Genomic DNA, 57,671 nt, shown 5'->3' with positions numbered 1-57,671 from the left:
GCATCCGCCCCCTGAGATTAAAAACCAGCAACATCACAAAATAAACAAGAGAAAACGCATCATAAAATGTCGATATTCCAAATAAAAACACAGTACTTATAATCAGACTTGCAAAGAATGTTGGATATCCGAAAACAATAAGCCCAAAAGTGATTGGAGATATAACAACACTATAAATACTTGTATTATTTTGTTCCCCGATACTGAATAAATAAATGCTAGCCAAACCAAGGACTATTCCTAGCAATATTTTTAATGATACGTGTTCGCTCAGCGCAGATCTGTAGTTTATCAATGGAATGGAGATACAAGTATAGGTAATGCATATCCCCACGAGCGTGTTAATAAACGTTAACTCTATGAAGTCCATAACAAGGTAGCCACTGTAATTAAATCACACGGAAGATTGTATCTTTTCCACAAACAAGTAACAAGGAAGCCTGTCAGGCAGAAACTGGCGTTTTATCAGGAATATTTTCTTGTTTTTCCGAAGACAGACTTTCCGGTATACGTAGCGTACACGTTTTTTCCAGAATATTATTGTTTCAGCCTGGAAAAAGCAGGTTTTATAACTAAAAAATTTCACCCATGAATTCAAAAGATTTCAGGTTGATAAAAGATAATTCATTAATTTCTCTAAAGTGTTGACATCTTTGTAACTCGAAATAAGACCTTTGTTATGGGTTTTTATATTTCAAGCCCTCACAGACAGGCTACTCCGCAACATGTACCAGGATAACTTTATAAGAAAACAGACCACTTCATATTTATTCCGTTTAATTCAGGCCGCGCTCTGCCGTCCCTTACACAACTTGATCAGCTTTATCAGATTATATTTATTCCTCAATATTAACCCTGCCACACGATCCCGGATTTATAAATCAGACGGACAAAAATGGTGAGCTAATAAATTGGATTTTATTCTTTAGTTTTAAATTGATGAGGTGGTTTATGAGTAAGAACTATGACGATGATTTGCAGGAGCAACCGGCGAAAAACTCAAGCATCTGGACGCGTGCAGACGCTTTAAAAGTGAATGAAAATGACCCGACCGGATGGGGTCTATGGCTTTGTCAGCAACGAGATTTTTGGACCTTATGTTCCGCTGAACGGTTCAGCATTGGTGCTGGGGAATCGGCCATCCCAGCCCTTCCAGACCTACTCGCGCTACGTCATGCCGAGCTTTTAGCCACTCCCCGTTGACTAAAACGTCTCCCTGAATGCTCTGTGAGCGTCTGACACAATACTCCGAAATTCTGCTTGACCCTTTGGGGCTGTCTCCCTATAGTAGCGCCCCGTTGCAGCGCTTGCGGTGTAACAAATCCGGTGAGGTGTCTGAGTGGCTGAAGGAGCACGCCTGGAAAGTGTGTATACGAGTAATCGTATCGAGGGTTCGAACCCCTCCCTCACCGCCATATAAAAGAAAAAGGTCCTGATGAAAATCAGGGCCTTTTTCTTTAGCAGCAAACCGAAAGTCAGTATATAAACCAGCGCCGTTTAGAATTCAAAGGCCGCTTTTTCCAGCGCACAGCTAGCCATTCAAATTCCTGATAAGTCGTTGTGGATTTCACATCCTCTCTCAAGGCTTTTATCAGAGGTTCCGCAATATCCCAGGTGTCGATCACTGTCGAATACGAAGTCCGCTTAATCATCTCTTCATCATAAATACCGCTACGGATAGTGACCGCCACCCGCTCATAGAAGTTAAGTATGTATTGGAATTTGCTCCGTTCCCGTATTTCTTCATCTGTAACGGTCGATGATCCGACAGCAAAAACAAACGAACGGAAAGATTTTCCTGAGAGATGCGCTTTCTTCAGTACATGCAGGGAATGCACATAACGGGCGTCGCTACGGCTTTCAAACAGAAAAACAGCCGTCTGCGTTTTTCTGGCGATACTGACATTATAAATAATCGTGCTGATGGCTACGATCACGCCAATCAGCAAAATGATATTACTCAGCAACTGTAGCCTTAAAGCATCTAATCCCATGATTCTCATCCATGAAAAAGGCGGGCTTTACCCGCCTGTGTGAGGTCAACATCCTTTAGAACCAGTCGTATTCATCAAACATTGCTTCCATGACATCCTCCGGCAACTGTGGTCATTACGTTTTCATGTTATGAAAACATGTAATAAATTCAACATCCTGCTGAACTTCCTGAGCACAAAATACGCACAATAAAACCGGCTTGCAATACTGTATGAACAATTCAGGAATGCGTCTCGCAAAAATCTACATCTTCGCCAGCATCAGACCGGCTCTCAGCCCCAGCGCGACGTTCGGGTTTGGGAACAGCACCACTTCCTCCTCTTCTGCCACCCGATACGTTTTGCCGGTTTCTTTCGCGATGACCTCACCCTTTTTAAAAGGCGTAAAGTTCAGCGCATCGGCGGGAACAAACAGATGAAAATCTTCCTGCGAGCGGATCACATCCTGCACCACGCGAAAATGCAGCATGGGCTTGCCGGTTTCACGGGCAGGCAGAGGCTCGCCGCTGACCAGGGTTTCCAGCCCGTGGCGGATCCCCGTGAACTGTGAGTGATCGTTGCTGCCAAACGGCAGCGCTTTACCCAGTTCTAACGTACAGCTGTCGGCCTGAAACACCTCGCTGCTGAAATGGGTAAATGTGCCCCCCGGCGAACGGTGATGCACCAGCGCGTCCAGCCCGCACGCGCTGAGCCATGCCAGCATCGCCTCGCTTTTTGGTCTGGTCTGCAACGGCAACAACCCGAAGCGTACATGCAGGGAGCCGCGAATGGCGGTGTGTAAATCATAATGAAAACGATGTAAGGCACCCGCCGCCGTGGCGCTGCGGTAAAACAGCGCCATCGCCTGCTCGAGTTCCTGCGCGCGTCGCGTTTCATCATTCGGGGTATAACGTGCGTGACGCCCGCCAAACATGCGGTTCATATCGGCGTCAGCAAACCGCTTATTGAGTCGCATTGATGCCGGATTGCCCAGTAACACCAGCAACCGGACCCGCAGCGCTCTTGCGCCGGAAAGCAGCTCGCCGGTCAGCTGATTCAGCAATTCTATCGGCGCCGTCTCATTGCCATGAATACCCGCCGAAATCACAACGGCGGTGTCACAAGGCACACGCGGCGACAGTTCGAGAATGCCCTCGCCGCGCCACTGCCAGTCCAGCGTTTCGGTTTGTCCGGCCGGTTCGGTGACCGGCCCGCCCGCCATCGTCACCGCTAACAAATCAAACATAACTCACTCCTTTGAGGGTCAGCGCTGGAACGGGTAAACGGCACCCAGCCCGAGAATATTGGTCAGCTCATCCAGCGCAGTGCGCACTTCGGTCAGCAGTTGCGGATCCGCCAGGTCTTTGGCTTGCATCCGGTCACGGTAATGCGTATCCACCCACGTATTCAGACGCACAAACTGGCTGTCGCTCATGATCGACGCCACATTCACGGCGTTCAGCTCATTCCGGTTGAGCGCCACGCGCAGCCGCAGACAGGCCGGGCCGCCGCCGTTGCGCATACTTTCACGTAAATCAAACACTTCTATCTGATTAACCGGCCCGCCGCTTTCGACTAATTCGGACAAATAGGCCCAGACGCCGCTGTGCTGTCGTGATTCTTCCGGCACCACTAACAACATTTTGCCGTCAGATTTAGTCAGAAGCTGGCTGTTGAAAAGGTACGTTGCCACAGCGTCATCCAGAGAAACCTTCGCCTGCGGCACTTCAATCGGCTGGAAATCCAGTTCAAGCGCGGCCATTTTGCGGCGGATTTCGCTGAGCGCACTGGCCGTATTCACAAACGCCTGCTGATGATGGAACAGCACGTTACCGTTGCTGACCGAAATCACATCGTTATGGAAAACGCCGCTGTCGATTGCCTGCGGATTTTGCTGGATAAATACCGTTCTTTTTTCATCGAGCTGATGCAAACGCGCTACCGCGTCACTGGCAAGACGCGTCTGGCGTGCCGGATAACGTACCGGTTCGTTTTCGCCGGTCGTCAGCCCGTCTCGGCCATACACAAAAACCTGCACGCCGGGTTTGTCATACGCGCCACATAACCGGTTATGGTTGGCGGCACCTTCATCGCCTAACGCGGCCACCTGCGGCAGCGCTTCGTGATGCGCGAAATAACGATCCGCGTGGAACGTCGCCCGCAAAATGGCGGAGGTGGTTTCGGCTTCTATCGCACGGTGGAATTTATTATTCAGGTTAGCGACGGTGAAATGCACGCGCCCGTCTCCGCTGTCCGCCGAAGGGGAGACCGTCGCCGCATTTGCCACCCACATGGATGACGCCGAGCTCAGTGACGACAACAGGCGCGGTGAATACGCCTGCGCTTTTTCCAGCACTTCACGATCGCTGCCGCCGAATCCCATCTTACGTAACGTGCTGAGATGTGGCCGTTCGTGAGGCGGTAAAATCCCCTGCGCAAAGCCAAGATCGGCAAGCGCTTTCATTTTCAGCAAGCCCTGTTTCGCCGCCAGACGCGGATTGGCGACGGCGTTCTGATTTTTAGTCGAGGCTTCATTGCCGAAAGACAGCCCCGCGTAGTGGTGCGTTGGCCCGACGAGTCCGTCAAAATTAGCTTCACATCCAGACATTCCAGCGCTCCTCAGGTTGTGCGGAAATCAACACCCGGCGACAGCGTCGCAGGAAGTTCCAGCTTGTCTGTTTCCAGCGAGGCCATCGGCCACGCGCAGTAATCCGCCGCATAATAGGCGCTCGGGCGATGGTTACCGGAAGCGCCGATCCCACCGAATGGCGCGTTGCTTGACGCGCCGGTCAGCGGTTTGTTCCAGTTCACAATCCCCGCCCTTGCTTCCAATAATAGCTGCTCAAACTGAGCACGCTCTGTGGAAATCAACCCGGTCGCCAGTCCGAAACGCGTCTGATTAGCCAGCGCAATGGCATGATCAAAATCGCTGTAGCGGTAAATACTCAGCAAGGGCCCGAAATATTCTTCATCAGGAATACCCGCCACACCGGTCAGATCGATGATCCCCGGCGTCAGCACGGTATTGAGCGGATCCGGACGTGTCAGTAACAGCAAAGGCTTTCCGCCGAGCGCCAGTAATTCGTCCTGTGCTTTCAGCATATTGCGTGCTGCCGCATCAGAAATAACCCCGCCCATAAACGGCTGCGGATCGTCATTCCAGCCGCCGATGCGCAGTTGCATGGTCACGTCCAGCAAACGTGCGATAAACGCATCACCTGCCGCGCCTTCTTTTACCAGCAAACGGCGTGCGCAGGTACAACGCTGCCCGGCAGAAATAAACGCGGACTGAATCGTCAGGTTAACCGCAGCATCGATATCCTCAACCGGTTCGACGATCAGCGCGTTATTGCCACCCATTTCCAGCGCCAGAATTTTTTCCGGTTGCCCTGCCAGCTGGCGATGCAACTGATACCCCGTTCCCGCGCTGCCCGTAAACAGCAGCCCGTCGATATTCCCGCAGGCCGCCAGCGCTTCGCCAGTCGTGCGCCCGCCCTGCACCAGATTCAGCACGCCTTCCGGTAAACCGGCCTGCTGCCAGAGTTTCACGGTTTCTTCCGCAGTTTTCGGCGTCAGCTCGCTCGGCTTGAAAACGATCGTATTGCCCGCCAGCAGCGCCGGAACGATGTGGCCATTTGGCAGATGTCCGGGGAAGTTATACGGCCCGAATACCGCCAGAACGCCGTGCGGACGGTGGCGTAATACCGCTTCGCCGTCCGGCATCGCCGTATGTTTTTCACCGGTACGTTGCTGGCTGGCCTCCAGAGAAATGGCCACTTTGCCGATCATCGCCTGGATTTCTGTCAACGTTTCCCAACGCGGTTTGCTGGTTTCCTGACTGATGATTTCCGCCAGCCGGGTTTTATGTTCGTTCAGTAAATCCGCAAAACGTTTAATTACCTCGCCACGTTCGGCCACGGTTTTACGTGCCCAAGCCGGAAACGCCGTGCGTGCTGCCGTGCAGGCCATTTCGACGTCTTGCGCGTCAGCGCTCAGTGCCGACCATAGCAACGTGTTATCCGCCGGATTGGTTTTACTAAGCTGCGCGCCTTGCCCGCTGCGCCACTGGCCCTGAATAAAGAGTGCTGGTTGCATCATGCGAGACTTTCCTTTTTGTGAAATTGTGTCGGTTGGGTAGCGCTGCTGCCGGGAAAAAGTGCCACGGCGCGCAGGCTGTCGCCTTCACGAACGCCGAGCATGTCAGCTTCGCGGGCGTTTAACTGAACAGATTCCGGCGAATCGCCGCCAGGGATCAGCAAGGCGCGAAAATTCTGGTACTGCTCGTTGGCGACCAGGTATTGTGGCTCGTCACGATCAGCGCGATGTTCTGCCAGCCTGACCGGAAACAGGCGGCTTTCTCTGACGGCGCGCAGCGAATCAATTTCGCCTTCCAGCGTCGGGCCTGCGTCAAAAATATCGACATAACCTTCGTAGCGCAGCCCTTCGCCTTCCAGCACCGCGCGCGCCGGGGCGGTTTGCGGATGGACGGCACCAATCACTTCCCGCGCTTCGTGGCTGAGCAGTTCGGTGTACAGCGGATGCTTCGGCATCAGTTCGGCGATAAAAGATTTTTGCCCCATACCGGTCAGGCGGTCGGCTTCGGCGAATTCCATACCGAAGAAATGCCGCCCGACGCTGTCCCAGAAAGGAGAACGCCCGTTGTCGTCGGACATCCCGCGCATCTCCGCAATCACCTTACGGGAGAAATATTCGCGAAAAGCCGCCAGAAACAGGAAGCGAACTTTTGATAACAGCTGGCCATTTTTCCCGTGGCGATAATCCGGGTCGAGGAATAGCGTACAAAGTTCGGTGTAACCGGTGTGGTCGTTGCTGAGAAACAGCGTCGGCACCGGTTTGTAGATATTCAGGCTTTTTGAAGCGTGAACCAGCGTGCCGAGGCGGAAGTTATACCAGGGTTCGCTCAGCCCGACGGCTACTTCGATGGCGCTGACACCCACGACTTTTTCAAGTTCCGTGTCTTCGAGCACAAACAAATAACCCTGATCGGCCTTCTCAAGGCGACCTTCCCAGGTCGCCACCGAACGCTCAATGCGTCCGCGTAAATGCGCTTCATCCTTGGGCAAAGACGTTAAACCGATGCCGGTTTTGCCTGACAACAGCAGGATATCGGCGAGATCGCCGGGCCGCACAGGTCGAATCAACATCATGATGCTCTACCTCTTTCATCCCAAAGCTTATTTATGCCAGACCATCACACGCAAAGGCGCGCCACGGCGCGTTCCAGGCGGTTCAGCCCTTCTTCAATATCGGCACCCGGAATAATCAGTGACGGCGCAAAACGCAGCACGTTTGGCCCGGCAATCAGTGCAATCAGCCCTTCTTCGGCCGCCAGCGTGTTCAGCTGTTTAGCCTGATCTTTATAGCGTTCACTCATCACCGCGCCGAGCAACAGCCCCTGCCCGCGCACTTCGCTGAAGACGTGATAACGGTCGTTAATGCGTTTCAGACCGTCGACAAACCACTGGTGGCGTTTCTGCACGCCCGACAGGACTTCCGGCGTATTGATCATCTCAAAAACTTTACCCGCCACCGCCGTCGCAAGCGGGTTACCGCCGTAGGTAGTGCCGTGCGTGCCCGGCTGGAACAGCGCGGCGTAGCGGTCAGTCGTCAGCATCGCCCCAATCGGGAAACCGCCGCCGAGCGCTTTGGCGCTGGTTAAAATGTCCGGCACCACGCCGTAATGCTGGTAGGCATACAGCTCGCCGGTTCGACCCACGCCGGTCTGGACTTCATCGAAAATTAGCACTGCCTGATGTTTGTCACACAACTCGCGCAGCCCTTGCAGGAATTGTGCATCGGCAGGTACCACGCCGCCTTCGCCCTGAATCGGCTCAACAATCACAGCACAGGTACGTGAAGAAATCTGGCTGGCAACGGCGGCCAGATCGTTAAACGGCAGATGCGTAATGGCCGGTGGCAACGGCGCGAAATCTTCAGAATATTTCGGCTGACCGCCAGCGGTGACGGTGAACAACGTGCGGCCGTGGAAGGCGTTTTTAAAAGCGATAATTTCGTTTTTATCGCCACCCGCTTTATGCCCGTACAACCGCGCCAGTTTGAGTGCCGCTTCATTGGCTTCCGCGCCGGAATTACAGAAAAAAACTTTGTCGGCAAACGTCGCGTCGATCAGTTGTTTTGCCAGACGCAGCACCGGTTCGTTGGTATAGCCGTTGCCCAGATGCCAGACCTTATCGGCCTGCTCATGCAGCGTTTTACGAATTTCAGGGTGCGCATGTCCCAGCGCATTCACCGCAATACCGCCTGCAAAATCCACATAGTCTTTGTCCGCCTGATCCCACAGCCAGGATCCTTCGCCTCGCACCGGAATAAACGCGGCCGGGGCGTAAACCGGCACCATCCAGTCATCAAAGTTCTGGCGGCTGACATTTTGCGGCTGCTGTTGGTGTTCCATATAAACCTCTTTATTAAGTCTCTGTGACTGGCTGAATTCAGGGTGACCGTTACCGTCCCCCGGACTGGCAGGGAATGCAGTTATTATTTTGTTATTTAAAAGTTAATAAATAATCTCACTCAGTCACATCATAGATTGCAGTCTTCGTGCCAGCAAAGGGAAAAAGTGAATAAAAAAGACCACACCCAGAAAAAACAACCACTTAATATCGCCTGTTATTCACTTAAATTGCATAAAAAATGAATAAAAGAAAAAATCCCCTTCTGCAGCAACGAGGGGAAGGAATGAGTATGCAGGGAATTATTTTGATTTCTGATAGCAGATATTGTGCAGGATTGTGATCTGGCGCTGATGCGGTTATGCACCGCGACAACACATTGCCCGGTAGCGGTGCATGACCGCACCCGTTTGGGGCATTTCCGCCCCGTGACCGTGTTCACATTCTGCGCAAATAAAAACGTGTGAGGAAGTTTTAGGGCTCAAAAATCCATCAGCTTTGTTTTATTGATGCGTGGTTGTTGTTTAATTGTTATGTATTTGTAATTTTGTTATCGGTAACTTCAGTTCTCTCTACCACACCATGCCGGATATTCGAATTTATGAAACCTAAATTTAACCTTATTACTTATATAAATTAACAATTACGGGCTTTGATCACACTCCGTTCACGAGCACGCGAAAAGCGCTTTCCCGTTAAGTTAATCTCTGATTGCGGCATTTACCCCGACCGCCCCTACACAAACCCTCATAAGAAAGGTACAGACATGAAATTTAACCTCGCATTAGTCAGTGCATGTGTGGTTTCAGCATGCATGTTATTCACGACACCGACTTTCGCCGCCAATAAACCCTACGACATCGCCGTCGTGGCGAAGGTCACCGGCATTCCCTGGTTCACCCGCATGGAAGTTGGCGTAAAAGAAGCGGCGCAGAAACTGGACGTCAACGCCTATCAGGTGGGTGCTTCAACGCCAGACCCGGCTCAGCAGGTGAAAGTCATTGAAGATCTCATCGCTAAAAAGGTGGATGCGATTATCGTGGTGCCGAACGATGCCAAAGTGCTGGAACCTGTGCTGAAAAAAGCCCGCGATCAGGGCATCGTGGTATTAACCCACGAATCTCCGGATCAGCAGATCGGTCAGTGGGATATCGAAACTATCGACAGCCAGAAATATGCGCAAGCCAATATGGATGAGCTGGCAAAAGATATGGGCAGCAAAGGTGGTTATGCTATTTATGTCGGTTCCCTGACCGTGCCATTGCATAACGCCTGGGCTGACGCGGCAATTAAATATCAGAAAGAAAAATACCCGGATATGCACGAAGTCACCTCACGTTTGCCGGTGGCAGAAAATATCGACAAGTCCTACTCCACCACGCTGGATTTAATGAAAACCTATCCTGATCTGAAAGGGATTATCGGTTTCGGTTCACTCGGCCCGATCGGTGCCGGTCAGGCCGTACAGCAAAAACGTGCGAAAAATAAAATCGCCGTCGTCGGTATCGCAATGCCAGCGCAGGCCGCGCCTTACCTGATGCGCGGTGACATTAAGAAAGTCCTGCTGTGGGATCCGAAAGATGCCGGTTACGCGCTGGTTACCGTTGCCGACCAGCTGCTGCAGGGTAAAGAAGTGACGAAGGATCTGACCATCGACACCTTAGGGAAAGCCGATGTGGATACCGAAAAACACGTGATTCGCTTTAATAAAATCCTCGAAGTCACACCGGATAACGCGAAATCACTCGGCTTCTGATTTAACTCTTTAATTATTTTATTTACCGGAGATAAATTTATCTCCAGCGCCATACCAGGCAAATAGAAACAGATACGGCGATGTTTGCTGTGCCGTATCTGAATTTCTAATCAGACATTGAAAACTTATATCCTAAATAATTCGGGTTGCAGGAAGGCGGCAAATGAGTGGATCCCGGTGAGCTTACATAAGTAAGTGATTCGGGTAAGCGAGTGCAGCCAACGCATCCGCAGCGCGAAGTATGAAGGGTATGCTGTAAGGATCATGTGATGAATACTCTCAGCACGTCCCCTGCCCCTGCTGAGGCCTTTATCAGCCTCGAAAAAATCAGTAAGAAGTTCCCCGGCGTATTAGCGCTGGATAATGTCAGCCTGACGCTGAATAAAGGTGAAGTGCATTGTCTCGCCGGTCAGAATGGTTGCGGTAAAAGCACCATTATTAAAGTCATTTCCGGTGTCTATCAGCCGGAAAAAGGCGCAGCGATCACGCTCGATGGGAAACTCTTTCATACCCTGACGCCGCAACTTTCTTCTTATTACGGTATTCAGGTTATTTATCAGGACTTGTCATTATTCCCGAATTTATCGGTGGCCGAAAATATTGCCATTCACCGTTATTTACCAGGCGGTGATTTTTGGGTACATCGCGAGGCAATGCGCAAAAAAGCGCTCGCCGCAATGCAACGGGTGGGCGTTTCTCTCGATCCGGACCGTAAAGTTGAAAAGTTGTCGATCGCAGACCGTCAGTTAGTGGCAATATGCCGCGCAATCGCCGCTGACGCCAGCCTGGTGATCATGGATGAACCGACCGCGTCGCTGACCCGCACTGAAGTTAACGGGCTGCTGCGGGTGGTCAATGAACTGAAAGCGGCGGGCATTTGCGTGGTGTTCGTCAGCCATCGTTTGGATGAAGTGATGGAAGTCGCCGACCGGATAAGTGTCATGCGCGACGGCAAGCTGGTCGGCACCTATCCGGCGAGTTCGCTCGACAGCAACGAGCTGGCCTTCCTGATGACCGGGCAACGTTTTAGCTACAGCCATCTGCCGCACCGCGCGCCCGCAGAAGCCACGCCGTTGCTGGAAGTCAGCCATCTGAGCCGCAAAGGCCAGTATCAGGATATTTCGCTGTCGCTGCGTCAGGGCGAAATTACCTCGATTATCGGCCTGCTGGGGTCGGGGCGCACCGAACTGTGCCTGAGCCTGTTTGGCATGAGCCAGCCTGACAGCGGTGAAATCCGCGTGAACGGCAATGCGGTAAAATTTCACAGTAACCGCGACGCTATCCGCCACGGCATCGCGTATGTCTCGGAAGATCGCCTGACGCAAGGGCTGGTCATGGAGCAATCCATTTATGACAACACGCTGGTGTCCATTTTCGACAAGCTGCACACCGCCACCGGCCTGATGGATCACCGCAAAGCGGCCGCCGTGGTGAAAGATCTGATCCGCGACCTGAACATTAAAGTCTCGGACAGCGCGCTGCCGGTGAAAACGCTATCCGGCGGGAATGCCCAGCGTATCGCCATCGCCAGATGGGTGGCGACGCAGCCGCATATTCTGATCCTGGATTCGCCGACGGTTGGCGTGGATATCGCCAACAAAGAAGGCATTTACCGTATTGCGCGCGATCTGGCGGAGTCCGGCATGGCCGTTCTGATGATTTGCGATGAAATTCCCGAAGCTTATTACAACAGTCACCGCGTGCTGGTGATGCGCAAAGGCCAGCTGGTGGCGGAGTTTGCTCCGCACCAGAGCAGCGAAGCGCAGATTGCGGAGGCAATCAATGGATAACAAAAAGCTCTCCAAATTGTTTTCTCAGCACGAATTCTGGCTGGGATTACTGGTTCTGCTGCTGGTCATCGGCCTGAGCCTGCGCACCAATGAATTTATGACGCTCGGCAATCTCACCGACGTCGCCACCAGCTACGCCATTCTCGGCATTCTGGCCTGTGGCCTGTTCGTGGTGCTGATTGCCGGCGGCATTGATATCTCCTTCCCTGCCGTGACCTCAATCGGCCAGTACGTAATGGCGAATTACATTATTCACCACGGCGGCAGTTTTCCGCTGGCGTTTGCGATGTCGATGGGCACCGGTTTGCTGCTCGGGCTGGTGAACGGATTCCTGGTCTACTGGCTGCGCGTTCCGGCAATTATCATCACCATTGCCACGCTGAACCTGTTTTACGGTTTGCTGGTTTATCTGACCAACGGCACCTGGCTGTACGGTTTCCCGGACTGGTTTATGAACGGCATCAGCTGGTTCTCGTTCACTGCCGCCGACGGCTATGACTATGGCCTGACATTGCCGCTGCTCAGCCTGCTCGGCGTCATTATCGCCACCGGCGTACTGATGAACCGCACCCGCGTAGGCCGTCAGATTTACGCCATGGGCAGCAACCGTGACGCCGCCTCGCGCCTCGGCCTGAACATTCTGCGTCTGCACTTCTACGTTTACGGCTTTATGGGTTTGCTGGCGGGCATCGCAGCGGTCGTACAGGCGCAAATCACGCAGTCGGTCGCGCCCAACTCCCTGCTCGGTTATGAGCTGACGGTGCTGGCGGCGGTGGTGTTAGGCGGTACCAGCATGACCGGCGGGCGCGGTTCGCTGACCGGCACCATTCTCGGCGTAATGCTCCTGGCCTTCCTGCAAAACGGGCTGACATTACTGAGCATTTCGTCTTACTGGCATCAGGTTTTCAGCGGCGTGATCATTCTGGTCAGCATCAGCAGCACCGCGTGGAACGAAAAACGCAAACTGGCAAAGGGGATGTGACATGACGACCTTAACCCGAATTCTCCCCGGCGACCGCATCATCCGCCTGCAGTTGCTGATCATCGTAGCTGTCGCCGTGCTGTTTTCCTTCACGCTGGGCGGCAGTTTTTACAGCATCGGCAATTTCCAGTCGATTTCCTCGCAACTGCCGATTCTGGGCATGCTGGCGTTAGGCATGGGCATCACCATGCTGACCGGCGGTATTAACCTTTCCGTCATTGCCGGTGCCAACGCCTGTTCCCTGGCGATGGCTGCGATTCTGGTGGCGCATCCCGATCAGCCGGGTTATTTCGCGCTGGCCATGTTCGCCGGGGTGGCTGTCGCGGTGGTGATTGGTGTGCTGAACGGCGCGCTGATTGCGTACGTCGGCGTTTCCCCGATTCTGGCCACGCTCGGCACCATGACGCTGATTGCCGGGCTGAACATTTTACTCACCAACGGCGCAGTGATTTCAGGCTTCCCGGCGGCGATCCAGTATCTGAGCAACGGCAGCCTGCTGGGTATTCCGGTCGCCCTGCTGTTATTTCTGCTGGTCGCACTTTTGCTGTGGGTTTTGCTGGAACACACCACGCTCGGCCGCAGTTTGTATCTGATGGGTTCCAACGAACAGGCCACGCGCTTTAGCGGCGTCAACACACATAAAGTCACCATCGCGGTGTACGTACTTTCCGCCCTGCTTGGCTGGGGCGCGGCGCTGCTGATGATGTCAAAATTCAACTCGGCGAAAGCGGGCTACGGCGACTCGTATCTGCTGGTGACTATTCTTGCGTCCGTGCTTGGCGGGATCAACCCCGACGGCGGATTCGGGCGGGTCATCGGGTTGGTGCTGGCGCTGATCGTCCTGCAAATGCTGGAAAGCGGCCTGAACCTGATGGGCGTCAGCAGTTACCTGACGATGGCACTCTGGGGCGGCGTCCTGATCCTGTTTATCGCCTTACAAAACAGAAAATCTTAAGCGAATTGCTTTTACCGAAGGGAAAAAACATGGCGAGTTATTTTATTGGAGTTGACGTAGGAACCGGCAGCGCCCGTGCGGGCGTCTTCGACATGACCGGCCGCATGGTCGGTCAGGCCAGCCGTGAGATTACGCTGTACCGCCCGAAAGCTGATTTCGTCGAGCAATCTTCCGATGAGATCTGGCAGTCCGTTTGCAACGCCGTTAAAGACGCGGTGAATCAGGCCGACATCAACCCGATTCAGGTAAAAGGCATCGGCTTTGATGCCACCTGTTCGCTGGTGGTGCTCGATAAAGAAGGTAAACCGCTGACCGTCAGCCCGTCCGGCCGCAGCGAGCAGAACATTATCGTGTGGATGGATCACCGCGCCATCACGCAGGCCGAACGCATCAACGCCACCGGCCACCGCGTGCTGGAATTTGTCGGCGGGATTATTTCGCCGGAAATGCAGACGCCCAAACTCCTGTGGCTGAAACAACATATGCCGACGACGTGGAATAACGTCGGGCATCTGTTTGATTTGCCGGATTTCCTGACCTGGCGCGCCACGCAAAGCACCACACGTTCACTGTGTTCCACGGTGTGTAAATGGACCTATATCGGCCACGAAGACCGCTGGGATCCGAGCTATTTCCGCCAGATTGGACTTGAAGACCTGCTGGAAAACAATGCCGCTAAAATCGGCAGCGAAGTCAAAACCATGGGCGAACCGCTGGGCCACGGCCTGACCCAGCGCGCCGCCGCTGAAATGGGGCTGATGGCCGGAACCGCGGTCAGCGTCTCAATTATTGATGCACACGCGGGTAGCCTCGGCATTCTCGGTGCCAGCGGCGCATCCGGTGAGTCCGCCGATTTCGACAACCGCATTGCGCTGATTGGCGGCACTTCTACCGCGCATATGGCAATGTCCCGCAGCGCACGCTACATCGGCGGCATCTGGGGGCCGTACTATTCTGCGATTTTGCCGGATTACTGGCTGAACGAAGGCGGGCAATCCACGACCGGCGCGCTGATCGACCACGTGATTCAGTCGCATCCGTGCTATCAGGATTTACTGAAACAGGGCAAAGACAGCGGCAAAACCATTTATGAAATACTGAACGGTCTGCTGCGCAAAATGGCGGGAGAACCGGAAAACATCGCGTTCCTGACCAAAGACATTCATATGCTGCCCTACTTCCACGGCAACCGTTCGCCACGCGCCAACCCGACGCTCACCGGCACGCTGACCGGCCTGAAACTCTCGCGCACGCCGGAAGACATGGCGCTGCATTATCTCGCGACGATCCAGGCGCTGGCGCTCGGCACCCGTCATATCATTGAAACCATGAATCAGAGCGGCTACCGCATTGATACCATGATGGCGAGCGGCGGCGGCACCAAAAACCCGGTGTTTGTGCAGGAGCATTCCAACGCGACTGGCTGCGCGATGCTGTTGCCGGAAGAGAGCGAAGCGATGCTGCTCGGCAGCGCTATGATGGGCACCGTGGCCGCCGGCGCTTACGATTCACTGCCCGAAGCGATGGCCGCCATGAGCCGCATCGGCAAAACTGTCACGCCGCAAACCAACAAAATCAAAGAGTATTACGACCGCAAATACCGCGTATTCCACGAGATGTATCACGACAGCATGAAATACCGCCGCCTGATGCAGGGGGAAGAACAATGACCGCTGACGAGGAATTTCAGCTGGCGTGCCAGGGCTGGCGGACGTACAGCCAGGAACTGCTGGCGCTGCAAAAACATCTTGACGCCGATATCTGGCGTCAGTTACTGACGCTGGTGACCGGTTGCAAAGGCAAAATTGCCGTCACCGGCGTCGGCACATCCGGCATTGCAGCACGTAAAATTGCGCACATGCTGGCGTGTGTCGAACAGCCGTCGGTCTATCTCAGCGCCACCGACGCCGCGCACGGCGACCTGGGTTTTCTGCGCAGTGACGACCTGATGATCCTGATTTCCCGCGGCGGAAACTCCGAAGAGCTGACGCGTCTGTTACCGACGCTGAAAACCAAAGGCGTGGCCATCATCAGCGTGACGGAAAATCTGGATTCGGCCATTGCCCGCGCCGCTACGCTGGTCGTAAAAACGCATATTCAGCAGGAAATCGACCCGCTCAATATGCTGGCCACGACTTCTATCATGCTGGTACTGGCGGTGTTCGATGCGTTGTGCGGCAACATCATGCTGCGCAACGGTTTCGATCAGCAAAGGCTTCTGAAGGTGCATCCCGGCGGAAATGTCGGAAAGACATTAAGGGAGCAGGATTTGTGAATCTGGGCGGGAAACAATCATTTCGGCTAATGCGTTTGCGTATAACAAACCTCTGAAAGTGACTTAACGTGCGTTGGTTTTATTGTTCTGTTGTTTTTCGCGGCGTACCTTGTCTGCTCAATTTATCTCAGACTAGGGAAGATTATGAGCTGGAACCGGGATGCCGCAATATCACATATCAGGACTCATGCGGGCTCACACTCTCTTCATCGCTGTGCACGTTACACCCGGCAGGCGATAGAGGCTGGCGGCGTTCATCTGGACAATATACCTGATGCAAAAGACTACGGTGCTTCGCTTGAACGTGCCGGGTTCAGGGAGGTGCCCGCCGGTTCAACCTTAGTAGCGGGAGATGTGGCAATAATTCAACCCTACCAGGATGGTAATCCATCGGGCCATATGACGATGTACGACGGTACAACGTGGTTTTCAGATTTTCGCCAAACCAGCATGTATCCCGGCCCGGGATATCGGAACACCCGCCCGGCCTACAAAATTTACCGGAAGAACTAATGCGCATACTTATCCTATTAGCTCTGAGCTTATTAACAGCGTGTTCTTCCCATTCCAATGATAATCAGCTGGCGATTAAACAGGTCACCAATTTTTATGGATTTTATCTTGCGGCTTTTCTGAAAGATCCCCCTCCGACGTATGAGTCGCCTGAAATGCGTCGTTATGTGGCGGCTGACACCTTAAGCCGACTTGCCGCCGTGGATAAAATCCCGGAACAGGAGATCGTTAGCGCAGATTATTTTACGTACACGCAAGATTATGACGCAGCGTGGATCCCGGCTTTTAAGACCGGGACCCTACGCAGTGTTACGGGCGGAAAAGTCTTGGATATCTGGCTTGGGATTGACCACGGAAAGAGCCTTCACCTTGAGACGTATTTGAAACGTGAAAACATGACGTGGAAAATTTATCGGGTACGCAATATCTCTGATAATTATGAAGCCCCGATTTTCAGCGCTGGGAGGCTCCGGCGCGGCTGGTAATCCGTAAAACCACCGCCGTCTGAAAAGGCGGTGGAGGTTAAGCACTTCACGGTCACCCCCTAATTTCTTCCCCCACCAGCGCCGCCAGCACTGAAATGGCGCGGGCGGTGTGCGGTCCCCATTCGAATGACGTGTTGATGCGCAAACAATGTCGGAAACGTTCGTCGGCGGAAAACATCGTGCCCGGCGCGACGCTGACGCCTTTGGCCAGTGCGTGCTGATAGACCCGCGCGGCATCCACGTTATCGCCCAAATCGAGCCAGAGGAAATAGCCGCCCTGCGGTTGGGAAACCGAAACCTGCGCGGGGAATTCTTTGATGATGGCGTGATGCATCGCCATTTGCCGCTGTTCCAGCACACGGCGCAGGCGGCGTAAATGGGTGTCGTAACCGCCCTGCTGCCCGCCTTTTTGCAGGAAATCTGCCAGCGCCAGCTGCACCGGCACGCTGGCGGATAACGTACTCATCAGCTGCAACCGTTCAATACGCTCAACGTATTTCCCTGCCGCCACCCAGCCGACGCGAAAACCCGGTGCCAGACATTTAGAGAATGAAGAACAATGCAGAATTTCGCTGCGATACGCTGACGCCTTCAGCGGCACCGGGCGTTCACTGCCAAAATACAATTCGCTGTAAACGTCATCTTCGATTAACGCCACCTGATGCCGTTGAAGGATATCCACCAGCCGCGCCTTATTTTCGGACGGCATCGTACAACCGAGCGGGTTCTGAAAACTCGACATCAGCCAGCAGGCTTTGATCGGATAGGTTTCCAGCGCTTTTTCCAGCGCATCGGGATCCATACCAAAACGCACGTCGGTCGGAATAGCGATCGCTTTTAACTTGCGCCGCTCTATGGCCTGTAACGCACCATAAAATGCCGGAGACTCAATCGCCACCCAGTCGCCCGGCTCGGTCACGGCCTGCAAACTCAGCCCTAAAGACTCCATCGCGCCGGACGTAATGACGATTTCATCGGGCGCAACTTCTATACCATTTTGAGCATAACGGCGGGCAATGCTGCGGCGCAGCTCTTCGTTGCCCGGCGGCAAATTGGCGGTGGCGCTGTGCGGTGACATACGGCGGACGGCGCTGGCAAGCGATCGCGCCAGGCGCGGCTGCGGGAATAAGGTCGGATCGGGAAATGCCGAACCCAGCGGTACGACGGAAGGATCCTGCCCCGCTTTCAGGATATCGAAAATCGCATCATTGACGTCTACCTGCTCGGCAGCGTGCAGGCGTTCATCGGGCTGACGGCGAACCGGGCGCTGCAAACCTGCTGCGACGTAATAGCCGGACTGCGGGCGCGCAACAATCACGCCCTGACTTTCCAGCAGCTGGTACGCCTGTAACACCGTCATCAGGCTCAGCCCGGACAGTTTGCAGGACTCGCGTAAGGAAGGCAGGCGGTCGCCCGGCAGCCAGACCTGAGTGTCGATTTGTCTGCGCAAGGTGCGCGCAAGCGTTTCGTAGCGGGATTCAGTCATGAGCACTCTGCACTGTTATATAAAGTGTTAACGAAAGGGTAACTATTATGCCGGTTCTTGCCCACTTCCGGCGATGTAAACCCGGCATCAACAGCAAACAATCTTTACTTAAGAAGTCTGGCGGCCAAACATTCACCATGTTAATGTATGAACTCACCGCATTACTCAGATTTATCTGAACTTCCAGTCATGCCTGTTCTCGCAACCTTACGCTTTCTAAACATTTTCTCCACGATCGGTTGAAAAGTGACACTTCGGCTTTCACTCTTTTACATCTTGCTCGCATTACTATTCATTGGATTCAGTAGACTTGCTTTCGTCGAAACAAAACGGGCGATGTGCCTGAATCTCCAATGAGGAATTTAATTATGCGTAAACTTACCGCAATGATTGTGGCTTCAACTCTGGCTCTGAGCTCTGCTTCTTTCGCGTTTGCTGCTGAAACCACGGCCACTCCGGCAACTGACGCATCTGCTGCGACTCACGGCAAAATGATGCACCATAAAGGCCCGCATCATATGAACCCGTTTGCAGGTCTGAACCTGACTGAGCAGCAGAAAACTCAGATGAAAGAAATTATGAAAGACAGCGGCGCGCGCCCTGACCGCGCTGCAATGAAAGCGCAGATGGATCAGATGCACACCTTAGTTGCTTCAGACAGCTTCGATGAAGCGAAAGTGAAATCGCAGATTGATACCATCACCAAAGCACAGTCCGACCGCATGCTGGATCGCGCACGTGCTGAGAACAAAATGTATAACCTGCTGACGCCTGAGCAGAAAAAACAGTTCAAAGAAAACTACCAGAAACGCGCTGCCAAAATGGAACAGATGCGTGACCACAAACCGGGCCAGGAAAAACCTGCTTCCGCAGAATAATTTCTGACCTGACACAGATTAACCGGCCTCTCACAGGCCGGTTTTTTTTGGCTCGCGCCCTCAGGCATCTTCGCCATGACGGGTGATCATGACCCGCAGATAATCCAGCACCACGGCGGCGGGTTCCGAAAGCGCCAGCGTTTCGGATAACACCGCGCCCACATCCATATACGTCGTACTGTCCTCCACCGTGCGCCGCATGACACGCAATCCCTCCAGCGACCATGGCCGGTAAACCAGATCCGACAAAAGAGTCACGCCCCGACCTTTAGCCACCAGACTGCGCACCGTTTCGAATGACGTGGTAGTAAACGACACATTCGGCTGGCCGCCGTGTGTATGCCAGTGCCCGCGTATCACATCGGGATATTCGTCAGTATCGAGCAACAAAAAAGGCAAGCTGGCGATATCAGCCAGATGAATAACCGCCTTACTGAGCAACGGATGCCCCTGCGAAATCCACAGTCTTCGCGGCGAGCGAATAAACGTTTCGATTTTCAGGTCGGTTTCGCGGGCAATATTCGAGGTCAGCAGCAGGCAAAAGTCGGTTTCCCCCAGCCTTAACGAGGAGTTCACTGGGCGTGGTCTGGCTGGTCATGCAGGGAGATTTACTGCACATTGAGACACTTAAAAATCTGAACCGCGGCGATGTCTGGACCATGAGATCAGCCATCAGCTGGGCGTTGTATTGTGCCTTTCTGCGTATCAAACCAAAGAGCGTGGGTGGAAACGCATTCGTGGCCGTCAGCGCCGTTATCGGGGCGCTGGTCCTGTTGCCAGTACTGGCGTTCTCCTCTTTAACCCCTGTTCATCACGCACTGAGTTCCTACACAAGCGCCGGGTTCCTGTGCGGATTGGCCTGTCTGGTGGTTTTCCCTTCCTGGCTTTCCTATCTGCTGTGGAACAAAGGGATCCAGGCGATTGGCGCGACACGTGGCGAAATTTACTCACATCTGATCCCGCTGAGCGGCGGGATGCTGAGTATCCTGTTCCTGAATATTCCTTTGCACAATTTCCATCTGATCAGCGCCCTGCTGATTGCATCCGGCATCGCGCTTTGTTCGGGTAAAGCGAAAGAAAAAATCAGCCACCCGCGCCGTTTCACTCAGGCAGAGTGATGAAGCCTCACAACTTTGATGTCATCCGACCAGCATTCCCCTTCCAAAGCGTCAGCCACATCACATTTTCATCCTTAACTCCACACTCCTCCGTTTAAAAACACTATTTTTAAACGGAATTTTCACAATGTCGCAACCTGAATCGGGTCTGCGCGTCTTACCTCTACATCACACTCTCTACATAAAAAGTGGCCTGCCTGAGCAGGACCCCTGACAAGGAGTTGTACATCATGAAAAGCGTCAAGTCCGGGATAACCTGGCTGGTGGTGGCGTTAATCGGCGCCTTCGCCTTCGGGATGCTGGCTTTAAGCCGCGGAGAACACGTCAACGCCCTGTGGCTGGTGGTGGCCGCCATTGCCTGCTACAGCATTGCCTATCGTTTTTACAGCCTGTTCATCGCTGAAAAAGTGTTCGAAATCGATGATAACCGCATGACCCCCGCCGAACGCCACAACGACGGGCTGGATTATGTGCCGACCAACAAATGGGTGTTATTCGGTCACCATTTCGCAGCCATCGCCGGAGCCGGTCCGCTGGTTGGCCCGATCCTTGCCGCACAAATGGGCTTCCTGCCTGGCACCATCTGGATTTTAGTCGGTGTGATGCTTGCCGGTGCCGTACAAGACTTCCTGATCCTGTTCATTTCGACACGCCGTGACGGCCGCTCTCTGGGTGAAATGGCGAAGCAGGAGCTGGGCAGTTTTGCCGGCGTCGTGACCATGCTCGGCGCGCTCGGCGTCATGATCATTATTCTGTCTGCGCTGGCATTAGTGGTAGTGAAAGCGCTGGCCGACAGTCCGTGGGGTCTGTTCACCATCGCAGCCACGATTCCCATTGCTCTGTTTATGGGCATTTACATGCGTTTTCTGCGTCCGGGAAAAATCGCCGAAGTATCGGTGATGGGTTTCGTGCTCATGATGCTGGCGATTGTGTACGGTGGAAATGTCGCAGCGGATCCGGTCTGGGGCCCGTTCTTTACGCTGCACGGCACCACGCTGACCTGGGTTCTGGTGATTTACGGCTTTATCGCCTCAGTTCTGCCGGTCTGGCTGTTGCTGGCGCCGCGTGATTATCTCTCAACGTTTCTGAAAATCGGCGTAATCATTGGTCTGGCGGTGGGTATCGTCTTCGCCATGCCGGAGATGAAAATGCCCGCCGTCTCACGCTTTATTGACGGCAGCGGGCCGGTGTTCTCCGGCAGCCTGTTCCCGTTCCTGTTTATCACCATTGCCTGCGGATCGATTTCCGGTTTCCATGCGCTGGTCTCCAGCGGCACCACGCCGAAGCTGATTGAACGCGAAAGCCATATCCGCTTTATCGGTTACGGCGCGATGCTGATGGAGTCGTTCGTGGCGATCATGGCGCTGATTTGTGCGTCAGTTATCGATCCCGGCGTCTATTTTGCGATGAACTCACCGGCGGCGCTTATTGGGACCACGGTGGAAAGCGCTTCGCAGGTGATTAACGGCTGGGGCTTTGTCATCACGCCAGACGTTCTGACCCAAATCGCCAAAGACGTGGGCGAGCAGTCGATTCTTTCCCGCGCGGGGGGCGCACCGACCTTTGCGGTCGGCATGGCGCACATTATTACCGACGTTTTCAACAGCCGCACCATGATGGCGTTCTGGTATCACTTCGCCATTCTGTTTGAAGCATTATTTATTCTGACCGCCGTGGATGCCGGTACCCGTGCCTGCCGCTTTATGGTGCAGGATCTGGTGGGCGTGGCGGTTCCTTCACTGGCGAATAACCGGTCGTGGGTGGGGACGATTGCAGGGACAACAGTCGCCGTAGCGGGCTGGGGTTTCTTCGTTTATCAGGGCGTGGTCGATCCCTTAGGCGGCATCAATACTCTGTGGCCATTATTCGGCATCGGTAACCAGATGCTGGCTTCCATGGCGCTGATTCTGGGTACTGTGGTGCTGTTCAAAATGAAAAAACAGCGCTATGCGTGGGTGACAATTTTGCCGACTGTCTGGTTGTTTATTACCTCCATGACCGCGGGCTGGCAGAAGATTTTCCACGAAAAACCGTCAATCGGATTCCTGGCGCAGGCGAAAAAATTCAATGCGGGGATCGAAAGCGGGGAAATTATCAAACCGGCTAAAACGCTGGCGGATATGCATACCATCGTGCTGAACAATCAGATTAACGCCATTCTGTGCGGGTTCTTCATGCTGGTGGCGGTCACTATGCTGATTTCAGCGTTCTTCGTTGTCCGCCGTGCGCTAAATTCTGCCACACCAACGGTACACGAAACGGCTGTTGTGCAACGTCGTGAGGCGCGCCATGTCTGAGTCACGTTCGTTATTTAAAACGCCCCGGCTTACCGCGTTCCATATCATCCGCTGCCGTCCGCTGTTCATCGTCGAGCCGAAACCGCACAACATCGCCGGGTGGCTGAGACTGGCCGTTAAGCGTACGGCGCAAAGTTTCAGGCTGATGGTGGGGGTTCAGGATTATGGGAACTACGTGGCACATATGCAGGTGAGGCACCCGGAAATCGCCCCCATGACTGAGCGGGAGTTTCACCGCCGGTGTCTGGAGGCGCGGTTCCCGGGTGAAGGCGGGAAGATGGGCAAGTGCCCGTGTTAAATGCTGAAAAATACCTCCCCTTGTAAAAGGGGAGGACGTCTTTACAACGCAGTCAGCTCGCCGCGAGCAATGGCTCTGCTTCTGTCGTGGTCTGTTCAAAGACCAGCGACAGCAAGATTTTCTTCACCGCCGCCGCTTCCTGCGACAGGGCCAGCGTTTCTGAAACACACAATGAAAGCGGAACCTGAATCGCCGGGCTGCTGATGCACGACATCCACGCTTTGGCCGGGCCCGTCATGGCGCGGGCGGCGGATTCCGGCAAAATAGTGGCACCCAGCCCGCTGGCAACGGCAGCCGTCAGCGTGGCGGAGGACTCGATTTCACCGATAATATTGGCCGTCAGGCGGCGAACCGCCATGGCATCGTCAACCAGACGGCGCATCACGTTGTATGAACGCGGCATGAACAGGTTGAGTTTCGCGACATCACACAGCTCGACATATTTTCCCGGATTGGGCACGGCATACGTGCCAACCAGATACAAATCTTCTTTCATCAGCGGCTGACTGCTCAGCCCGACGTCGTTATTTGTGCCGTACAACACCGCCATATCCATACGGCCGTTGAGCACTAAATCCCCGAGCGCCGTGCCGAAATTTTCGTTGAGATACAACAAAATGCCCGGATGTTGTTTACGCACGGCCTGCAATAACGGCAGCGCCAGCTGGGAAGCCGCAGTGCCCGGCGCAAGCCCGACGGACACCTGCCCGCTCAGCGACTGACCCGCGCTGTTCACCGCACCGTGGATCTGATCACACTGACGCAAAATCGCCTGAGCATGTGAATAAAGAATGTTCCCGGCTTCAGTGGGCGTCACGCCGCGCTTGGTGCGAATCAGCAATTGTTGCTGCAATTCCCCTTCCAGCGTCGCCAGTTGCTGGCTCAGTGCCGGTTGTGCGATATGCAGAACATCAGCGGCCTGCGTCAGGCTGCCGATATCGACGATTTTCACGAAGTACTTCAGACGTCTGAGATTCATCTCTGTCTCCATTTGGCCCGGAAAGGGAACACCGTTCGGTAATGATTAGCGTGACTGATAAAAGCAAGATCTGCGCCAATCTCCGTGGGGCAGATGAAATAGCGGCTTACAGCGCGCTAATGCCACGGAACATAAGAAAAAACGATTGCTGAGACGTTGAAAAAACCGGCGGGGTTAAAAAACTTAAATGAAATAAAACCGAACTCTCCATCGTGGTGCACCAACATAATGCATTCTTATGAACAAGGTTGCAGGATTAGTCAGGTTAATACCGGCAAAAGCCCCCCGCAAAACCTCGGGGCCTTTGCCGTAAAAAAATCACACCGACGGGATCATTCCGCCGTCAACGCGGATAACAGAACCGGTCACATAAGAAGCCTGCTGGCTGGCGAGAAATGCCGCCACCGCGCCGTATTCTTCCGGTTTGCCGTAGCGTTTCGCCGGAATGCCAGCCGCGCTTTTCGCCGCGACGTCTTCAACGGTAACGCCTTCACGCCCGGCTCGCGCTGCATCCAGCTGCCCCAGACGCCGCGTGGAAATCCGCCCCGGCACCATTACGTTCACCGTAATACCGTCAGCCGCCACTTCAGATGCCAGCGTTTTTGACCAGCCAACCAGCGCCATGCGCAGCGTGTTGGATATTCCGAGATTCGCGATCGGCGCCACAACGCCGGACGAAGTGCTGGTGATAATCCGCCCCCAGCCTGCGTTATGCATATCCGGCAGCACTTTGTCGGTGAGAAGAATCAGCGGGCTGACCAGCGTCGCAAACTGGCTTTGCCACAGTTCCGGCGCAACCCCTGCGGCTTTGGTCGGTGGCGGCCCGCCGGAGTTGTTGACCAGAATACCGACCGGCCCGTACGTGCGGCGGATTTGCATCAGCACATCGTCAAAACTTTCCGGTGCCGTGAGATCCAGCACCCACGCCTGCGCCGTTCCGCCCTGCTCTTCAATAAGGCTGACTGTTTCCTGCAATGCGGCAAGCGTTCGCCCGCACACCGCGACCTGAGCGCCTTCCGCTGCCAGCGCAATCGCCATGGCCCGGCCCAGACCGCCGCCCGCGCCGCTGACCAGCGCCACGCGGCCCTGAATCCCAAAATCCATCACTTTTTCCTCTGGTTAACGTATGAAAAATTAAATTTCAATCAAAGGATTACCCAACTTTGCTGACCTTGTTGAGCACCATCTGATAAGCCGATTGCAGGTGGATGCGCATCATTTCTGCCGCCTCCTCCATCCGCCCTTCCAGCACGGCGTCGATGATGGCGACGTGTTCGCCGCACCATTCGCGCACACGCTGTTTATTGGTGTAACTGCCGAACTCAAGCAGGCGTCGCAGCCGGTTTTGCTGCTGGATCGCCTGTAAAACAAAAATATTGCCGCTGAATTCCGCCAGCATTTCGTGGAACGTGGCGTCCGTTTCGAAAATCTGACGGCCATCAACGGCAAGAATATCGGGGTGAGTAATCAGATAGATATGCTGCATCCGCAGCCGCCGGAGTGCGCTTTTGTCGGCGTGGAATCCCGCACCCAACATCGCGCCCGGTTCAATCATCAGGCGGAATCCGTAGCCGTTGCTCAGCGCCACGTCGGTGTTGAGCGTCGGTAAAAATGACCAGCCATGTCCCTTGTTACGGGCGATCAGGCCGTCCTCAGATAACCGGAGCAAGGTGCGCGCCAGCACGCCGCGGTCGGCTTCATAGCGCTGGGCGATTTCCGTTTGTGTCAGGGAATCCGGCAATTTTCCGGCGATACGGTCTTTGACCAGCTGCTCGTACAGGTCCTGATCGCTGGTGGCCGGAATATCGATACTGATGCGCTGAAGTTCATCGAAGGCTTTCAGCAGGAAAAAACCCTGATTGCGGCGCGCTTCGATAATTCCCAATTCACACAGCAATTTCAACGCAGTACGCACCGGTGTGCGGGAAACGCCGAGCATATCGGCTAATTGTTGCTCCCGCAGATGGTGACCTGGCTCAAATTTTGCTTCACGTATCAGGTCAAGGATTTGGTTTGCCAGACGCCTTCCGCTGGCTGTCGTAGTTTGGGTCATGGAATAGCAACACCTGAAAGTATTTGTTGTTTAGGTTTGTACAATATCACAAGCCTTGAGGATGGTGAAGTCTGGTTAAAAAGCCCCCAAATCGTGCAACAAATGCACCAAAAAAGAGCCTTGACTCGCAAATTTAATTGTATTTAATGAGACACAAAGAGCAATCCTGCTCATGGGAAACTGGAGTCTGTCATGTCAAAAAAAGCTTTTTTGCGCCGATATGCCGCCGTCTCTCTGGCCGCAATTTGCCTGAGTGCCCCGCTGTTCAGCCAGGCCGCCGCGCCTGCTCTGGTCAGCAAAGGTCAGCTGACGTACGGCACCGCCGCCACGTTCATGCCGTTTGAATTTACGAAAGACGGCAAGCTGACCGGCTTCGATATCGACCTCATCACCGCGTTGTCGAAAAAGCTGGCGCTGACCCCGGAACCGATGTCGATGGAATTCAAAGGACTGATCCCGGCGTTGCAGGGCAAACGTCTGGATATCATCAACTCCGCGATGTACATCAACCCGACCCGCTCTGAGCAGGTTGATTTCGTGCCTTACCTGAAAATCGGCAGCCGGGTGATTGTGGTGAAAGGCAATCCGGAAAAAATCACTGGCCGCGATTTATCGCTGTGCGGCAAAAACATCGCCGTCACCCTGGGCGGCATTGAAGAAAGTCAGGCGCGGGCGGATAACCAGAAATGTCTGGATGCCAAAAAACCGGCGCTCACCGTGCTGACCTTCCCGGCAGCGACCGATTCTGCGGTCGCTGTGGCGCAGAAACGCGCTGACGCCGAATTCCTCTCCACGCCGGGCGCGGTCGCGCTGCTGAGCGAAAAAGGCGACACCTTCGAAGCCGTCGGCGCGGAGTTTGAAACCGATACGCACATTGGTTTTGCGGTGCGTAAAGGCGATGCCGAAATGAAATCCCTGCTGGAAAAAGGCTTACAGGACGTGGTGAAAGACGGCACGTACCAGAAACTCATCACCAAATGGCAGTTCCCGGCTTCAGTGTCCATTTTCTGATGTTGTGAAGTCCGGCCTTAAAGCTTTGCCCTGACGTTGAGGAAAGTTCATGTCGCTTGATCTTGTTTGGCAATACCTGTTCTCACCGGCGTTCTTTCAGGGCGCATTAATGACCTTGTTGTTAACGGTGTGCTCGTTGTTCTTCGGCATTATTGCAGGGCTGATTCTGGCCCTGCTCCAGGAATCCCGCTTCCGGGCGGGTTCCGTTCTGGCGTTCTTTTATCTTTGGCTGTTTCGCGGCACGCCGGTTCTGTTCCAGATTATTTTTGTCTACAACGTACTGCCGACTTTCGGCCTGCGTTTCTCGGCGTTCACCTGTGCGGTGATGGCGCTCTCCTTAAATGAAGGCGCGTACATGGCTGAAATTCTGCGCTCCGGTTTACAGGCCGTGCGCAGCGGTCAGCGCACCGCGGGGATGGCGCTGGGCATGACCCAAAGTCAGATCATGCGCAAGATTGTGTTGCCGCAGGCCGCGCGCATCGTGCTGCCGCCAATGGGCAACCAGATGATCAGCATGCTCAAATCCAGCGCACTGGTCTCGGTGATAGCCGTTCAGGAATTACTGCTTATCGCCAACCAGACTGCCAGCGCCAGCTTCCGTTATTTCGAAGCGCTGTGCGCCGCCGGGATTTATTACCTGGTGCTGACGTCCATTTTCATGATCGGACAGGCCTGGCTGGAACGCTCGCTGGATCCGAAAAAGCGCAAGAAACCTGCGCTGTCTTTGACCGAACGCCTGCTGCGCAGCAGCACGCCAAACTGAGGAGAAGCCCGTGAGTAAATCCAAACCGGTTCTGGAAATCATCGGCGTCGATAAACATTTTGGCCCCCAGCACGTTCTGAAAAACTGCTCCCTGAATGTGGCACAAGGGGAAACCGTGGTGCTGATCGGCCCGTCGGGTTCGGGGAAATCCACCCTTCTGCGCTGCATTAATTTGCTGGAGCCGGTTCAGGGTGGTTCGATTTTCTTTCGCAATAAAGACATCACGCATGCCAGCGTTGAGCCGCACAAACTGAGGCAGGACATCGGCATGGTATTCCAGAACTATGAACTGTTCTCACACCTGACGGCGGCGGAAAACATCATGCTCGCGCCGATGACCGTGCTCGGCGTCAGCCGCAGCGAGGCCGAAGCGCAGGCGCTGGAGCTGCTGGGCAAAGTGCGCATTCCTGATAAAGCCGATTCGTTCCCGGATGAACTTTCCGGCGGTCAGCAGCAGCGCGTCGCGATTGCGCGGGCGTTAGCCATGAAGCCCAAACTGATGCTGTTTGATGAGCCGACATCGGCGCTGGATCCGGAAATGATCCGCGAAGTGCTGGATGTGATGGCAGATCTCAGTGCGGAAGGCATGACCAGCATTGTGGTTACGCATGAAATGGGCTTTGCGAAACGCGCAGCCAATCAAATCGTCTTTATGGAAAACGGCGAGATTATCGAAAACGCGACCGGCGAAAAATTCTTCGGCGGCGACGTCAGCCTGCGGGCACAGCGCTTCCTGGATCAGATTTTACATTGATCCTTTTACCCAGAACCACCCCCGTATTGCGCCCTCACCAGGGGCCAGTTTTGCCACAAAAAAGATATTTCAGGAGACACCGATGAGCCTTTCATCGCCCGATATCAGCAGAATGAAACGCGATCTGGCCGCACTGGTCGCGATTAATACCGAAAACCCGCCGGGGCGCGAACGTGAAGCGGCCGAACTCATCAGCCAGATGCTGAGTGAAATCGGCTTCGACATGACGCTCAGCGAATACGCGCCGGGGCGCACCAATGTCATTGGCCGCCTGGAAAACGGTGACGGCCCGTGTTTTGCCTTTAATACGCATATTGATGTGGTGCCCGCCGGAGAAGGCTGGGCACAGGATCCGTTCACACTGACCGAGCGCGACGGCAAGTTATTTGGCCGCGGAGCCTGCGACGCCAAAGGCCCGCTGATCGCCATGATCGAAGCCATGCGCTGGCTGGCCGCCAACCGTAACGACTGGAGCGGCACGCTGATGGCGATTTTTGTCGCTGATGAAGAAGTCGCCAGCGAGGGCGCGAAATTTTATGTCCGCGAAGCGCCTGCTCACATTGATTACGTGGTGATTGGCGAACCGACCTCCAACACCACTTATTCCGCGCACAAAGGCAGTTTGCGGCCGCTGGTTCGCGTTCACGGCGTGACCGCGCATTCCGGCACGCCGGAGCTGGGCGAAAACGCCATTTTCCGCGCCGCGCAGTTACTCGGCCTGGTCGAAGAAAGCCACGAACACAGCGTGCGCTGCCGGTGCCATCCGCTGGTCGGCAACGCCAGCCTGACCGTTACCCGCATCAGCGGCGGACACGCCGATAACGTGCTGCCGGGTGCCTGCGAATTACTGCTCGACCGCCGTATGGTGCCGGGCGAAGACGAAGATGCGGTAAAACAGGAAATTCAGGATTTACTGCAACTGGCTCACGACAAATTCGGCGTCCGCAGCGAAATCATCACCTTTAAACCGACCACCGGTGGCGCGACCGAAACCGATTCCGAAGACCCGATTGTGCTGGCGGGCGTTGAAGCCTGCGCCGCACAGGGCAATCCGGAACCCGGACCGTTCGGTTTTCAGGGCGGTTGCGATCTGGTGCATTTCCGCAGTCTCGGCACCAAAGGCATCATTATCGGCCCGGGTTCGCTGGCGGTGGCGCATAAGCCTGATGAATTTATCCCGATCGCCGAATTCATTGCGGGCAGCAAAATCTACTGCGACGTCGCGCTGAAAATGCTCAAACGCTGAGGAGCCGCCGGTGAAAGCCACTTTGTATCGCGCCGATTTACGCTACCCGCACCTGCAACTGCACACCGCGTCATCCGGCACCATTTCCGGGCTGGATACGTTATATCTGTTGCTGGAGGAGAAGAATTTTAACGGCATCGGTGAAGTACGGATCAACATTGCTTACCTCAACGGCTACAGCGCCGAACTGGTATTAAGTGATGTGATCCGCGCCCTGCGCCAGCTGGATCTCAGCCAGCCTGCCAGTACGTTATTGCTGAATCTTCCGGCGCTTTTAGCCGATTTTCTCGCGCCGACGCGAATGCTGATAGACATCGCGCTGCATGACCTGATTGCACGCCAGAACGGGCTCAGCGTGGCAGAACTGGCGGGCGCAGAAAATGCCGAAACGGTGAGTTATCACACCAACCAGACGCTGTTCTGGACGCCCATGGATGAAATGCTCGAACAGGCCACGGCCTATGTCGAACGGGGTTTTACGCAGCTGAAACTGCGCGTCGGCGTCGCATCCTTTACCGAAGACGAAGCGCGGCTCAGCGCCCTGCGGCGGCGTTTCGGCCATGAAATCAGCTTATCGGCGGACGCTAACGGCCAGTGGCAGCCGGAAGAAGCGCGCAGTCATCTGCTGGCGCTGGCGAAATTCGAGATGAGCTACCTCGAACAGCCGGTTTCCGATGCCAATGCGCACTTTTATCCGGCACTGGCCGCCGCCAGCCCGGTGCCGCTGATGCTCGATGAAAGCATGAGCAGTGAGGCTGATTTAGAACGCATTTTGCAGCTCGAAGGCAAAATTATGGCGCATCTGAAACTGGTCAAAATGGGCGGCATTGCCCCCACGCTGGCGGCTGCCAAACGGCTGACCGCCGCCGGTGTGCCATTCATGATTGGTCAGATGAATGAGGGAGGCGCCGCGACCGCTGCGGCCCTGCACGTCGCCCGCGCCACCCAGCCGCGTTATGCCGAACTTTACGGTGCTGACGGGCTGGGCAACGACCCGGTTCACGGCCTTTCCTATCATCAGGGGATGCTCAGCAGCCCGTCCGGCGCAGGGCTGGGCATCAGCTTCACCCCTTCTCAGGCAGAATTTATTCAGGAGTTTGCACAATGAAAGCACAGTCAGTTTCCCTGCCAGACCTTGGCAGCGTCGTTCCCGGCGCGGAATCCGCGTTTCGCGAAGAAGAGTATCAGCAGCGTATCGCGCGGGCGCGTCAGTTACTGGTGAATGCCGGTCTGGACGTCATGGTCATCACCGGCCCGGAAAACATCTTTTATCTGACCGGCCAGCAGACGCCGGGCTATTACACATTCCAGACGCTGGTGTTGCCGGTGGAAGGCGATCCGGTGTTTGTTATCCGCCAGCTGGAATATTTCAACTTCATCTCCAACACCTTTATCCGCGACGCGGCGATTTACACCGACGGCGATAATCCGGTGAATTTCCTGCTCGACGTGCTGAAAGCGCGTGGCTGGATGAAGAGCCGGATTGGCATCGACAAACGCGGCTGGTTCTTGCCCATTGCGGTTTATGAAGCCTTGCAGGCTGAGATCGGCACAATCCACGACGCCGCGGGCGTTATCGAACAGTTGCGTGCAGTGAAATCGGCCGCCGAGCTGGAAAAAATGGCGCATGCGGCCCGTTACGTTGACGCAGGAATGCTCGCCGGACGCGCCGCCATTGCCGCCGGAGCCACTGAAAACGATCTGGTTTCTGCCATGATGGGCGCGGCCATTGCCGCCGGTTCAGAATACATGGGCATGGAACCGCTGGTGTCCACCGGCCCGCGCACCGGCGTGCCGCACGGAACCTGGCGTCGCCGTAAAATCCTCGACAACGACCCGATTTTCCTCGAAATGGCCGCTACGCATGACCGCTATCACGCGGCTCTGATGCGTTCCGCCTGGCTCGGCAAACCGCCCGCGGTTGCACTGGAAATGGAAAAAGTGTGTCAGGAAGCATTGCAGGCCGCACTCGACGCGATCCGTCCGGGTGCTACCTGCGAAGCGCCGCATCTGGCCTGTCAGGCCGTGATTGACCGCGCCGGTTACACCGATAATTTCAAGAAACGCACCGGTTATTCCATCGGCATTTCGTTCGCACCTGACTGGGGCGAAGGCGCCATCCTCAGCCTCTATAGCGGCATCACCACCGAATTACAGCCGGGTATGACTTTCCACATTCCACCCGCACTGCGTATTTACGGCGAATTTACCGTGGGCGTCAGCGAAACAATTGTCGTGACCGAAACCGGTTATCGCGCGCTGGGTACAGTTGACCGCCCGTTGTATTTACTCTGATTTTGCCAACCGCTTCGTTTTACAGGAATTGAATAAATGAAAGACATCAGTGAAAGTCAGGCCCGCCTGAAAGGTATTTTTAACATTACCGTGACGCCGTTTTCCGCCAGCGGTGAGTTCGATTTTGCCGGATTATCGCGCAATATCGAACGCGTTATCGGGCTGGGTTATGACGGTATTTTGATCGGGGGCACCTACGGCGAATTCCCGGCGATGACCGCTGACGAACGCGCCACGTTGTTCCGCCACGTGATGGAAGTGGTCGGCGACCGCGTGCCGGTCATGCTGTGCAGCGCCGGTTCCGACGCCCGCGTGGTGCGCGATTTAACACAACTGGCGGGCGACCTTGGCGGCCTGCCGATGGTGACACCACCGTTTGTTTCTGAAGTCACCGATGCACAAATCATCCGCTTCTTCAGAGAGATGGCGCCGTTATCGCGCACTGGCATTCTGGTGTACAACGCGCCGGGCATTGGCATCACGTTGCCGCCAGTCGTTCTGGAACAACTGGCTGATATCGAAGGCGTTGTTGGCATCAAACAGGGCGATCTGAACCCGACGGCGATCGACCAGATTGCCAACCGGCTGGGCGGACGTCTGCGTCTGTTCTGCGCCTCAGACCTGGCGTTCTTAGGCCCGATGATGTGCGGTTTCGACGGCATCAGCACCACCAACAGCGGCGCATTGCCGGAAATTATTCTGGCGACTTATCGCGCGCTGGAAAGCGGCGATGCAAACACCGCCCGCGAACTTCACCGCCTGTGGTATCCGTACCGCGCCCTCGCCCGCCGTTACGGCCAGCCGCAGCTGGTGAAAGCGGCCATGAACCTGCGCGGATTCGACGGCCACCACGTTCGCGCGCCGCTGATTGATCTGGAACCCGGGATCATCAGTCTGGTTGAGCAGGAATTGCAGCGTCTGGCGGCAGACCCGCGTTCCGGCGTCACGCTGAAGTAACCCCCGTTTTCCAGGGTTCCCCGTAAATATTGCGGGGATTTTCTTTTGTTGCAGCCTTTTCCCCGAGCCATCGCGCAAAATCCAACATCCGCTGATTTCTTTCGTTGTCTTTCACATTCCGCGTATATACCTTTGCACTATATTTTTCAGGCGCGTAAACTTTAGCCAGAATTTGTCGGGCTATTTGTCGGGCTAAGGTCACGTAACTGGAGAAAGCACCATGTCAAAAGGGTCAGTATTTTTAAATAACCGGACGCAAAGCGTTCGTATTCCGGCAGAGTGCCGTTTTCCTGATGAGGTAAAGACTGTGACGATAAGAAAGGTAGGGAACTCGCTGGTACTCACACCGGCTGAAAGCACATGGGATAATTTCTTCCACAGCGACCTCAGCGTTTCCGCTGATTTTATGGAAGAACGCGGCTCTCAACACCAGACGGATCGGGATACGTTTTAATGCTGACTTACCTGCTGGATACCAATATTGTCATTTATATCCTGAAGCGGCGTCCGATGAGCGTGCTGGCGAAATTCAATCAGCACGCCGATCACATGGCGATCTCCATGGTGACCTATGCAGAGTTACTGCACGGCGTAGAGAAAAGCGCCAGCCCGCAAAAAAACAGGCAGGTCATCGAAGATTTCGTCTCCCATTTGCGCATTGTCGATTACGACCAGAAAGCCGCCGCGCATTACGGGCATATCCGCGCCATGCTTGAAAAAAGCGGCAGCCCGGTCGGCGTAAACGACATGCATATTGCCGCACAGGCCCGCAGCGCAGGCATGGTCATGGTGACCAACAACCTGAGAGAATTTTCACGCATCGACGGCCTGCTCATGGAGAACTGGGCCGGTCCGGTGTTAACTGCGCTTTAACGCCGCCGCTTTCAAAAACGCTGTCAGCAACGGGTGCGGTTTTATGCGCAGTGACGACAGCTCAGGATGCCCCTGAACGCCCAGATAAAAAGGGTGTCGCGGGAATTCAATGCCGTCAGCAATCTGCCCGGTAAGATCGGTCCCGCTGATGCGCAGCCCGTACGCTTCCAGCCCGGCTTTCAGCGCCGGCTCAAGATGGAAACGGTGGTTATAGCGCACGGTAAACATCTCGCCCAGGATCTCGTGCAATTTGCTGCCGGGCTGCGTCAGCATCGTATGGTTGCCCAGCCGGTGAACCGGAAACGCCGGCGTATTGCTCAGCGGAACAAAGGTTTTGATCTCCGCGTCCGGATCGGCTTCGGCAAGATTAGCCTGCAAAGAGCCGATCATCTTCTGCACGATGGCCGTGGTCATGGTTTGCATTCCGAGACATAACCCGAGGATCGGAATATTGCGGTTCAGGGCGTAATGCGCGGCACTGATTTGCCCGCTGACGTTACACATCGCCGCCCCGCCCGGCAACAAAATGCCGTCCACGTTTTCCATCATTTCATGGAGATGATCTTCCAGCGCCATGGGCGCGGCGTAAACGATATCCAGCGAAAGCGCGAGCGCATCTGCCGCATCACCCAGCGCCGCCAGCGTGGCCGGATAAACGCTGCACTGGTCAGACTGGGCGCCGACCAGGGCAATTCGTATTGTCGTGCGGGTTTGCGGCGGCGTATTTTTGCTTATCCAGCGCCCGTAGTTATCACGCCACCAGCAACCGAGAGATTCATCTTCCATACCGTGGCGGCTGAAGGCATAGCCCTGATTCGAACGCTCCACGTTGATCAGCTCATAATCGAACGCGCTTTCACGCACCTGCCGGGCAATCTGCGTGAACTGAATGAGCTGCATAGGCCCGAGCGGGATAATGACATCCTGCGTGCCATAGGTTTCAAGTAATTCGCCCAGCTCCATCACTTTACCGGCGCTCTGCGGATTGAGCCTCTCGGTCCATAACAACCCGCTGGTCATCAGTTGCCCTTCCCCGATGACGTGCTGGCAGGCATCGGGATACAACGCGACGTCCCAGCTCACCGGCAGATGCGCCAGCGGTAAATGTTTTTGTGCAGCCAGTATTGCCGCCATCGCCCCGTACAAAGAAGGCTCCGGTGTGTCATGCGCAACAAAAATAAAAGCCATAAGAGAACCTTGAAAATAGAAGGAAAGTTCAGGCAACCCGCTGACCCCAGAGTCAGTATAGGGATTGCCGTACCATTTCCGCCGGCAAAAAAGCTGCTCTATACGAATAAATTATGAGCAAAGCAAAAAGAAGAATGATAAGTTTAAATTGGTTTTAATGATTCACATAATACAATTTTGTTATTGTTCAAACAGGGGAAACAATGTCTGCTGACTTTCTAGCACCACGTTTACGTCGCGTGCGCCCTTCGCCGACGGCGGCGATTTCCGACCAGGTCCGCTCGCTGAGTGCGGCGGGCATGGATGTCATAAACCTCGGCGAAGGCGAGCTTGATTTCGATACGCCTGCACATATCAGGCAGGCAGGCATCGACGCGATTGTACAAGGTGACACAAAATACACGGCTGTCGCCGGTACTGCCGCGCTCAAACAGGCCATTACTACTAAGTTTAATCGCGAAAATCAGATAGGCTACCGCGCGGATGAAGTGATTGCGGGCAGTGGTGCCAAGCAGTTGATCTTCAATGCTCTTTTAGCCACAGTTTCTTCGGGCGATGAAGTCATCATTCCTGCGCCATACTGGGTGTCTTACCCGGATATGGTCGCGCTGGCAGAAGGCGAACCGGTCATTGTGCCCTGCCACGAGAAGCATGGCTGGAAATTGCAGCCGGAAGATCTGGCGGCCGCCATCACGCCGAAAACCCGTTGGGTGATCCTCAATTCCCCGAACAACCCGACCGGTGCGGTGTATTGCGCCGCAGAATTACACGCGTTGGCCGCCGTTTTGCTCGATCACCCGCACGTACTGGTGATGGCCGACGATATCTATGAGCAAATTTGTTTTGTGCCGGACATTTTTGCCACCCTGGCAGACGTTGAACCGCGCCTGAAAGGCCGAGTTCTGACCGTTAACGGCGTCTCCAAAGGTTACTCGATGACCGGCTGGCGTCTTGGATACGCAGGTGGCCCCGCGTGGCTGATCTCGGCGATGCAAATTCTGCAATCTCAAAGCACCTCCAACCCGAGTTCAATTTCTCAGGCCGCGACGGTCGCCGCGCTGGAACAGGGCAGCGATTTCATCACCGGTTGGATAGAAATCCTGCAACGCCGCCGTACGATGATTATGAATTGCGTTAATGCCATCAGCGGGCTCAGCGCGGATACACCGCCGGGCGCTTTTTATGTTTTCGCGAACTGTCAGGGAATGCTGGGTAAAACAACGGCTTCGGGCGATATTCTCAGGACGGACGAAGATTTTGCGGCTTATCTCCTGAAATCCGCTCATGTTGCCACACTTCAGGGCTCCGCTTTTGGTACGCCAGGCTATTTGCGCATCGCTTACGCTATTGACGATAGCCGCCTGCAGGAAGCCTGCGAACGGATCACCCGCGCCTGCGCGGAACTGCGTTAACCTTTAAAAGGCCTGTTTGCATGCAAAAACGGGCCTTTTTGACTCTATTCTCAACAACTTGCCTAAAGTATCATCAAACGCACGCATTTATGCAGTTTCCCCTTTGACATGCCCACGGCCAGTCGTTATTATTCGCCCCGTTCCAACGATTCCTCTGTAGTTCAGTCGGTAGAACGGCGGACTGTTAATCCGTATGTCACTGGTTCGAGTCCAGTCAGAGGAGCCAAATTAAAGACGCCCGCTTAAGGAAACTTAAGCGGGCGTCTTGCTTTTGTGTTTTCCCCGTTTTTCGGGCGGATCCGCACGCTCAGCATCATCGCTTATTGCCCTCCGCCGCCGGATAATTATCTGCGCATCCGCATTCCCTGAGTTAAATCTCCCTTTCAAACCTGCTGTTTTTGCAAAAGCGTTTTAACCTGACGGCTGTCCCTGTAGTCTCAACAGCGGCTGATTTTTGCTGTGCACGACGTATTACCTTTTTGCCTATTTTAATAACTAAAAATTTTAGAAATTTAAGGAACGGTCAGAACAACTATGGACTCCACGCTCATTACTCCCCGCCCCGATAAGGAGATACCTTCACTTAACCGCGCACGCCGCGCTGCCTGGGGCAGTTTTGCCGGGGCCGTGGTCGACTGGTTCGATTTTTTACTCTACGGCATTACCGCGGCACTGGTGTTTAACAGCGAATTCTTTCCGCAGGTCGACCCGACGACGGGCACGCTTGCGGCGTTTGCAACCTTTGGCGTGGGCTTTTTATTCCGCCCCCTCGGCGGCATTGTTTTCGGTCATTTCGGCGACCGCTTAGGCCGTAAACGCATGCTGATGATGACCGTCTGGATCATGGGCATCGCCACTGCGTGTATTGGTATTCTTCCGTCGTATTCTGCAATTGGCTGGTGGGCACCTGCTTTACTGGTCACGCTGCGCGCCATTCAGGGGTTTGCCGTGGGCGGTGAATGGGGCGGCGCAGCGCTGCTGGCCGTTGAAAGTGCGCCCTCCGGCAAGAAAGCTTTTTACAGCAGCGGGATCCAGATGGGATATGGCGTAGGCCTGTTGCTGTCTACCGGGCTGGTCTCACTTATCAGCAGCCTGACCACCAACGAGCAGTTCCTCAGCTGGGGCTGGCGTTTGCCTTTCCTGTTCAGCATTGTGCTGGTTCTGGGCGCGCTGTGGGTGCGAAACGGTATGGAAGAGTCCGTCGAGTTCGAACGTGCTCTGGCAGAACAGCCCAAGCAGGCCAAAAAGCGTCTGCCGGTGTTCGAAGCCCTAATCAGCCACCCCGGCGCGTTTTTGAAAATCATTCTCCTGCGCCTGTGCGAACTGCTGACGATGTACATCGTCACCGCGTTTGCGCTTAACTATTCGACGCATAATCTGGGGATGTCACGCGAACTGTTTCTGAATATCGGGCTGCTGATCGGCGGTGTGAGCTGCCTGACCATCCCGATGTTCGCCTGGCTGGCCGATCGGTTCGGGCGACGCCGTATCTACATTACCGGCGCAATCGTCGGTGCGCTGAGCGCTTTCCCGTTCTTTATGGCACTGGAAGCGCGCTCAATTGTGGGCGTGGTGATCTTCTCGCTGCTGCTGGCGAATATCGCCCACGACATGGTGGTTTGCGTGCAACAGCCGATGTTTACGGAAATGTTTGGCGCCGGTTATCGCTACAGCGGTGCGGGCGTGGGGTATCAGGTTGCCAGCGTGGTGGGTGGCGGTTTTACGCCGTTTATTGCTGCCGCATTGCTGACGTTCTCCGGTGGTGAATGGCATTCTGTGGCTATTTATCTGATGGCAGGCTGCCTGCTTTCGGCACTGACGGCGATACTGATGAAGTCGCCAAAGCCGCACTGAATTTGAGATCGCATCTGAAAACGCCCGCTTAGAAAACCTGAGCGGGCGTTTTGCTTTGCATCGGTTCAGCCGGGTCGTCAGCGGGCTGAAAATTGGTTATCATCCGCTCCCACTTTACCTTCGGTTAGCCTGATGTCCGCGATTATCGATACTTTTGTTGCCCCGCCGTGTCATGACGAAATAGAAATCCTCTTTCAGGACGAGCATCTGGCGCTGATCAATAAACCTGCCGGGTTGCTGAGTCTGTCGGGCAAAAACCCGCAAAACCTCGATTCCGTACATCACCGGCTGGTCAGGATTTTCCCCGGCTGCACGCTGGTGCATCGTCTTGATTTCGGGACTTCCGGGCTGATGGTGATTGCGCGGAATAAGGCGATTAATGCCGCCCTTTGCCAGCAGTTCAGCCAGCGTACGGTCACGAAAGTCTACGTCGCGCTGCTCTGCGGATATGTGGCGGAAAATGAAGGGGTGATTGATGCAGCGATTGCTAAAGATCCGGCGCTGTTCCCGCTGATGTCAATTTGCGAAATCAGCGGAAAGCCCGCCCGCTCGCACTATCGGGTGCTTAAGCGCTTTGAGCAAAAACGGGAAGACGGAACGTTACTGCCGCTGACGCGGGTGCAGCTGACCCCGGAAACCGGGCGAACCCATCAGCTGCGCATCCACTGCCAGCAACTGGGCCACCCTATTTTAGGCTGCGACCTGTATGGCGGCCTTCTGCTGCCCGGCACCGAAAAGACACCGCGCTTAATGCTGCACGCCAGTGAACTGAATTTTGTTCACCCGGTCAGCGGAAAACCGGTCAGCGCGCGGTGTAACAGCCCGTTCTGAAGCTGATTACCACATCAGATCATCAGGCACTTTGAAATCAGCGTACGGATCTTCTTCGTCCTGCTCTTCCTGGCTCAGCGCGCTGTTTAAGACGATGCTGCTGGCGTCACGCTGTGCAATTTTATCCGCGACGCTGGCGGGGATAATCGCGTACTGGCTCTCACCATTGCTCTCCGTGACCAGACGCGCAATCGCCAGACGGCCGCTGATCAGCTGAGCCTGCGTTGTCTTATCGACAAAAACCTTTTTAATCAGATTATTATCGGTGAAGTTAAAGCCGATATCGCCTTTAGAAATGTCGATACGGTTCATCTCAATCAGCTGTTTCACCTGCGCTTTATGTTCTTTCGACAAAGCCGCTTGTTTTTGCTGTTCGTTAAGCTGCTTGTCACGCTCAAGCTGGGCTTTTTTGTTTTCTTCCACAGCCGCTCTGGCCTCACGCGACTGAACGCGTGACTTTTTGGCCGTTCTCTGGACTTTATCCATTTTCTTGGAGGTTACCAGTCCCGCTTTCAGCAGCTGCTCTTGTAAGGTGAGTTTTGTCATCTTCGTTTCTAAATCCGTTGAATAATTTCCTGGATTATACCTGCAAATTTAGCCGCAATCAGTTCGAATGACTGCGTTTAAACTGGCTGGCATCGATCTCGTATTGCTTCATTTTCCGCCATAACGTGGTTCGCCCGATGTTTAAAAGCTGAGACATTTCCCGGACACGGCCGCTGGTGACGCGGGCGGCGTGGATAATGGCCTCTTTCTCGATGGAAGAAAACGTGAGGCTGGCTGGCATCAGCGTGGACGGATTCTCGCCCGCCGGACGTTCAGAAAACAAGTATTCCGGCAGATGACTCAGGCGGATACGGCCATTTTCACTGCTGATGGCGATATTTTCGATAACGCTGTTAAGCTCAAAATCATTGCCCGGCCAGGAGTACGCCACCAGCTGTGCCAGCGCGTCGTCATCAACTTTCAGTTTCGACGTAAAGCGTTTTTCAAGGCTGTGCAGCCGGTTATGTACCAGCGACGGAATGCTGCTGCGCCTCGCCCGCAGCGGCGGGATGACAATCTCAAAAGAATGCAGCGCGTAATAAAGCTGACGGCTGAAGCGGTTTTGTTCGACCAGCGCGGAAAGATCCACCGTCGTCGTGGCAATCACTTTGACGTTCACCGGGATCAGCCGCCGCGCGTCCAGCCGCGTCAGGACACCCTGCTTGATCACCTGCAACAAACCCGACTGTAACTCCGGCGCCAGATACTCAATTTTTTCCAGAAATAACGTGCCGCCGTTGGCCAGTTCCAGACGGCTGAGCCGCCCTTTAGCATCATCGGTGGGCGCATTGCCCATGAAATCCTGCCCCAGCGCGCTGTCGGCATAAAGCTGACAGTTCACCGCAATATACGGGCCGCCGGCGCATTCGCTTTCATTGTGAATGGCCTGACTGAGCAGCTCTTTGCCCACGCCCTCTTCCCCGCATAACAGCACCGGAAAACTGCCCCGCGCTGCCTGCCGCCCGAAATGAATTAACCGGCGCGATTCCTGATCGTCGGCGGACATCTGCTCAAACGTGTAGCTGACTTTGCCGAGCTGGCTGGTCATCAGCTGACGCATCTGTTCCACAGGATGCAGCAGCATAATAAAGCTAATGCCCTGCTCTTCAACGATCGGTTTAAGGGTAATCACGGCGTCGATAAACTGATGCTGGCTCTCGAACGTCACTTCGGTGTGGTTAAGCCCGCGTGCGTGTTTGATGGCGCGGCGCAACAACGCGGGCAGCGTCACCAGCTCGCTGAGATTTTTCCCCTGGCTGACCTGCGCATCCAGATGCAAAAGCGTCGCGGCCTGAACATTCAGAAACTGCAAAACGCCCTGCTCGTTCCACGCCATTACTCCATCGTCCATGCTTTCCAGCAGACCGTACATCTGATTAAGATGCCGGTTGGATTCCGCCAGCAGGCTGTCGGTGATAAGTGAATTGCCTACTTCGCGCGCGACCGCCAGCGTCAGGGACAAATCAGACGACGCCTGCTGCTCATTGAGGCAGCAAAGGGAAATCGAACCCGAAAGCCGCCCGTGGTTATCAAACACCGGCGTGGTACTGAACGACCACGGGTGAAGCGCCTGTTTAAAATGCTGAGCGCCATGGGTTCTGACCGGCTGCCCGAGCAGCGCCGCCAGCGATAACGCGCAGCTTCCGATAATACTTTCGGCACAATAACTGCCTGCCAGAAAGCCTAAACCGGCCAGCTGCGACAGCGTGTATGGGTCACCGCAGCAGCAGAGAATACAGGCCGATTCATCCAGAATCAGCAGCGCGCAGGGCCGGTTGTCCATGTATTCCCAGGCATCTTCCAGCGCTGCCTGGCCGATAGTCAGCAGCGTAGTTTTGCGACGGCAAATCGATTCAAACGTCAGCCCCTGCGCCTGATGCGGCGGCTGCCAGGTTTCGCGCTGCATAAACCGGTCGCAGCGTTGCCATGACCGCGCAATAAGCGAAGAGACTTCTTCTTTTTCCACATCCTGTTCCCGGCTTGTCATAACCTTTTCCGTTTTATGTGTCATAAAAAACCCCTCTGATGCGCATTTATCGCCGAGTCAGAGGGGAAACGTTATGCCGCAGATGAACGGTCAGATCAGTTATTCGCGGCGACTCAGCGCGCCAGCCACTGTTGCCCCAGTTTATCTGCGGTCACGATAGCGGCGTAAACGCTGTCCGGCGAAACCGGGAAAGGCATGTTGTGAATGGTTTCCCCTTCCGCACAGGTCGCCTGCGCCACCGCCATAATCTTCGCTTCCATCCCCTCTTTCACGCCCATTTCGCCCAGCGTCACCGGTAACCCGACCTTGTGGCAAAAACCGAGAACGGTTTCGATTTCGTCCATCGGGCTGTTTTGCAGCACCAGTTGCGACAATGTGCCAAACGCCACTTTTTCGCCGTGATAAAGATGATGGCACTCTTCAAGAATTGTGAATCCGTTATGGATTGCGTGCGCCGCTGCCAGCCCGCTGCTTTCAAAACCGATGCCACTAAGATAGGTATTGGCTTCAACAATACGTTCCAGCGCCTCAGTGACCACGCCGGCATCGCAGGCCAGCCGGGCTTTTTCGCCTTCCGCCAGCAGCGTATCGAAGCACAAACGCGCCAGGCTGAGCGCCGCCACCGTGGATTGGCCGCCCGCCATGCTGGTGGCGCGGGAGTCGTAACAGGCTTTGGCTTCAAACCAGGTCGACAGCGCATCGCCCATTCCGGCGACCAGCAAACGCACCGGCGCTTTCGCGATAATCGTGGTATCCATCACCACCATGTCGGGGTTTTTCGGGTAAACCAGATACTCTTCAAACTCACCCGCTTCGGTGTAAATCACGGACAGTGCGCTGGTCGGCGCATCCGTTGACGCAATCGTCGGCACAACAATCACCGGCAATTTCTGGTAATAGCCGATGGCTTTTGCCGTATCCAGCGTTTTGCCGCCGCCGATACCGACCACACCCTGACATCCCTTTTGTTTCAGGATGGCAATCAGGCGCTTAATTTCGGCGTGGCTGCATTCACCTTTAAAGCGTTCCGCGTGGCTGCTGACGCCGTAATCGTGCAGGCCGTTAATCACTTTGTCCCCGGCGAGCTTCATCACGAAGTCGTCAGCAATCACGAAATAGCTCTCCGCCAGATTTTTAGCGTATTGCCCGAATGACGCAGACGCGTCAGCGCCCTGAAGATATTTGGCCGGAGATTGAATGACTTTCAGCATTGTTTTCGCCCTCAGTTAGTCCATGTTTGCAGAATGTCGCCGGTTCACGTTCCGCTCTGCTTTCAATAACCTGCGGCGCGAAATGTTGTCCCGACGTGATGCAATCACTCTAGGGCTCGCGAAACACAAATAAATCTTTCGCGTTTATGTTCTGATTTGAAACCTTGTGAAAAACAATGCGTTTCATAATGAAACGTAAAGCCATAAAAACAGTGCGGATTGCGATCGCTGTCTGCCGTTTTCTTCAAAATCATTCACCACAGCAAAACAACGAAACAGCCTGTCGTGCTGAGAATCGCAGTGCAGGCGCAAAAAACTGTCTGTCGGGGTTCTATCTTTGCCGTGAATGGCCGTCAGAAAATAGCGCTGCGTCCCAGTTTCGGTTTTTTCCTTTCCAAAACGTTCCATTTAGAAACAAAAACCTCTGATTCATGTTCCGTATTGGAACTCATTTTTCCGAAATTCTTTTTGCCGCTAACTCATCCAGAATCACTCTACCGGCCAGGTGACAATGACCGGTAACCCTACGCACGATGACTGCCACCGCCTATAAGGGGCAGCTTCAGATAACCTCCGACGGAGTACGAATAATGAAAAAGCTCATTAACCGTGTAGAAGATGTGCTGAGTGAACAATTGAGCGGGCTGGCAAAGGCTCACCCGGAACTGACACTTCACCAGGATCCTGTTTATGTCACCCGCGCCGATGCGCCCGTGGCCGGAAAAGTGGCGTTGCTTTCCGGTGGCGGGAGCGGTCACGAACCGATGCACTGCGGTTTTATCGGCCACGGAATGTTGTCTGGCGTCTGCCCCGGTGAAATCTTCACCTCGCCGACGCCGGACAAAATGTTCGAATGCGCCATGCATATCGACGGCGGCGAAGGCGTTCTGCTGATCATCAAAAACTACACCGGCGACATTCTTAATTTCGAAACTGCCACTGAACTGCTGCACGAAAGCGGCGTAAAAGTCTCCACTGTGGTGGTGGATGATGATGTCGCGGTAAAAGACAGCCTGTACACCGCCGGACGCCGCGGCGTAGCCAATACCGTGCTTATCGAGAAACTGGTGGGTGCCGCTGCTGAACGCGGTGATTCGCTGGAGGCCTGCGCCGTACTGGGTCGAAAACTCAATAACCTCGGTCATTCCATTGGCATCGCACTCGGTGCCTGCACCGTGCCTGCCGCCGGACAACCCTCTTTCACGCTCAAAGATGACGAAATGGAATTCGGCGTCGGTATTCACGGCGAACCGGGCATCGACCGCCGCCGCTTCAGTTCGCTCGATCAGACCGTGGATGAAATGTTCGACACGCTGCTGGAAAACGGCACTTACAGCCGCACGCTGCGCCAGTGGGATACCGCGCAAGGCAGCTGGCAGGATGTCCAGCAAGGTAAACAGGCGCTGGGCAACGGAGACCGCGTGATTGCGCTGGTCAATAATCTGGGTGCGACCCCGCTGTCTGAACTTTATGGTGTTTATAACCGCCTCGAACAACGCTGCCAGCAAACCGGTATCACCATCGAACGCAACCTGGTTGGCGCGTACTGCACGTCTCTGGATATGGCAGGATTTTCCATCACGCTGCTGAAAGTCGATAACGACACGCTCGCATTATGGGATGCGCCGGTCCATACCCCCGGCCTGAACTGGGGAAAATAAGGAGCAACACATGTCACTGAACAGAACGCAAATCGTCAACTGGCTCTACCGCTGCGGGGATATTTTCACCAAGGAAAGTGACTTTCTGACCGGGCTGGATAAGGAAATAGGCGACGCCGATCACGGCCTGAACATGCACCGGGGGTTCAGCAAAGTGGTAGAAAAACTGCCGTCTATTGCCGACAAAGACATTGGTTTTATTCTCAAAAACACCGGCATGACGCTGCTGTCCAACGTCGGCGGTGCCAGCGGCCCGCTGCTCGGGACGTTCTTTATCCGCGCCGCGACGGTAACGCAGGCGCACCAAAGCCTGACGCTGGAAGAACTGTGCGAGATGATCCGCGAAGGTGCAGAAGGCGTCATCAGCCGCGGCAAGGCCGAGCCCGGCGATAAAACCATGTGCGACGTCTGGCTGCCGGTGGTCGATTCACTGCGTCAGTCAAGCGGGCAGCATTTGTCTGTCAGCGCCGCGCTGGATGCGGCCAGTGAACGGGCCGAAGCCGCCGCGCATGCCACCATCACCATGCAGGCGCGCAAAGGTCGCGCCAGCTATCTGGGCGAGCGCAGCATCGGCCATCAGGATCCGGGTGCCACCTCGGTGATGTTCATGATTCAGATGCTGGCAGCGGCAGCCAAAGAGTAAGGAAAACGCGATGGTAAACCTGGTGATCGTTTCTCATAGTGCCCAACTGGGCAATGGCGTTGGAGAACTGGCGCGGCAGATGTTATCGGGCGATGGCTGCAAACTGGCCATCGCTGCGGGCATTGACGATGTGGATAATCCGATTGGCACGGACCCGATCAAGGTGATGGAAGCCATTGAGTCCGTCGCCGATACCGATCATGTGCTGGTGATGATGGACATTGGCAGCGCGCTGCTCAGTGCAGAAACTGCACTGGATTTACTCGATCCGGCAATTGCCGCCAAAGTCCGGCTGTGCGCAGCACCGCTGGTCGAAGGAACCCTGGCCGCCACGGTCAGCGCGGCGGCCGGTGCTGGTATCGACAAAGTGATTAACGACGCGATGAACGCCCTGGAGGCAAAACGCGTACAACTGGGTTTACCGCCGCACACACCGCCATCGCCGGTGGTGGCCTCTTTTGCCGATGATCGTGACGTGCGGTCGGCGTCGGTGATGATCAGAAATCCTAACGGTTTGCATGTGCGCCCTGCCTCGCGTCTGGTTGCCGCGCTTTCCGGCTTTGATGCCGAACTGGTTCTGGAGAAAGACGGAAAACGGGCAACGCCGGACAACATCAACCAGATTGCCCTGTTGCAGGTGCGTTGCAATGACCCGCTGACTTTGCTGGCAAGCGGACCACAGGCAGACGCTGCGCTGGCCGCATTTACCGCGCTGGCAGCCGAAGATTTTGGCGAAAGCGCGGAGATCGCGAAAACAGAAAACCCTGCACCTGCACCTCTTCTTACCCGCGTGGAGGGCAGCGCTGTGTTGTGGGATTTACCACATCAGCTTCCCGGCCTGCAACCCTGCACGGACGTCTTGCAGGAACAGCGCAATTTAATGCGCGCCATCGAACTGACGCTGGATGACCTGAACGTGCTCACCGTCATGGCCGAAGAAAAATACTCCGCCGATATTGCCGCCATATTTTCCGGCCATCACATGCTGCTCGATGATGCAGATTTGTATGAAGAAGCGTGCCGGATCATCAGCGAGAAATATTGCAGCGCTTCGTGGGCGTGGGATTCGGTCATGACCGGCCTGAGTAAACAATACCGACAGCTCAACGACAGCTATTTACAGGCGCGTTATATCGATATCGAAGATTTGCGAAACCGCACGCTGGCGCATCTGGCAGGCAAATCCGTCGCGCAACCGGCCATCAGCTGGCCTGCGATTCTTATCGCCGACGACATTTTCCCCTCAACGGTTTTGCAGCTCGATGCGCAGCAGATAAAAGGCATTTGCCTTCGCGCGGGAAGCGATGTTTCCCACAGCGCGATTATTGCCCGCGAGGCCGGTATCGCGTTTCTCTGCCAGCAATATGACGCACTGAAAAATATTATTCCCGGCGACGGGCTGACGCTCGATATGGCGCAAAAACGCGTGATCCGCCCGCAGGCCGGGTAAACACCGTCGAAAACTTTGCATCTTGCCCGCCGGGAAACTGGCGGGCTTCTCCGGTTCAGATTCTGGCGTTTCCTTTCATGCTCACTTCATGCGCTCATAAAATCATCATCCGGCCGCCGCGCTCCAATAAAACATTGGCGGCTCCGGCCAGACAAGCCATATTTAGAAAGAATGATGATGAACGAAGCACAAAGGAAAAACGTATGGATAACAAATCCCTCACCTCCGCACAGGCGATTGATAAGCTCGAGGAGATGTACAACAACTCTGTTGCCGCCCTGCGGGATGCGATTAAAGATTTCATCGTTCAGGGTAAGCTGCCGGATGTTGCGGCCAGAGCTGCCGGGCTGTTTGTTTACCCGGAATTACGCGTCAGCTGGGACGGCGTCACGCCCGCGAAAAACCCGACCCGCGCCTATGGACGTTTTTCACATCCCGGGCGTTATGCCAATACCATCACCCATCCCGAACTGTTCCGCGATTACCTGCTGGAACAGCTTTCCCTGCTCGAAGAAGAATATGACGCGCTGATTGAAGTCGTGCCGTCACAACAGGAAATCCCCTATTCCTACGTGATCGACGGTTCAGATCTGATGCTGGATCGCTCAATGAGCGCCGGGCTGGCAAAACATTTCCCGACCACCGAACTTTCGCAGATTGGCGATGAAACCGCGGACGGCCTGCAGTATCCCGGCGATACTTTCCCGCTTTCGCATTTTAATGCGCTGCGCGCCGACTTCTCGCTGGCTCGTCTGCGCCATTACACGGGCACGCTGATCGAGCATTTCCAGCCTTATGTGTTGTTCACCAACTACACCCGTTATGTCGATGAGTTCGTGAGCTGGGCGTGCGCGCAAATCGCCGACCCTGAAAGCCCGTATGAAGCGCTGGCTTGCGCAGGCAGCGTATTTATCACCGCTGAGACGCAAAACCCGGAGCAGGCCGTTTCTGATCTGGCGTGGAAAAAACACCAGATGCCCGCCTATCACCTGATTGCCCGCGACGGTGCAGGCATTACGCTGGTCAATATTGGCGTTGGCCCGGCGAATGCCAAAACCATCTGCGACCACCTTGCCGTACTGCGTCCACACGTCTGGCTGATGATTGGTCACTGCGGCGGGCTGCGCGAAACGCAGTCTATCGGCGACTACGTGCTGGCACACGCTTATTTGCGTGACGACCATGTTCTCGACGCCGTGTTACCGCCGGACATTCCGATCCCAAGCATCGCCGAAGTGCAGCGCGCGCTGTATGACGCCACAAAAATGATGAGCGGCATGCCGGGCGAAGAAGTCAAACAACGTCTGCGTACCGGCACCGTGGTGACGACCGACGACCGGAACTGGGAACTGCGTTATGCGGCGTCTGCGCTGCGGTTTAACCTCAGCCGCGCCGTGGCCGTTGATATGGAAAGCGCCACCATTGCCGCGCAAGGCTACCGCTTCCGTGTGCCATACGGCACGTTGTTGTGCGTTTCTGATAAGCCTTTGCACGGCGAAATCAAGCTGCCGGGACAGGCTAATAAATTTTACGAAGGCGCTATCTCGGAACATCTGCAAATCGGCATCTGCGCCATCGACCTGCTGCGCGCCGAGGGCGATCATCTGCATTCACGCAAATTACGTACCTTTAACGAACCGCCTTTCCGTTAATTCTTTTTTAACAATTTAATTAGAGCTTTGGATGAAAAAGACTTTGCATAATGCGAAGTCTTTTACCATCATAAATTAAAACGCTGTTCTACTTTCTGCCACCCTGGAATTCTCTTGCAAAACGTCATCGTCTCTTTGCGCAAAGCCATCGAGCGCACGCCCTGGTATCCGAAACGGCGTTCATACCGTACGTTGTTCTGGCGTGAAATAACGCCCCTCGCAGTACCAATTTTCTTTGAGAATGCCTGCGTTCTGTTAATGGGCGTGTTGAGCACGTTCCTCGTCAGCTGGCTGGGTAAAGAAGCGATGGCTGGTGTCGGGCTGGCCGACAGTTTTAACATGGTGGTCATCTCTTTCTTCGCCGCGGTCGATCTGGGAACCACCGTTGTCGTTGCATTCAGCCTGGGCAAACTTGACCACGAACGCGCCCGCGCGGCCGCCCGCCAGTCACTGGCGATCATGACCGTTTTCGCCGTGCTTCTGGCGGTGCTGCTTCAGTTTTCCGGGCATGTCATTATCGACATGATTGCCGGTAACGCTGAACCTGAAGTGAAAGAAATGGCACTTTCTTATCTTCAGATGAGCAGCTGGAGTTATCCGGCCGCTGCCATTGCGCTGATCGGTTCCGGTGCCCTGCGCGGTGCCGGTAATACCAAGATCCCGATGCTGCTCAACGGCGGCATGAACATCCTCAATCTGGTCATCAGCAGCGTGCTCATTTACGGCTGCTTCGGCTGGCAGGGTTTCGGCTTTATCGGTGCCGGTCTGGGGCTGACGATTTCCCGTTATATCGGTGCCGTGGCGGTCATTTTTGTCCTGATGATCGGCTTTAACCCGTCGCTGAAAATCTCCCTCAAAAGTTACTTTCTGCCACTCAATACCAACATTCTGCGCGAAGTGCTGGGCATCGGTATTCCGGCCAGTATTGAATCCGTACTGTTCAACGGCGGCAAATTACTGACGCAGGTGTTTGTGGCGGGCATGGGCACCAACGTGATTGCCGGTAACTTCATCGCCTTCTCGATTGCCGCCCTGATTAACCTGCCGGGGAACGCCTTAGGGTCGGCCTCAACTATTATTGTCGGCACCCGTCTGGGCAAAGGGCAAATCGCCCAGTCCGAACGCCAGCTGCGGCATATTTTCTGGCTATCGACTTTCGGGCTTTGCGTGCTGGCCTTTATGTCTGTGCCGTTCGCCGGGCTTCTGGCGCGGTTCTACACCAATGAACAGGACGTTATCGACGTCGTAAAAATCCTGATCTGGCTGAACGCCGCCTTTATGCCATTCTGGGCCGCCTCCTGGGTGTTGCCTGCCGGGCTGAAAGGCGCGCGCGATGCCCGTTTCACCATGTACGTTTCCATGGTAGGCATGTGGGGCTGTCGCATCGTAGTGGGCTACTTCCTCGGTATCGTGCTTAATTTCGGCGTCGTGGGTATCTGGCTCGGGATGTTCCTCGACTGGATCGTACGCGGTATCTTTTTCTACTGGCGTATGGCGAGCGGCCGCTGGTTGTGGAAATACCCGAGAGAGAAAAAAACGCAATAAAGCCCTGCGTTACGCCCGCCGGTACATCCGGCGGGGATGCCCGATTTTTCCGTACAGCATCTCCACCCGCAAATCCCCTTTCTGAACGCAATGCTCAAGATACCGGCGGGCGGTGGTTTTGCTTAACTTCGTTTCACTGACCACTTCATCGACCGAATAACAGCGCCCGGCATCCTGTATAAAAATCGCTTCCACCAGATTCAGCGTGTTCTCTTCGATGCCTTTGTTTCCGGCCTTGGGCGTGAAGTCTTTGGCCTGTAGCTGATAGAGACTGTCGACGTTTTGCTGATCGACCACTTTCCACGCCCGCTGCGTCTGGCTGAACTGAATGAACCGTTCCAGCGATTGTTGCAGACGGTTCCAGGACACCGGTTTGAGGATGTAATCAAACGCGCCAGAACGAATCGCCTGACTGCACGTGTTCATGTCGCTGGCCGCCGTAATAAAAATCACCGAGCAATTCGTTTTCTTCAGCACATCATTTTCAAGCAGGGAAATCCCCTGTCCGTCCGGCAAATAGTTATCCAGCAGCAACAGCTGCGGCCGCTTTTCCTCAATCAGCCTCTTCGCTTCCCGCAGCGTGGAGGCCATCCCCACCAGCCGCAGCCAGCGGTGATTATCGATAAGCTCGGCGTAAAGCTGCGCCAGCTGGTTTTCATCTTCCACAATCATTACGTCAATCATTTCAGCTTGAATCATTTATGCTTTTCCCGTTGTTCCGGTTGAATGGACCGGCAGCCCGTCAGGTATGAAGACAGAGAAAACAGAACCTGTCGGGGAGTTATCAGAAACTTCAATGGTGCCACCCGCGTGGCTGACATAGCTGGCAACCAGATGCAGCCCCAGCCCGTGATCACCTTCCCGTTTGGACGTCACACCGAGCGAGAAAATCTGCTCGCGCCGCTCCGGTGCAATACCGACGCCCTGATCGGCGACTTCGATCACCAGATCCGCGCGGGTGGAAACGATATATACCTCAACCGGCCCGGCATTTTCGCCGCGCAGCAGGGTGGCTTCGATGGCGTTATCCAGCAGGTTACCGATAACCGACATCAGCTCTGTTTCACTCAGCATCGGAGGCAAATGCGTTAATTCACACGCCGGATCGAAGGCCAGTTCTACGCCCTTTTCACGCGCACGCGCATATTTCCCCAGCAGCAATCCGCACAGTCTGGGCGAACAAAACCGCGCCGAGACAAAATCCAGCAGTTCCTGCGCACTTTCCGATTGCGCTTCGATATACCGGATCGCCTCATCGTAACGACCCATGTGCAACAGTCCAGCCAGCGTTGCCGTCCAGTTCAGCTGCTCATGGCGCATCACCCGCAGGTTATCGGCGTAGCGCTGCACCTGACTGAGCTGAATGCTCAGGCGATCGATGTCGCTGCAATCCCGGAAGGTAATCACCCAGCCCTGAAGCTGGTCTTCCAGCATGATCCGCACACGGCTGGCGACCACTGTCAGGTTGTTGAACAGGCAGATTTCATCGTGAATATCTTTCTCCAGCATGACCTGACGATCAAAAAAGCTGACCGGCACAATCACCTCTTCCAGCGGTTTTCCGCGCAGTTCCCGCGAGGGTGTGTCCAGATTCAGCAGTTTTTTCGCCGCCTGATTAATCACGGCAATACGCGACTGCCCGTCAATGGCGATCACGCCTTCATAAATGGATTCCATCAGCGCTTTTTGCTGACGAACCAGCAGACCGATTTCTCGTGGCTCCAGCGAAAACATCTGCTTTTTAATCGAGCGCGAGAAAAACCACGAGAAGGTAAACAGCGCCAGCAGGAGCGTCGCGGCGGCCACCAGAATACGGATGGCTTTCTCGACGGTCAGCGTATTAATGTGGCTGGTCAGATATCCCACAGAGACGATGCCGATGACGTGGCCCTGCGCATTTAAAATCGGCGCTTTGCTGCGCAGCGACAGGCCGATACCGCCGAGGCGCACAGTGGTGCTGCTTTTACCCGCCAGCACATCGACGTTGTCGTCGCCGACCAGCGCCTTACCCACGCGATCGGCATAAATGGAATGGAAAAGATGCATCGCTTTTCCGTCACCAATCACCATATAACTCGCGTCACTGTGCGCGGATATATTCCTCATCAGTCTGTTAATTGCAGAAACATCCTTATTTTCCACTGCGGTAATTAACGACGGTATAAGTGCAATTTCTTCTGCCTGTACTTTTGCACGCACACCCATATCTTCATATAACTGACGTTCAATATCGTGATAGTAATAAACACCCACTATTGAAAACAGCGTGACGAATAAAACCACAAGATAAATAAAAAGCTTTATCTGGAAAGAGGGTCGAAACTGCATCGTGGCATCCGTTATAAAGAGCGCTGAGATAATTATTAACAGTGACGGCACTTTATCATCCGGGGCTATTTCTGTCAGATGGGAAAATCAAAGTTGCGAGGCACGCCGCAGAACAACCGCAGGCGCAGCAAGCTCCCTGCGGCTGATAGCAAAGTTCACAACAGTTATTTCACCATAAATTAACAGTAATATTATAATTACAAATAACACCATAAAAACCACAGAAAAACATATTAAGCAAAACCCTAAGAATTAATTAAAACCATAAAAACCTTTCACTCCTTTAAAATATCGGTGTTAACTTGCGGGACTTCACATAATACCGGTTATTATCTCTCTTACACTCCCTGCACAAATTGACACAGGGGATTCATCATGAGTACAACCGACGACACTTATTCTGTTCCCGCAGGTTCAGTGCCTGCAAAACAGCTCTCATTAAAAGATAAATGGTGGCACATTCTCGACACCTGGAAAATTGGCATTATTCCTTTACCACTGTTTGTGATGGCCGGTGTGCTGATTGCCATCGACTGTCTGGACGGCAAACTGCCGAGCGATATCGTGGTGATGGTGGCGACGTTAGCGTTCTTCGGGTTTGCCTGCGGCGAGTTCGGTAAACGTCTGCCGTTCATCGGCAAAATGGGCGCCGCGGCGATTTGCGCGACCTTCATTCCCTCCGCCCTGGTGTATTACGGCCTGCTGCCGGACGTCGTGGTCGAATCCACCACGAAATTCTACAAAAGCACCAACATCCTTTATCTCTACATCTGCTGCATTATTGTCGGCAGCATCATGAGCATGGATCGCAAAGTGCTCATTCAGGGCTTCATGCGTATTTTCTTCCCGATGTTGTGCGGTGAAGTGGTCGGCATGCTGGTCGGGATGGGCGTGGGTCTGGCACTGGGCATGGAACCTTTCCAGATCTTCTTCTTCCTGATCCTGCCGATTATGGCCGGGGGTGTAGGTGAAGGCGCGATCCCGCTGTCTATCGGCTACGCCACGTTGCTGCATATGGATCAGGGCGTGGCGCTGGGCCGCATTCTGCCTATCGTGATGCTCGGTGGCCTGACCGCCATTGTTATCTCGGGCTCACTCAATCAGCTCGGTAAACGTTATCCGCATCTTACCGGCGAAGGCCAGCTGATGCCTTCCGCCAAAAATGCCACCGCAGATAAAAGCGCGCTGTCGGCAACCAGCGGTAAAACCGATGTCACCACCATTGCCGCAGGCGCCCTGCTGGCGGTTCTGCTGTACATGGTCGGCATGCTGTTACACAAACTGATTGGCCTGCCTGCCCCGGTCGGCATGTTGTTTGCCGCGGTCGCGCTCAAGCTGGCGCACGGCGTCTCACCTCGCCTGCTTGAAGGTTCGCAGGTGGTGTACAAATTCTTCCAGACCTCCGTGACCTACCCGATTCTGTTTGCCGTGGGCGTGGCTATCACACCGTGGAACGAACTGGTCGCCGCGTTCACTATTTCAAATCTGCTGGTCATCGTCAGCACCGTCGCCGCGCTGGTTGCCACCGGCTTCTTCGTGGGCAAGAAAATCGGTATGCACCCGATTGATGTCGCCATCGTGTCCTGCTGCCAGAGCGGTCAGGGCGGCACCGGTGACGTCGCCATTCTGACGGCGGGCAACCGTATGCAACTGATGCCTTTCGCACAAATCGCGACCCGCATCGGCGGCGCGATCAACGTTTCGGTAGCACTGCTGATTCTGGGGAATTTCCTGGTCTGACAGCGTTATCCGGCAAGCACGATTGTGATTTTTGATTGATTCAATTCAGGACATATTTATGAAACTAGCAAGTTATCTCTATCAGGGGCGCAAGTCCTACGGCATCGCAACGCAGAGCGGCATGATCGACCTTGGCCGCTTTCTCGGCCAGCGTTATCCCGACCTCAAGGCTCTGCTGGCGGGCGACGCACTGTCACAGGCGCAGGAACTGGCCAGCCGACCGGCAGATCTGAGCTTTGACGACCTGACGTTTTTGCCGGTCATTCAGAATCCGGAAAAAATTCTCTGCGTCGGCATGAATTACGCTGAAAAACGCAAAGAGTTCGATCAGCACAATCCGGCACCGACGCTGTTTGTCCGCTTTGCTGACTCACAAACCGGCCACGCCTCCCCGATCATCAAACCCAGCCGTTCGGTTGAGTTTGATTACGAAGGCGAACTGGCCGTCATCATCGGGTCAGCGGGCGAAAATATTTCCCGCGAAGACGCCCTTTCCCACGTTGCCGGTTACAGCTGTTACATGGACGGTTCCGCCCGCGACTGGCAGCACACCTGGTTTACCGCCGGTAAAAACTGGCGGCAGACCGGTGCCTTTGGCCCGTGGATGACCACGGCGGATGAAATTCCTGATCCGCATGCGCTGGCAATCCGCACCTGGCTGAACGGCAATATGGTTCAGGACGACAACACCCGCAGCATGATCCACAAGGTTGCCGAGCTGATTGAGTACATCAGTACCTTTACCTCACTGAGCGCAGGCGACGTGATCATCACCGGTTCTCCGGGCGGCGTGGGCAAGAAACGCGTACCGCCGCTGTTTATGAAGCCCGGCGACCGCATTGAAGTGGAAATCGAAAAAATCGGTCATCTCAGCAACGTCATTGTTGCCGCGGACCGTCAGGTGAGCCATGCACCTGCCGCCCATTAACGTGTTAAACGCCGGGCTTCGTGCCCGGCATGCTCCGTTTTATTTGAACAATACCCGATATCAGGAATGCATTATGTTCAGCCGTGACGAACCCGACTTTCACGTCATCACCACCAGCCAGGCACCTCAGGGCTTGCTGGCCGATATCCGCGCCCTGCTGCATCAAAGCCAGCTGGGCATGGATGATGATATCGAGTATTTCGTGGTGGCCCTTTCCGGCAGACGGCTGATCGGATGTGCAGGTCTGGTCAGTAACACCATCAAGTGCGTGGCAGTGACGGCAGACTGGCGCGGCGAAAATCTCAGCGCCAGATTGCTCAGTGAAGTCGAAAACTTTGCGGTTCAGCGCGGCAAACTCCATCTGTTTCTCTACACCCGTCCAGGCAATCTGGAACGCTTTCGCGGTTGCGGATTTTATCCGCTGGTGCAGTGGGACAACGTCGCGGTGCTGATGGAAAACACGCCGGTCGGCATCAGCCAATATTGCCGCGCCCTGAAGCGCCATTATCACGAAGGCCAGCGCGTTGGCGCGGTAGTGATGAATGCCAATCCGTTTACGCTCGGCCATCGTTATCTGGCGGAACAGGCGGCGGCGACGTGCGACTGGCTGCACGTGTTTGTGGTCAGCGAAGACGTGTCGTATTTCCCGTTTCAGGAACGGCTGGAAATGGTGCGTCAGGGCGTCGCCGATTTACCGAATGTTACGGTTCACGCCGGTTCTGAATACATGATTTCACGCGCCACGTTTCCCGGTTATTTCCTTAAAGATGCCGGGCTGGTGAACCAGACCTGGAGCGTGATGGATCTGCTGATTTTCCGCCAGTACATTGCCCCGGCGCTGGGCATAACGCATCGTTTTGTCGGCAGCGAGCCCTTCTGCCCGGTCACGCATCAGTACAACTGCGACATGCACGACTGGCTGGAAACGCCCTCACGTTCGGCCTCAAAACCGCTGACCGTTATTGAACTGCCGCGTAAACGCCATGCCGGTGGCATCGCGATTTCAGCCTCTGAAGTCCGCGCATTGCTGAAAACCTGTCAGTTACCGCGCATCCGCGACATTGTTCCGCCCAGCACGTATACGCATCTTGAACACCATTATTGCGCTGAGGCGCCCGCCGAAACAGCGCGCAGCGATGAACTTATTATTTCTACCACTCTTTGTTAAAGCAGGAAAAAACGAATGAAAATTGTGAAGGAGGCGCTGGCAGGTACGGTTGAATCCAGCGATTTGCTGGTAAAAATCGCCCCGGCCAGCGAGCTGAGCGTGGTGATCAACAGCGAAGTAATCAAGCAGTTTGGCGACCAGATCCGCCGCGTTGTGAACGAAACGCTGGAAGCCCTTGGCGTGAAAGAAGGCTTACTGATTATTGAAGATAAAGGCGCGCTCGATTGCGTTATCCGCGCCCGCGTGCAAAGCGCGGTACTGCGTGCAGCACAGGAAGAAAATATTCACTGGGAGACGTTACGATGAAAAAACTCCGCCGCAGCATGCTGTTCCTGCCGGGGGCCAGTGCCGCCATGTTATCCACGGCATTTATCTATCGTCCTGATTCCATCATGTTTGATCTGGAAGACGCGGTTTCCCTGCGCGAAAAAGATACCGCCCGCATTCTGGTGTTCCACGCCCTGCAACACCCGATGTACAAGGATATCGAAACCGTCGTGCGCATTAATCAGCTCAGCACGCCGTTTGGTTTGAAGGACCTGGAAGCCGTGGTACGCGCCGGTGTGGACGTGGTTCGTCTGCCGAAAACCGATATGCCGGAAGATATTTTCGAGCTGGAAGCGCACATCGAACGCATCGAAAAAGACTGCGGGCGTGAAGTCGGTTCCACCAAAGTCATGGCCGCCATCGAATCGGCTATTGGCGTCATCAACGCCGTCGCCATTGCCCGCTGTTCGCCGCGTCTGATTGGCATCGCGCTGGCCGCTTTCGACTATGTGATGGACATGCAAACTGAGCGCGGTGACGGCACTGAGCTGTTCTACGCCCGTTGCGCCGTGCTGCACGCCGCGCGCGCCGCCGGTATCGACGCCTTTGATGTGGTGTATTCCGATATCAACGATGAAGCCGGTTTCCTGCGTGAAGTCGAGCTTATCCGCAAAATGGGTTTCAACGGCAAATCCCTGATTAACCCGCGCCAGATTGAGTTGCTGCACAACGCTTACGCGCCGACGCAGGAAGACGTGGATTACGCGCGTCGCGTTATCGCCGCCGCAGAAGAAGGCGAGCGCAAAGGCCTCGGCGTAATTTCGCTCAACGGCAAGATGATCGATGGCCCGATCATCAACCACGCACAAGTGGTGCTTGAACGCGCCAGCGCCTCCGGCGTGCGTCGCTAGCCCTCAATTTTGCACAGGAATATGAAGAGAATGAGCCATTTAACAGAAATGTTGCACAGCCAATATCCCGGCATGAAGCATCTGGTTGCTTTCGACGGTGCACACCGCACCACGCCGTATCTTTCTGATCCCGATGCCCGTCTGCATCGTAAATTATGTGATTCGCTGGAACAGGCGATCA

General features: G+C 54.8%; 54 protein-coding genes, 2 tRNA genes and 1 pseudogene (2 of these 57 only partly in view). 38 read left to right on the top strand and 19 right to left on the bottom strand.

Translation table 11 applies throughout. The features are described 5' to 3' along the window. Positions 1-226, bottom strand: the start of a protein-coding gene (locus tag M2403_RS17740; protein WP_259230326.1) for a GGDEF domain-containing protein. The gene continues 689 nt to the left of window position 1, outside the view; only the first 226 of its 915 coding nucleotides appear in the window; the start codon lies at positions 224-226; its stop codon lies beyond the left edge, outside the window. 810 nt (positions 227-1,036) lie between these two features. Between M2403_RS17740 and M2403_RS17735 the strand changes: the two genes are divergently transcribed. Continuing rightward, positions 1,037-1,189 carry a glycoside hydrolase family 68 protein gene (locus M2403_RS17735; RefSeq protein WP_310503643.1) on the top strand — a complete coding sequence of 51 codons (153 nt, stop codon included), beginning with the start codon at positions 1,037-1,039 and terminating at the stop codon, positions 1,187-1,189. A gap of 136 nt (positions 1,190-1,325) precedes the next feature. After that, positions 1,326-1,415: transfer RNA gene (locus M2403_RS17730), tRNA-Ser, on the top strand. Positions 1,416-1,475: 60 nt separating this feature from the next. Here M2403_RS17730 and M2403_RS17725 read toward each other — a convergent pair. From M2403_RS17725 to M2403_RS17700, 6 genes are all read right to left on the bottom strand, one after another. After that, positions 1,476-1,994 (bottom strand): DUF4760 domain-containing protein, encoded by a 519-nt coding sequence (locus tag M2403_RS17725; RefSeq protein WP_152326894.1) that lies wholly within the window; start codon positions 1,992-1,994, stop codon positions 1,476-1,478. A 244-nt stretch (positions 1,995-2,238) separates the two neighbouring features. Beyond that, positions 2,239-3,219, bottom strand: a complete 981-nt coding sequence (astE, locus tag M2403_RS17720) for a succinylglutamate desuccinylase (protein WP_259230325.1) — start codon at positions 3,217-3,219, stop codon at positions 2,239-2,241. An 18-nt stretch (positions 3,220-3,237) separates the two neighbouring features. Next, positions 3,238-4,581 (bottom strand): N-succinylarginine dihydrolase, encoded by a 1,344-nt coding sequence (gene astB / locus M2403_RS17715; protein ID WP_259230324.1) that lies wholly within the window; start codon positions 4,579-4,581, stop codon positions 3,238-3,240. An 11-nt stretch (positions 4,582-4,592) separates the two neighbouring features. After that, positions 4,593-6,071, bottom strand: a complete 1,479-nt coding sequence (gene astD, locus M2403_RS17710; protein WP_259230323.1) for a succinylglutamate-semialdehyde dehydrogenase — start codon at positions 6,069-6,071, stop codon at positions 4,593-4,595. Further along, a complete protein-coding gene (gene astA / locus M2403_RS17705; protein WP_152326890.1) occupies positions 6,068-7,141 on the bottom strand; it encodes an arginine N-succinyltransferase in 1,074 nt (357 codons plus the stop codon). The genes astD and astA overlap by 4 nt, the downstream gene beginning before the upstream one ends. Positions 7,142-7,185: 44 nt before the next feature. After that, the gene (locus M2403_RS17700) at positions 7,186-8,406 is read right to left on the bottom strand and encodes an aspartate aminotransferase family protein (RefSeq protein ID WP_165057969.1); all 1,221 of its coding nucleotides are present in this window, start codon (positions 8,404-8,406) and stop codon (positions 7,186-7,188) included. Positions 8,407-9,170: 764 nt separating this feature from the next. Between M2403_RS17700 and M2403_RS17695 the strand changes: the two genes are divergently transcribed. From M2403_RS17695 to M2403_RS17660, 8 genes are all read left to right on the top strand, one after another. After that, the gene (locus M2403_RS17695; RefSeq protein WP_152326888.1) at positions 9,171-10,160 is read left to right on the top strand and encodes an autoinducer 2 ABC transporter substrate-binding protein; all 990 of its coding nucleotides are present in this window, start codon (positions 9,171-9,173) and stop codon (positions 10,158-10,160) included. 269 nt (positions 10,161-10,429) lie between these two features. Continuing rightward, positions 10,430-11,950: a sugar ABC transporter ATP-binding protein gene (locus tag M2403_RS17690; protein WP_259230322.1), complete on the top strand. Its 1,521-nt coding sequence runs from the start codon at positions 10,430-10,432 to the stop codon at positions 11,948-11,950. After that, on the top strand, positions 11,943-12,932 hold the full coding sequence (locus M2403_RS17685) for an ABC transporter permease (protein WP_259230321.1): 990 nt from the start codon (positions 11,943-11,945) through the stop codon (positions 12,930-12,932). Before M2403_RS17690 ends, M2403_RS17685 begins: the two co-directional genes overlap by 8 nt. A gap of 1 nt (position 12,933) precedes the next feature. Next, on the top strand, positions 12,934-13,887 hold the full coding sequence (locus M2403_RS17680) for an ABC transporter permease (RefSeq protein ID WP_259230320.1): 954 nt from the start codon (positions 12,934-12,936) through the stop codon (positions 13,885-13,887). 29 nt (positions 13,888-13,916) lie between these two features. Continuing rightward, positions 13,917-15,557, top strand: a complete 1,641-nt coding sequence (locus M2403_RS17675; RefSeq protein ID WP_152326884.1) for an FGGY-family carbohydrate kinase — start codon at positions 13,917-13,919, stop codon at positions 15,555-15,557. Beyond that, the gene (locus tag M2403_RS17670) at positions 15,554-16,162 is read left to right on the top strand and encodes an SIS domain-containing protein (RefSeq protein ID WP_259230317.1); all 609 of its coding nucleotides are present in this window, start codon (positions 15,554-15,556) and stop codon (positions 16,160-16,162) included. Before M2403_RS17675 ends, M2403_RS17670 begins: the two co-directional genes overlap by 4 nt. Before the next feature lie 144 nt (positions 16,163-16,306). Beyond that, positions 16,307-16,675 carry a hypothetical protein gene (locus M2403_RS17665; RefSeq protein ID WP_208950955.1) on the top strand — a complete coding sequence of 123 codons (369 nt, stop codon included), beginning with the start codon at positions 16,307-16,309 and terminating at the stop codon, positions 16,673-16,675. Next, complete coding sequence (locus M2403_RS17660; protein WP_259230315.1) at positions 16,675-17,160, top strand: YbjP/YqhG family protein; 486 nt, start codon at positions 16,675-16,677, stop codon at positions 17,158-17,160. The genes M2403_RS17665 and M2403_RS17660 overlap by 1 nt, the downstream gene beginning before the upstream one ends. Positions 17,161-17,212: 52 nt before the next feature. Here M2403_RS17660 and M2403_RS17655 read toward each other — a convergent pair whose 3' ends face one another. Next, entirely contained in the window at positions 17,213-18,646 is a 1,434-nt protein-coding gene (locus M2403_RS17655; RefSeq protein WP_152326880.1) for a PLP-dependent aminotransferase family protein, read from the bottom strand. 368 nt (positions 18,647-19,014) lie between these two features. Here M2403_RS17655 and spy point away from each other — a divergent pair, with 368 nt between their 5' ends. Continuing rightward, positions 19,015-19,524 carry an ATP-independent periplasmic protein-refolding chaperone Spy gene (spy, locus tag M2403_RS17650; protein ID WP_259230314.1) on the top strand — a complete coding sequence of 170 codons (510 nt, stop codon included), beginning with the start codon at positions 19,015-19,017 and terminating at the stop codon, positions 19,522-19,524. Between the two features lie 60 nt (positions 19,525-19,584). Here the strand turns inward: spy and M2403_RS17645 are convergent, their stop codons facing one another. After that, complete coding sequence (locus tag M2403_RS17645; RefSeq protein WP_259230312.1) at positions 19,585-20,100, bottom strand: LysR substrate-binding domain-containing protein; 516 nt, start codon at positions 20,098-20,100, stop codon at positions 19,585-19,587. On the opposite strand from M2403_RS17645, the pseudogene M2403_RS17640 reads away from it, so the two are divergent. The 3 genes and pseudogenes from M2403_RS17640 to M2403_RS17630 form a co-directional block, all read left to right on the top strand. Then, positions 20,094-20,642: pseudogene (locus M2403_RS17640) on the top strand (DMT family transporter); the annotation flags it as partial. The gene M2403_RS17645 and the pseudogene M2403_RS17640 overlap by 7 nt on opposite strands. Positions 20,643-20,872: 230 nt before the next feature. Then, positions 20,873-22,939, top strand: a complete 2,067-nt coding sequence (locus M2403_RS17635) for a carbon starvation CstA family protein (protein ID WP_259230310.1) — start codon at positions 20,873-20,875, stop codon at positions 22,937-22,939. Then, positions 22,932-23,237 (top strand): YbdD/YjiX family protein, encoded by a 306-nt coding sequence (locus tag M2403_RS17630; protein ID WP_152326876.1) that lies wholly within the window; start codon positions 22,932-22,934, stop codon positions 23,235-23,237. The genes M2403_RS17635 and M2403_RS17630 overlap by 8 nt, the downstream gene beginning before the upstream one ends. A gap of 52 nt (positions 23,238-23,289) precedes the next feature. Here M2403_RS17630 and nac read toward each other — a convergent pair whose 3' ends face one another. The 3 genes from nac to M2403_RS17615 all read right to left on the bottom strand — a co-directional run bounded on the left by nac (position 23,290) and on the right by M2403_RS17615 (position 26,269). After that, the gene (nac, locus tag M2403_RS17625; RefSeq protein WP_259230309.1) at positions 23,290-24,216 is read right to left on the bottom strand and encodes a nitrogen assimilation transcriptional regulator NAC; all 927 of its coding nucleotides are present in this window, start codon (positions 24,214-24,216) and stop codon (positions 23,290-23,292) included. A gap of 318 nt (positions 24,217-24,534) precedes the next feature. Continuing rightward, complete coding sequence (locus M2403_RS17620; RefSeq protein ID WP_152326874.1) at positions 24,535-25,320, bottom strand: SDR family oxidoreductase; 786 nt, start codon at positions 25,318-25,320, stop codon at positions 24,535-24,537. A gap of 49 nt (positions 25,321-25,369) precedes the next feature. Next, entirely contained in the window at positions 25,370-26,269 is a 900-nt protein-coding gene (locus M2403_RS17615) for a GntR family transcriptional regulator (protein WP_259230308.1), read from the bottom strand. 192 nt (positions 26,270-26,461) lie between these two features. Between M2403_RS17615 and M2403_RS17610 the strand changes: the two genes are divergently transcribed. The 9 genes from M2403_RS17610 (at position 26,462) to M2403_RS17570 (ending at position 34,168) form a co-directional block, all read left to right on the top strand. After that, on the top strand, positions 26,462-27,280 hold the full coding sequence (locus M2403_RS17610; RefSeq protein WP_152326872.1) for an ABC transporter substrate-binding protein: 819 nt from the start codon (positions 26,462-26,464) through the stop codon (positions 27,278-27,280). A 49-nt stretch (positions 27,281-27,329) separates the two neighbouring features. Further along, the gene (locus tag M2403_RS17605; protein WP_165057989.1) at positions 27,330-28,043 is read left to right on the top strand and encodes an amino acid ABC transporter permease; all 714 of its coding nucleotides are present in this window, start codon (positions 27,330-27,332) and stop codon (positions 28,041-28,043) included. A 10-nt stretch (positions 28,044-28,053) separates the two neighbouring features. Beyond that, entirely contained in the window at positions 28,054-28,797 is a 744-nt protein-coding gene (locus tag M2403_RS17600; protein ID WP_152326870.1) for an amino acid ABC transporter ATP-binding protein, read from the top strand. 82 nt (positions 28,798-28,879) lie between these two features. Beyond that, a complete protein-coding gene (locus M2403_RS17595; protein ID WP_152326869.1) occupies positions 28,880-30,043 on the top strand; it encodes a M20 family metallopeptidase in 1,164 nt (387 codons plus the stop codon). Positions 30,044-30,053: 10 nt separating this feature from the next. Further along, positions 30,054-31,151, top strand: a complete 1,098-nt coding sequence (locus M2403_RS17590; protein WP_152326868.1) for a mandelate racemase/muconate lactonizing enzyme family protein — start codon at positions 30,054-30,056, stop codon at positions 31,149-31,151. Further along, positions 31,148-32,338 (top strand): Xaa-Pro peptidase family protein, encoded by a 1,191-nt coding sequence (locus tag M2403_RS17585; RefSeq protein ID WP_152326867.1) that lies wholly within the window; start codon positions 31,148-31,150, stop codon positions 32,336-32,338. The genes M2403_RS17590 and M2403_RS17585 overlap by 4 nt, the downstream gene beginning before the upstream one ends. 36 nt (positions 32,339-32,374) lie before the next feature. Next, entirely contained in the window at positions 32,375-33,295 is a 921-nt protein-coding gene (locus M2403_RS17580; protein ID WP_152326866.1) for a dihydrodipicolinate synthase family protein, read from the top strand. A 220-nt stretch (positions 33,296-33,515) separates the two neighbouring features. Next, positions 33,516-33,749, top strand: coding sequence for a type II toxin-antitoxin system VapB family antitoxin (gene vapB / locus M2403_RS17575; protein WP_152326865.1), 234 nt, complete (start codon positions 33,516-33,518; stop codon positions 33,747-33,749). After that, positions 33,749-34,168 carry a type II toxin-antitoxin system VapC family toxin gene (locus M2403_RS17570; RefSeq protein ID WP_165057993.1) on the top strand — a complete coding sequence of 140 codons (420 nt, stop codon included), beginning with the start codon at positions 33,749-33,751 and terminating at the stop codon, positions 34,166-34,168. The genes vapB and M2403_RS17570 overlap by 1 nt, the downstream gene beginning before the upstream one ends. Here M2403_RS17570 and M2403_RS17565 read toward each other — a convergent pair. After that, positions 34,154-35,356 (bottom strand): glutamine amidotransferase-related protein, encoded by a 1,203-nt coding sequence (locus M2403_RS17565; RefSeq protein ID WP_259230305.1) that lies wholly within the window; start codon positions 35,354-35,356, stop codon positions 34,154-34,156. The two genes, M2403_RS17570 and M2403_RS17565, sit on opposite strands and share 15 nt — an antisense overlap. A gap of 203 nt (positions 35,357-35,559) precedes the next feature. Here M2403_RS17565 and M2403_RS17560 point away from each other — a divergent pair, with 203 nt between their 5' ends. From M2403_RS17560 to M2403_RS17545, 4 genes are all read left to right on the top strand, one after another. Beyond that, entirely contained in the window at positions 35,560-36,768 is a 1,209-nt protein-coding gene (locus tag M2403_RS17560; RefSeq protein WP_259230304.1) for a pyridoxal phosphate-dependent aminotransferase, read from the top strand. A gap of 150 nt (positions 36,769-36,918) precedes the next feature. Then, positions 36,919-36,994: transfer RNA gene (locus M2403_RS17555), tRNA-Asn, on the top strand. A gap of 308 nt (positions 36,995-37,302) precedes the next feature. Continuing rightward, positions 37,303-38,622, top strand: coding sequence for a shikimate transporter (gene shiA / locus M2403_RS17550; protein WP_165057999.1), 1,320 nt, complete (start codon positions 37,303-37,305; stop codon positions 38,620-38,622). 132 nt (positions 38,623-38,754) lie between these two features. After that, positions 38,755-39,453, top strand: coding sequence for an RluA family pseudouridine synthase (locus M2403_RS17545; protein ID WP_152326860.1), 699 nt, complete (start codon positions 38,755-38,757; stop codon positions 39,451-39,453). A gap of 6 nt (positions 39,454-39,459) precedes the next feature. Here the strand turns inward: M2403_RS17545 and M2403_RS17540 are convergent, their stop codons facing one another. The 4 genes from M2403_RS17540 to M2403_RS17525 all read right to left on the bottom strand — a co-directional run bounded on the left by M2403_RS17540 (position 39,460) and on the right by M2403_RS17525 (position 43,605). Next, positions 39,460-39,999, bottom strand: a complete 540-nt coding sequence (locus tag M2403_RS17540; protein ID WP_152326859.1) for a DUF2058 domain-containing protein — start codon at positions 39,997-39,999, stop codon at positions 39,460-39,462. A gap of 58 nt (positions 40,000-40,057) precedes the next feature. Then, a complete protein-coding gene (gene dhaR, locus M2403_RS17535; RefSeq protein ID WP_152326858.1) occupies positions 40,058-41,986 on the bottom strand; it encodes a dihydroxyacetone kinase operon transcriptional regulator DhaR in 1,929 nt (642 codons plus the stop codon). A gap of 113 nt (positions 41,987-42,099) precedes the next feature. Next, the gene (locus M2403_RS17530) at positions 42,100-43,197 is read right to left on the bottom strand and encodes a glycerol dehydrogenase (RefSeq protein WP_259230301.1); all 1,098 of its coding nucleotides are present in this window, start codon (positions 43,195-43,197) and stop codon (positions 42,100-42,102) included. Positions 43,198-43,380: 183 nt separating this feature from the next. Further along, on the bottom strand, positions 43,381-43,605 hold the full coding sequence (locus M2403_RS17525; RefSeq protein WP_259230300.1) for a hypothetical protein: 225 nt from the start codon (positions 43,603-43,605) through the stop codon (positions 43,381-43,383). Between the two features lie 182 nt (positions 43,606-43,787). On the opposite strand from M2403_RS17525, the gene dhaK reads away from it, so the two are divergent. From dhaK to M2403_RS17500, 5 genes are all read left to right on the top strand, one after another. Beyond that, on the top strand, positions 43,788-44,858 hold the full coding sequence (dhaK, locus tag M2403_RS17520; RefSeq protein WP_259230299.1) for a dihydroxyacetone kinase subunit DhaK: 1,071 nt from the start codon (positions 43,788-43,790) through the stop codon (positions 44,856-44,858). Between the two features lie 10 nt (positions 44,859-44,868). Continuing rightward, the gene (dhaL, locus tag M2403_RS17515; protein ID WP_152326854.1) at positions 44,869-45,501 is read left to right on the top strand and encodes a dihydroxyacetone kinase subunit DhaL; all 633 of its coding nucleotides are present in this window, start codon (positions 44,869-44,871) and stop codon (positions 45,499-45,501) included. A gap of 10 nt (positions 45,502-45,511) precedes the next feature. Continuing rightward, positions 45,512-46,951: a dihydroxyacetone kinase phosphoryl donor subunit DhaM gene (gene dhaM, locus M2403_RS17510; RefSeq protein ID WP_259230295.1), complete on the top strand. Its 1,440-nt coding sequence runs from the start codon at positions 45,512-45,514 to the stop codon at positions 46,949-46,951. 77 nt (positions 46,952-47,028) lie between these two features. Next, positions 47,029-48,603 carry an AMP nucleosidase gene (locus M2403_RS17505; RefSeq protein ID WP_255533945.1) on the top strand — a complete coding sequence of 525 codons (1,575 nt, stop codon included), beginning with the start codon at positions 47,029-47,031 and terminating at the stop codon, positions 48,601-48,603. Positions 48,604-48,717: 114 nt separating this feature from the next. Further along, complete coding sequence (locus M2403_RS17500) at positions 48,718-50,148, top strand: EmmdR/YeeO family multidrug/toxin efflux MATE transporter (protein ID WP_165058014.1); 1,431 nt, start codon at positions 48,718-48,720, stop codon at positions 50,146-50,148. Between the two features lie 9 nt (positions 50,149-50,157). On the opposite strand, the gene M2403_RS17495 is transcribed toward M2403_RS17500, so the two are convergent. After that, positions 50,158-50,844 (bottom strand): response regulator, encoded by a 687-nt coding sequence (locus tag M2403_RS17495; RefSeq protein WP_259230396.1) that lies wholly within the window; start codon positions 50,842-50,844, stop codon positions 50,158-50,160. A 3-nt stretch (positions 50,845-50,847) separates the two neighbouring features. Continuing rightward, entirely contained in the window at positions 50,848-52,476 is a 1,629-nt protein-coding gene (locus tag M2403_RS17490; RefSeq protein WP_152326849.1) for a sensor histidine kinase, read from the bottom strand. A 375-nt stretch (positions 52,477-52,851) separates the two neighbouring features. Between M2403_RS17490 and M2403_RS17485 the strand changes: the two genes are divergently transcribed. The 6 genes from M2403_RS17485 to citF all read left to right on the top strand — a co-directional run. Beyond that, a complete protein-coding gene (locus tag M2403_RS17485) occupies positions 52,852-54,216 on the top strand; it encodes a 2-hydroxycarboxylate transporter family protein (RefSeq protein ID WP_165058018.1) in 1,365 nt (454 codons plus the stop codon). A 58-nt stretch (positions 54,217-54,274) separates the two neighbouring features. Then, positions 54,275-55,144, top strand: coding sequence for a fumarylacetoacetate hydrolase family protein (locus M2403_RS17480; RefSeq protein ID WP_259230293.1), 870 nt, complete (start codon positions 54,275-54,277; stop codon positions 55,142-55,144). A gap of 73 nt (positions 55,145-55,217) precedes the next feature. After that, complete coding sequence (citC, locus tag M2403_RS17475) at positions 55,218-56,312, top strand: [citrate (pro-3S)-lyase] ligase (protein WP_259230292.1); 1,095 nt, start codon at positions 55,218-55,220, stop codon at positions 56,310-56,312. Between the two features lie 15 nt (positions 56,313-56,327). Beyond that, on the top strand, positions 56,328-56,618 hold the full coding sequence (gene citD, locus M2403_RS17470) for a citrate lyase acyl carrier protein (protein WP_104921538.1): 291 nt from the start codon (positions 56,328-56,330) through the stop codon (positions 56,616-56,618). Then, complete coding sequence (citE, locus tag M2403_RS17465) at positions 56,615-57,490, top strand: citrate (pro-3S)-lyase subunit beta (RefSeq protein WP_259230290.1); 876 nt, start codon at positions 56,615-56,617, stop codon at positions 57,488-57,490. Before citD ends, citE begins: the two co-directional genes overlap by 4 nt. A gap of 30 nt (positions 57,491-57,520) precedes the next feature. Beyond that, positions 57,521-57,671 carry the start of a citrate lyase subunit alpha gene (citF, locus tag M2403_RS17460; protein WP_259230289.1) on the top strand. It continues 1,376 nt past the right edge of the window, so 151 of the gene's 1,527 nt are visible here — the first part of the coding sequence; the start codon lies at positions 57,521-57,523; the stop codon falls past the right edge of the window.

This window comes from Rahnella sp. BIGb0603 (assembly GCF_024808755.1).
Classification (GTDB): Bacteria; Pseudomonadota; Gammaproteobacteria; order Enterobacterales; family Enterobacteriaceae; genus Rahnella; species Rahnella contaminans.
The sequence above is the reverse complement of the archived record's forward strand: the minus strand, read 5'-3'. Positions and strand labels throughout refer to the sequence as shown.

Bases quoted from the DNA above. Each gene is read 5' to 3' on its own strand.
- M2403_RS17735 (WP_310503643.1), top strand. From the start codon at position 1,037: ATGAAAATGACCCGACCGGATGGGGTCTATGGCTTTGTCAGCAACGAG.
- M2403_RS17725 (WP_152326894.1), bottom strand. From the start codon at position 1,994: ATGGGATTAGATGCTTTAAGGCTACAGTTGCTGAGTAATATCATTTTG.
- astE (WP_259230325.1), bottom strand. From the start codon at position 3,219: ATGTTTGATTTGTTAGCGGTGACGATGGCGGGCGGGCCGGTCACCGAA.
- astB (WP_259230324.1), bottom strand. From the start codon at position 4,581: ATGTCTGGATGTGAAGCTAATTTTGACGGACTCGTCGGGCCAACGCAC.
- astD (WP_259230323.1), bottom strand. From the start codon at position 6,071: ATGATGCAACCAGCACTCTTTATTCAGGGCCAGTGGCGCAGCGGGCAA.
- astA (WP_152326890.1), bottom strand. From the start codon at position 7,141: ATGATGTTGATTCGACCTGTGCGGCCCGGCGATCTCGCCGATATCCTG.
- M2403_RS17700 (WP_165057969.1), bottom strand. From the start codon at position 8,406: ATGGAACACCAACAGCAGCCGCAAAATGTCAGCCGCCAGAACTTTGAT.
- M2403_RS17695 (WP_152326888.1), top strand. From the start codon at position 9,171: ATGAAATTTAACCTCGCATTAGTCAGTGCATGTGTGGTTTCAGCATGC.
- M2403_RS17690 (WP_259230322.1), top strand. From the start codon at position 10,430: ATGAATACTCTCAGCACGTCCCCTGCCCCTGCTGAGGCCTTTATCAGC.
- M2403_RS17685 (WP_259230321.1), top strand. From the start codon at position 11,943: ATGGATAACAAAAAGCTCTCCAAATTGTTTTCTCAGCACGAATTCTGG.
- M2403_RS17680 (WP_259230320.1), top strand. From the start codon at position 12,934: ATGACGACCTTAACCCGAATTCTCCCCGGCGACCGCATCATCCGCCTG.
- M2403_RS17675 (WP_152326884.1), top strand. From the start codon at position 13,917: ATGGCGAGTTATTTTATTGGAGTTGACGTAGGAACCGGCAGCGCCCGT.
- M2403_RS17670 (WP_259230317.1), top strand. From the start codon at position 15,554: ATGACCGCTGACGAGGAATTTCAGCTGGCGTGCCAGGGCTGGCGGACG.
- M2403_RS17665 (WP_208950955.1), top strand. From the start codon at position 16,307: ATGAGCTGGAACCGGGATGCCGCAATATCACATATCAGGACTCATGCG.
- M2403_RS17660 (WP_259230315.1), top strand. From the start codon at position 16,675: ATGCGCATACTTATCCTATTAGCTCTGAGCTTATTAACAGCGTGTTCT.
- M2403_RS17655 (WP_152326880.1), bottom strand. From the start codon at position 18,646: ATGACTGAATCCCGCTACGAAACGCTTGCGCGCACCTTGCGCAGACAA.
- spy (WP_259230314.1), top strand. From the start codon at position 19,015: ATGCGTAAACTTACCGCAATGATTGTGGCTTCAACTCTGGCTCTGAGC.
- M2403_RS17635 (WP_259230310.1), top strand. From the start codon at position 20,873: ATGAAAAGCGTCAAGTCCGGGATAACCTGGCTGGTGGTGGCGTTAATC.
- M2403_RS17630 (WP_152326876.1), top strand. From the start codon at position 22,932: ATGTCTGAGTCACGTTCGTTATTTAAAACGCCCCGGCTTACCGCGTTC.
- nac (WP_259230309.1), bottom strand. From the start codon at position 24,216: ATGAATCTCAGACGTCTGAAGTACTTCGTGAAAATCGTCGATATCGGC.
- M2403_RS17620 (WP_152326874.1), bottom strand. From the start codon at position 25,320: ATGGATTTTGGGATTCAGGGCCGCGTGGCGCTGGTCAGCGGCGCGGGC.
- M2403_RS17615 (WP_259230308.1), bottom strand. From the start codon at position 26,269: ATGACCCAAACTACGACAGCCAGCGGAAGGCGTCTGGCAAACCAAATC.
- M2403_RS17610 (WP_152326872.1), top strand. From the start codon at position 26,462: ATGTCAAAAAAAGCTTTTTTGCGCCGATATGCCGCCGTCTCTCTGGCC.
- M2403_RS17605 (WP_165057989.1), top strand. From the start codon at position 27,330: ATGTCGCTTGATCTTGTTTGGCAATACCTGTTCTCACCGGCGTTCTTT.
- M2403_RS17595 (WP_152326869.1), top strand. From the start codon at position 28,880: ATGAGCCTTTCATCGCCCGATATCAGCAGAATGAAACGCGATCTGGCC.
- M2403_RS17585 (WP_152326867.1), top strand. From the start codon at position 31,148: ATGAAAGCACAGTCAGTTTCCCTGCCAGACCTTGGCAGCGTCGTTCCC.
- M2403_RS17580 (WP_152326866.1), top strand. From the start codon at position 32,375: ATGAAAGACATCAGTGAAAGTCAGGCCCGCCTGAAAGGTATTTTTAAC.
- vapB (WP_152326865.1), top strand. From the start codon at position 33,516: ATGTCAAAAGGGTCAGTATTTTTAAATAACCGGACGCAAAGCGTTCGT.
- M2403_RS17570 (WP_165057993.1), top strand. From the start codon at position 33,749: ATGCTGACTTACCTGCTGGATACCAATATTGTCATTTATATCCTGAAG.
- M2403_RS17565 (WP_259230305.1), bottom strand. From the start codon at position 35,356: ATGGCTTTTATTTTTGTTGCGCATGACACACCGGAGCCTTCTTTGTAC.
- M2403_RS17560 (WP_259230304.1), top strand. From the start codon at position 35,560: ATGTCTGCTGACTTTCTAGCACCACGTTTACGTCGCGTGCGCCCTTCG.
- shiA (WP_165057999.1), top strand. From the start codon at position 37,303: ATGGACTCCACGCTCATTACTCCCCGCCCCGATAAGGAGATACCTTCA.
- M2403_RS17545 (WP_152326860.1), top strand. From the start codon at position 38,755: ATGTCCGCGATTATCGATACTTTTGTTGCCCCGCCGTGTCATGACGAA.
- M2403_RS17540 (WP_152326859.1), bottom strand. From the start codon at position 39,999: ATGACAAAACTCACCTTACAAGAGCAGCTGCTGAAAGCGGGACTGGTA.
- dhaR (WP_152326858.1), bottom strand. From the start codon at position 41,986: ATGACAAGCCGGGAACAGGATGTGGAAAAAGAAGAAGTCTCTTCGCTT.
- M2403_RS17530 (WP_259230301.1), bottom strand. From the start codon at position 43,197: ATGCTGAAAGTCATTCAATCTCCGGCCAAATATCTTCAGGGCGCTGAC.
- M2403_RS17525 (WP_259230300.1), bottom strand. From the start codon at position 43,605: ATGGAACGTTTTGGAAAGGAAAAAACCGAAACTGGGACGCAGCGCTAT.
- dhaK (WP_259230299.1), top strand. From the start codon at position 43,788: ATGAAAAAGCTCATTAACCGTGTAGAAGATGTGCTGAGTGAACAATTG.
- dhaL (WP_152326854.1), top strand. From the start codon at position 44,869: ATGTCACTGAACAGAACGCAAATCGTCAACTGGCTCTACCGCTGCGGG.
- dhaM (WP_259230295.1), top strand. From the start codon at position 45,512: ATGGTAAACCTGGTGATCGTTTCTCATAGTGCCCAACTGGGCAATGGC.
- M2403_RS17505 (WP_255533945.1), top strand. From the start codon at position 47,029: ATGCTCACTTCATGCGCTCATAAAATCATCATCCGGCCGCCGCGCTCC.
- M2403_RS17490 (WP_152326849.1), bottom strand. From the start codon at position 52,476: ATGCAGTTTCGACCCTCTTTCCAGATAAAGCTTTTTATTTATCTTGTG.
- M2403_RS17485 (WP_165058018.1), top strand. From the start codon at position 52,852: ATGAGTACAACCGACGACACTTATTCTGTTCCCGCAGGTTCAGTGCCT.
- M2403_RS17480 (WP_259230293.1), top strand. From the start codon at position 54,275: ATGAAACTAGCAAGTTATCTCTATCAGGGGCGCAAGTCCTACGGCATC.
- citC (WP_259230292.1), top strand. From the start codon at position 55,218: ATGTTCAGCCGTGACGAACCCGACTTTCACGTCATCACCACCAGCCAG.
- citD (WP_104921538.1), top strand. From the start codon at position 56,328: ATGAAAATTGTGAAGGAGGCGCTGGCAGGTACGGTTGAATCCAGCGAT.
- citE (WP_259230290.1), top strand. From the start codon at position 56,615: ATGAAAAAACTCCGCCGCAGCATGCTGTTCCTGCCGGGGGCCAGTGCC.